The 48,530-nt window shown below is 44.4% G+C and carries 52 protein-coding genes; 37 read left to right on the top strand and 15 right to left on the bottom strand.

Features of this window, described 5'->3' with window-relative positions; translation table 11 throughout:
• On the bottom strand, positions 1 to 359 hold a 359-nt coding region (locus B3D47_RS01480; protein WP_286859569.1), incomplete at its 3' end, for an NUDIX hydrolase.
• 124 nt (positions 360 to 483) lie between these two features.
• On the opposite strand from B3D47_RS01480, the gene B3D47_RS01475 reads away from it, so the two are divergent.
• From B3D47_RS01475 to B3D47_RS01435, 9 genes are all read left to right on the top strand, one after another.
• Complete coding sequence (locus B3D47_RS01475) at positions 484 to 1,098, top strand: NUDIX hydrolase (RefSeq protein WP_004811271.1); 615 nt, start codon at positions 484 to 486, stop codon at positions 1,096 to 1,098.
• A 15-nt stretch (positions 1,099 to 1,113) separates the two neighbouring features.
• Complete coding sequence (locus B3D47_RS01470) at positions 1,114 to 1,644, top strand: gamma carbonic anhydrase family protein (protein ID WP_286859567.1); 531 nt, start codon at positions 1,114 to 1,116, stop codon at positions 1,642 to 1,644.
• A gap of 135 nt (positions 1,645 to 1,779) precedes the next feature.
• The gene (gene tsaB / locus B3D47_RS01465; protein ID WP_286859565.1) at positions 1,780 to 2,445 is read left to right on the top strand and encodes a tRNA (adenosine(37)-N6)-threonylcarbamoyltransferase complex dimerization subunit type 1 TsaB; all 666 of its coding nucleotides are present in this window, start codon (positions 1,780 to 1,782) and stop codon (positions 2,443 to 2,445) included.
• Positions 2,446 to 2,461: 16 nt separating this feature from the next.
• Positions 2,462 to 3,286 (top strand): undecaprenyl-diphosphate phosphatase, encoded by an 825-nt coding sequence (locus B3D47_RS01460; RefSeq protein WP_286859564.1) that lies wholly within the window; start codon positions 2,462 to 2,464, stop codon positions 3,284 to 3,286.
• Positions 3,280 to 4,101 carry a class I SAM-dependent methyltransferase gene (locus B3D47_RS01455; RefSeq protein WP_286859562.1) on the top strand — a complete coding sequence of 274 codons (822 nt, stop codon included), beginning with the start codon at positions 3,280 to 3,282 and terminating at the stop codon, positions 4,099 to 4,101. Before B3D47_RS01460 ends, B3D47_RS01455 begins: the two co-directional genes overlap by 7 nt.
• A 121-nt stretch (positions 4,102 to 4,222) precedes the next feature.
• The gene (locus B3D47_RS01450; RefSeq protein WP_286859561.1) at positions 4,223 to 5,623 is read left to right on the top strand and encodes a C13 family peptidase; all 1,401 of its coding nucleotides are present in this window, start codon (positions 4,223 to 4,225) and stop codon (positions 5,621 to 5,623) included.
• Between the two features lie 39 nt (positions 5,624 to 5,662).
• Positions 5,663 to 6,499 (top strand): S-formylglutathione hydrolase, encoded by an 837-nt coding sequence (gene fghA / locus B3D47_RS01445; protein ID WP_286859560.1) that lies wholly within the window; start codon positions 5,663 to 5,665, stop codon positions 6,497 to 6,499.
• A 116-nt stretch (positions 6,500 to 6,615) separates the two neighbouring features.
• The gene (locus tag B3D47_RS01440; RefSeq protein WP_286859558.1) at positions 6,616 to 7,734 is read left to right on the top strand and encodes a YjgN family protein; all 1,119 of its coding nucleotides are present in this window, start codon (positions 6,616 to 6,618) and stop codon (positions 7,732 to 7,734) included.
• A 12-nt stretch (positions 7,735 to 7,746) separates the two neighbouring features.
• Positions 7,747 to 8,787 (top strand): M48 family metallopeptidase, encoded by a 1,041-nt coding sequence (locus B3D47_RS01435; RefSeq protein WP_286859556.1) that lies wholly within the window; start codon positions 7,747 to 7,749, stop codon positions 8,785 to 8,787.
• Positions 8,788 to 8,790: 3 nt separating this feature from the next.
• Here B3D47_RS01435 and B3D47_RS01430 read toward each other — a convergent pair whose 3' ends face one another.
• Positions 8,791 to 9,081, bottom strand: coding sequence for a DUF2218 domain-containing protein (locus B3D47_RS01430; protein WP_004811251.1), 291 nt, complete (start codon positions 9,079 to 9,081; stop codon positions 8,791 to 8,793).
• A 173-nt stretch (positions 9,082 to 9,254) separates the two neighbouring features.
• Here B3D47_RS01430 and rpe point away from each other — a divergent pair, with 173 nt between their 5' ends.
• From rpe to B3D47_RS01410, 4 genes are all read left to right on the top strand, one after another.
• Complete coding sequence (gene rpe / locus B3D47_RS01425; RefSeq protein ID WP_071320891.1) at positions 9,255 to 9,941, top strand: ribulose-phosphate 3-epimerase; 687 nt, start codon at positions 9,255 to 9,257, stop codon at positions 9,939 to 9,941.
• A gap of 643 nt (positions 9,942 to 10,584) precedes the next feature.
• Entirely contained in the window at positions 10,585 to 10,902 is a 318-nt protein-coding gene (gene sugE / locus B3D47_RS01420; protein WP_004811247.1) for a quaternary ammonium compound efflux SMR transporter SugE, read from the top strand.
• Positions 10,903 to 11,012: 110 nt separating this feature from the next.
• A complete protein-coding gene (locus tag B3D47_RS01415; protein WP_286859588.1) occupies positions 11,013 to 11,495 on the top strand; it encodes a methylated-DNA--[protein]-cysteine S-methyltransferase in 483 nt (160 codons plus the stop codon).
• Positions 11,496 to 11,532: 37 nt separating this feature from the next.
• Positions 11,533 to 12,186 carry a nuclease-related domain-containing protein gene (locus B3D47_RS01410; RefSeq protein WP_286859554.1) on the top strand — a complete coding sequence of 218 codons (654 nt, stop codon included), beginning with the start codon at positions 11,533 to 11,535 and terminating at the stop codon, positions 12,184 to 12,186.
• 16 nt (positions 12,187 to 12,202) lie between these two features.
• Here the strand turns inward: B3D47_RS01410 and B3D47_RS01405 are convergent, their stop codons facing one another.
• The gene (locus B3D47_RS01405) at positions 12,203 to 13,153 is read right to left on the bottom strand and encodes a tRNA dihydrouridine synthase (protein WP_004811242.1); all 951 of its coding nucleotides are present in this window, start codon (positions 13,151 to 13,153) and stop codon (positions 12,203 to 12,205) included.
• Positions 13,154 to 13,363: 210 nt separating this feature from the next.
• Here B3D47_RS01405 and B3D47_RS01400 point away from each other — a divergent pair, with 210 nt between their 5' ends.
• Complete coding sequence (locus B3D47_RS01400; RefSeq protein WP_286859552.1) at positions 13,364 to 14,128, top strand: class I SAM-dependent methyltransferase; 765 nt, start codon at positions 13,364 to 13,366, stop codon at positions 14,126 to 14,128.
• 67 nt (positions 14,129 to 14,195) lie between these two features.
• On the opposite strand, the gene B3D47_RS01395 is transcribed toward B3D47_RS01400, so the two are convergent.
• The gene (locus tag B3D47_RS01395) at positions 14,196 to 15,005 is read right to left on the bottom strand and encodes a cytochrome C assembly family protein (protein ID WP_004893275.1); all 810 of its coding nucleotides are present in this window, start codon (positions 15,003 to 15,005) and stop codon (positions 14,196 to 14,198) included.
• A gap of 138 nt (positions 15,006 to 15,143) precedes the next feature.
• On the opposite strand from B3D47_RS01395, the gene ffh reads away from it, so the two are divergent.
• The 3 genes from ffh to B3D47_RS01380 all read left to right on the top strand — a co-directional run bounded on the left by ffh (position 15,144) and on the right by B3D47_RS01380 (position 18,008).
• Positions 15,144 to 16,550: a signal recognition particle protein gene (gene ffh, locus B3D47_RS01390; RefSeq protein WP_004811236.1), complete on the top strand. Its 1,407-nt coding sequence runs from the start codon at positions 15,144 to 15,146 to the stop codon at positions 16,548 to 16,550.
• A gap of 142 nt (positions 16,551 to 16,692) precedes the next feature.
• Positions 16,693 to 17,259 carry an RBBP9/YdeN family alpha/beta hydrolase gene (locus B3D47_RS01385; protein ID WP_286859550.1) on the top strand — a complete coding sequence of 189 codons (567 nt, stop codon included), beginning with the start codon at positions 16,693 to 16,695 and terminating at the stop codon, positions 17,257 to 17,259.
• 137 nt (positions 17,260 to 17,396) lie between these two features.
• Positions 17,397 to 18,008, top strand: a complete 612-nt coding sequence (locus tag B3D47_RS01380; protein WP_286859547.1) for an RBBP9/YdeN family alpha/beta hydrolase — start codon at positions 17,397 to 17,399, stop codon at positions 18,006 to 18,008.
• Here B3D47_RS01380 and B3D47_RS01375 read toward each other — a convergent pair.
• Together B3D47_RS01375 and B3D47_RS01370 are read right to left on the bottom strand one after the other, a co-directional pair.
• A complete protein-coding gene (locus B3D47_RS01375; RefSeq protein WP_005221049.1) occupies positions 17,956 to 18,702 on the bottom strand; it encodes a type III pantothenate kinase in 747 nt (248 codons plus the stop codon). The two genes, B3D47_RS01380 and B3D47_RS01375, sit on opposite strands and share 53 nt — an antisense overlap.
• Before the next feature lie 10 nt (positions 18,703 to 18,712).
• Positions 18,713 to 19,468, bottom strand: a complete 756-nt coding sequence (locus B3D47_RS01370; protein ID WP_286859545.1) for a biotin--[acetyl-CoA-carboxylase] ligase — start codon at positions 19,466 to 19,468, stop codon at positions 18,713 to 18,715.
• Positions 19,469 to 19,495: 27 nt separating this feature from the next.
• Here B3D47_RS01370 and B3D47_RS01365 point away from each other — a divergent pair, with 27 nt between their 5' ends.
• From B3D47_RS01365 to ftn, 7 genes are all read left to right on the top strand, one after another.
• Complete coding sequence (locus B3D47_RS01365; protein WP_286859544.1) at positions 19,496 to 20,305, top strand: sulfite exporter TauE/SafE family protein; 810 nt, start codon at positions 19,496 to 19,498, stop codon at positions 20,303 to 20,305.
• A gap of 261 nt (positions 20,306 to 20,566) precedes the next feature.
• Positions 20,567 to 21,262, top strand: a complete 696-nt coding sequence (locus B3D47_RS01360; RefSeq protein ID WP_163167020.1) for a GntR family transcriptional regulator — start codon at positions 20,567 to 20,569, stop codon at positions 21,260 to 21,262.
• A gap of 11 nt (positions 21,263 to 21,273) precedes the next feature.
• Positions 21,274 to 24,726 (top strand): chromosome segregation protein SMC, encoded by a 3,453-nt coding sequence (smc, locus tag B3D47_RS01355; protein ID WP_286859587.1) that lies wholly within the window; start codon positions 21,274 to 21,276, stop codon positions 24,724 to 24,726.
• 1 nt (position 24,727) lies between these two features.
• Entirely contained in the window at positions 24,728 to 25,714 is a 987-nt protein-coding gene (locus B3D47_RS01350; protein WP_286859543.1) for a cell division protein ZipA C-terminal FtsZ-binding domain-containing protein, read from the top strand.
• Between the two features lie 94 nt (positions 25,715 to 25,808).
• On the top strand, positions 25,809 to 27,848 hold the full coding sequence (gene ligA / locus B3D47_RS01345; RefSeq protein WP_286859542.1) for an NAD-dependent DNA ligase LigA: 2,040 nt from the start codon (positions 25,809 to 25,811) through the stop codon (positions 27,846 to 27,848).
• Between the two features lie 170 nt (positions 27,849 to 28,018).
• The gene (rlmF, locus tag B3D47_RS01340; protein WP_286859540.1) at positions 28,019 to 28,993 is read left to right on the top strand and encodes a 23S rRNA (adenine(1618)-N(6))-methyltransferase RlmF; all 975 of its coding nucleotides are present in this window, start codon (positions 28,019 to 28,021) and stop codon (positions 28,991 to 28,993) included.
• A gap of 401 nt (positions 28,994 to 29,394) precedes the next feature.
• Complete coding sequence (gene ftn / locus B3D47_RS01335; protein WP_048881145.1) at positions 29,395 to 29,859, top strand: heteropolymeric bacterioferritin subunit Ftn; 465 nt, start codon at positions 29,395 to 29,397, stop codon at positions 29,857 to 29,859.
• Between the two features lie 599 nt (positions 29,860 to 30,458).
• Here ftn and rluB read toward each other — a convergent pair.
• The 3 genes from rluB to B3D47_RS01320 are packed head-to-tail and all read right to left on the bottom strand — an operon-like array spanning position 30,459 to position 32,955.
• Complete coding sequence (rluB, locus tag B3D47_RS01330) at positions 30,459 to 31,532, bottom strand: 23S rRNA pseudouridine(2605) synthase RluB (protein WP_163167010.1); 1,074 nt, start codon at positions 31,530 to 31,532, stop codon at positions 30,459 to 30,461.
• Positions 31,533 to 31,573: 41 nt separating this feature from the next.
• Positions 31,574 to 32,164, bottom strand: a complete 591-nt coding sequence (gene scpB / locus B3D47_RS01325) for an SMC-Scp complex subunit ScpB (RefSeq protein ID WP_163168585.1) — start codon at positions 32,162 to 32,164, stop codon at positions 31,574 to 31,576.
• Positions 32,161 to 32,955 (bottom strand): segregation and condensation protein A, encoded by a 795-nt coding sequence (locus B3D47_RS01320; RefSeq protein ID WP_108675828.1) that lies wholly within the window; start codon positions 32,953 to 32,955, stop codon positions 32,161 to 32,163. Before B3D47_RS01320 ends, scpB begins: the two co-directional genes overlap by 4 nt.
• A gap of 451 nt (positions 32,956 to 33,406) precedes the next feature.
• On the opposite strand from B3D47_RS01320, the gene B3D47_RS01315 reads away from it, so the two are divergent.
• Both B3D47_RS01315 and B3D47_RS01310 read left to right on the top strand, forming a co-directional pair.
• Complete coding sequence (locus tag B3D47_RS01315; RefSeq protein WP_286859537.1) at positions 33,407 to 33,970, top strand: hypothetical protein; 564 nt, start codon at positions 33,407 to 33,409, stop codon at positions 33,968 to 33,970.
• Positions 33,971 to 33,988: 18 nt separating this feature from the next.
• Entirely contained in the window at positions 33,989 to 34,450 is a 462-nt protein-coding gene (locus tag B3D47_RS01310; protein ID WP_278362155.1) for a hypothetical protein, read from the top strand.
• A 13-nt stretch (positions 34,451 to 34,463) separates the two neighbouring features.
• Here B3D47_RS01310 and B3D47_RS14765 read toward each other — a convergent pair whose 3' ends face one another.
• The 3 genes from B3D47_RS14765 to B3D47_RS01300 form a co-directional block, all read right to left on the bottom strand.
• Positions 34,464 to 34,730: a hypothetical protein gene (locus tag B3D47_RS14765; protein ID WP_005221073.1), complete on the bottom strand. Its 267-nt coding sequence runs from the start codon at positions 34,728 to 34,730 to the stop codon at positions 34,464 to 34,466.
• A 36-nt stretch (positions 34,731 to 34,766) separates the two neighbouring features.
• The gene (locus B3D47_RS01305; RefSeq protein WP_004811196.1) at positions 34,767 to 35,384 is read right to left on the bottom strand and encodes an L-threonylcarbamoyladenylate synthase; all 618 of its coding nucleotides are present in this window, start codon (positions 35,382 to 35,384) and stop codon (positions 34,767 to 34,769) included.
• Positions 35,385 to 35,470: 86 nt separating this feature from the next.
• On the bottom strand, positions 35,471 to 36,133 hold the full coding sequence (locus tag B3D47_RS01300) for an elongation factor P hydroxylase (protein ID WP_286859534.1): 663 nt from the start codon (positions 36,131 to 36,133) through the stop codon (positions 35,471 to 35,473).
• Positions 36,134 to 36,232: 99 nt separating this feature from the next.
• Here B3D47_RS01300 and B3D47_RS01295 point away from each other — a divergent pair, with 99 nt between their 5' ends.
• From B3D47_RS01295 to lysM, 6 genes are all read left to right on the top strand, one after another.
• The gene (locus tag B3D47_RS01295; RefSeq protein ID WP_004811191.1) at positions 36,233 to 36,790 is read left to right on the top strand and encodes a YceD family protein; all 558 of its coding nucleotides are present in this window, start codon (positions 36,233 to 36,235) and stop codon (positions 36,788 to 36,790) included.
• Positions 36,791 to 36,867: 77 nt separating this feature from the next.
• A complete protein-coding gene (rpmF, locus tag B3D47_RS01290) occupies positions 36,868 to 37,050 on the top strand; it encodes a 50S ribosomal protein L32 (protein ID WP_004279227.1) in 183 nt (60 codons plus the stop codon).
• 234 nt (positions 37,051 to 37,284) lie between these two features.
• Positions 37,285 to 38,271, top strand: coding sequence for an ACP S-malonyltransferase (fabD, locus tag B3D47_RS01285; RefSeq protein ID WP_286859525.1), 987 nt, complete (start codon positions 37,285 to 37,287; stop codon positions 38,269 to 38,271).
• Positions 38,268 to 39,002 (top strand): 3-oxoacyl-ACP reductase FabG, encoded by a 735-nt coding sequence (fabG, locus tag B3D47_RS01280; protein ID WP_005221077.1) that lies wholly within the window; start codon positions 38,268 to 38,270, stop codon positions 39,000 to 39,002. Before fabD ends, fabG begins: the two co-directional genes overlap by 4 nt.
• 86 nt (positions 39,003 to 39,088) lie before the next feature.
• Positions 39,089 to 39,325: an acyl carrier protein gene (acpP, locus tag B3D47_RS01275; RefSeq protein ID WP_004646101.1), complete on the top strand. Its 237-nt coding sequence runs from the start codon at positions 39,089 to 39,091 to the stop codon at positions 39,323 to 39,325.
• Positions 39,326 to 39,509: 184 nt separating this feature from the next.
• The gene (gene lysM / locus B3D47_RS01270) at positions 39,510 to 40,016 is read left to right on the top strand and encodes a peptidoglycan-binding protein LysM (RefSeq protein ID WP_004811186.1); all 507 of its coding nucleotides are present in this window, start codon (positions 39,510 to 39,512) and stop codon (positions 40,014 to 40,016) included.
• Between the two features lie 81 nt (positions 40,017 to 40,097).
• On the opposite strand, the gene B3D47_RS01265 is transcribed toward lysM, so the two are convergent.
• Positions 40,098 to 40,565, bottom strand: coding sequence for an Lrp/AsnC ligand binding domain-containing protein (locus B3D47_RS01265; protein WP_004811183.1), 468 nt, complete (start codon positions 40,563 to 40,565; stop codon positions 40,098 to 40,100).
• A gap of 139 nt (positions 40,566 to 40,704) precedes the next feature.
• Here B3D47_RS01265 and B3D47_RS01260 point away from each other — a divergent pair, with 139 nt between their 5' ends.
• The 4 genes from B3D47_RS01260 (at position 40,705) to B3D47_RS01245 (ending at position 45,086) form a co-directional block, all read left to right on the top strand.
• Positions 40,705 to 41,964 (top strand): D-amino acid dehydrogenase, encoded by a 1,260-nt coding sequence (locus tag B3D47_RS01260; RefSeq protein ID WP_286859522.1) that lies wholly within the window; start codon positions 40,705 to 40,707, stop codon positions 41,962 to 41,964.
• Positions 41,965 to 41,987: 23 nt separating this feature from the next.
• Complete coding sequence (gene alr, locus B3D47_RS01255; RefSeq protein ID WP_005221089.1) at positions 41,988 to 43,100, top strand: alanine racemase; 1,113 nt, start codon at positions 41,988 to 41,990, stop codon at positions 43,098 to 43,100.
• A gap of 47 nt (positions 43,101 to 43,147) precedes the next feature.
• On the top strand, positions 43,148 to 43,507 hold the full coding sequence (locus tag B3D47_RS01250) for a RidA family protein (protein ID WP_286859586.1): 360 nt from the start codon (positions 43,148 to 43,150) through the stop codon (positions 43,505 to 43,507).
• A gap of 151 nt (positions 43,508 to 43,658) precedes the next feature.
• Positions 43,659 to 45,086 (top strand): amino acid permease, encoded by a 1,428-nt coding sequence (locus B3D47_RS01245; protein WP_286859520.1) that lies wholly within the window; start codon positions 43,659 to 43,661, stop codon positions 45,084 to 45,086.
• 63 nt (positions 45,087 to 45,149) lie between these two features.
• On the opposite strand, the gene B3D47_RS01240 is transcribed toward B3D47_RS01245, so the two are convergent.
• Positions 45,150 to 45,602, bottom strand: a complete 453-nt coding sequence (locus B3D47_RS01240) for a CopD family protein (protein WP_004811175.1) — start codon at positions 45,600 to 45,602, stop codon at positions 45,150 to 45,152.
• Positions 45,603 to 45,625: 23 nt separating this feature from the next.
• On the bottom strand, positions 45,626 to 46,855 hold the full coding sequence (locus tag B3D47_RS01235; protein WP_286859518.1) for a beta-ketoacyl synthase N-terminal-like domain-containing protein: 1,230 nt from the start codon (positions 46,853 to 46,855) through the stop codon (positions 45,626 to 45,628).
• 276 nt (positions 46,856 to 47,131) lie between these two features.
• On the opposite strand from B3D47_RS01235, the gene B3D47_RS01230 reads away from it, so the two are divergent.
• On the top strand, positions 47,132 to 48,530 hold a 1,399-nt coding region (locus B3D47_RS01230; RefSeq protein WP_286859516.1), incomplete at its 3' end, for an EcsC family protein.

Genomic DNA, 48,530 nt, shown 5'->3' with positions numbered 1-48,530 from the left:
ACCAGTTGAGTTTTAAACAGCACATAAATCTGACCGATACGTGGAATATTGTACATACAGTACAGTTGTTCGATTTCCACTTCAGCTTCGGCTTCTTCACGGGTTTCACGTGCTGCGCCTTGTTCCATGGTTTCAAACAGTTCCATATAGCCGGCAGGTAAGGTCCACAGGCCATAACGGGGTTCAATCGCGCGTCGGCATAGCAGTACTTTGTCTTCCCAGACCACTAGGGATCCGCAAATAATCTTTGGATTAATATAATGAATAAAACCACAGGAGCTGCAGACATGACGAAGTTTTTGATCACCTAAAGGTATTTTTTCAGTTGTCTTATGTCCACAGGCCGTACAGAAGTTCATATTCATCATCAATGACAAAAAGTAGACTCAGGATAACTGAAAAATTGAAATTTGGCATCAATTCTATCCTCAGGAATCAAAAATCAGCTATGATGAAATCATAATGAGAATGAGGAAAGCGTGGATGGATGAACGCAATTTAACACACAGATTACAGCAACGTTTGCGCTTTTCCAGGCGGATTCAGCCAGCGCATGCTGCCGTGTTAATTGCGATTACGGATGAGTCGGATCCCAAGGTCTTACTCACCCGCCGTTCGGCTTATCTGTCTAATCATGCCGGTGAGGTTTCTTTTCCGGGCGGTAAGCGTGATCCGCAGGACACCAGCAATATCGTCGTAGCGCTACGCGAAGCCTATGAGGAAACCGCACTGAACCCTTTCGATGTGCAGCTCATTGGTGATCTGCCCATGCAAAAGGCACGAAATGGCATGTTGGTAAAACCGATTGTTGGACTGATTCCACCAAAAGTTCAGCTGATTCCACAACCCACTGAAATTGACCGGATTTTCTTTGCCTCACTACGGCATTTACTTGAAGCCAAACCCACACCTTATGAAGTACGCTTTGCCCAGCAGTCCTTATATTTCCCGAGTATGCGCGTGGAAAATGAAGTGGTCTGGGGGCTGACTGCGCGTATGCTGATTTCTTTATTCCAGTATGGCCTCGACTATAAAAAAGACTGGCCATTCTTACTTAATTCACCAGCTTTTAAACGATCAAAATTCTTTCAGGACTGAAGAGGATATTCAGGCATGTTGTACAAATTTCAGGGACATTCTCCAAAAGCGCTGCAACAACCATGGGATGGTTGGGTCGCACCCACAGCGACCGTGATTGGTCAGGTTGAATTGGGCAAACAGGTCAGTATCTGGTTTGGCGCCGTGGTGCGTGGTGATAACTGCAAAATCCATCTTGGGGACTATACCAATGTGCAGGAAAATGCCGTACTGCATACTGATGCGGGGATTGAAATGCATATTGGTGATTATGTGACGATTGGTCATCAAGCCATGCTGCATGGCTGTACCATTGGTGATAATAGCCTGATCGGGATTCAGGCTGTAATTCTCAATAATGCCGTGATTGGTAAAAACTGTATCATTGGCGCGAATGCGCTGATTCCGGAAGGAAAAGTGATTCCGGACAATTCTGTGGTGATGGGATCGCCGGGCAAGGTGATAAAAACCCTAGATGAAGATACTGTACAAAAGCTGAAAATGAGCGCACTGCATTATGCCAACCATTTTCAGAAGTTCCAGCAACTGGAACAGGTTGAGCTTTAAGCAACTCATCTACCTGTATTTATTGACCTGGCGATGGCCAGGTTTTTTTGTATCTGTTTCGGGAAAATCTCGCGTAGCGGATATGAGTGGAGTATCATATCGGCGTTTTTTATATTCTCTGAATTAAGGTTGTGCATGAAAGTGCTGGCATTGGAAACTGCTAATGAGCAGTGTTCCGTTTCTGTGATTGATGACACTCAAGAATTATTTTTCCAACTTGATGCGCGCGCAAAGGCACAAACGCAAACAATTCTCCCAATGATCGAGCAGGCTCTAAAAGATTTAAGCCTAGCGGTTTCTGATTTGACTGCGATTGCATTTAGTCGTGGACCGGGTTCATTTAGCGGTGTGCGTATTAATGCCGCGGTAACACAAGCTTTGGCGTGGTCGAATGACCTGCCTGTGGTGCCCGTTTCGACCTTACAGGCCTTGGCACAAGCAGCATACCGTTTGCATGGTCTGACCGAAGTGACTGCGGTACTCGATGCGCGTATGAATGAAGTTTATATCGCCAGCTATCAGCTGGATGCTCAAAACATCATGCAACCAGTAGATGAAGAACAGTTGCTTGGTTATGAACAGGGTAGTGCCACAGTAAAATTTGCTGTAGTCGGCTCAGGCGCTCATCTGGTTCAATTAGAAGAGACTGAATACAAGAATGTTACTGCGACTGCACAGGATATTGCCACGATAGCGCGTGTGGCAGCAGCATCAGAAAACTGGGTCAGTGCTGAACTGGCACTGCCGGTCTATTTACGCGACAACGCATGGAAAAAAATTCCAGAACAAGGCAAAGCATAATTAATCAGGATTAAGCATGGATCTATTACTGCTGCTGAAAGCGGCAATCATGGGTATTGTTGAGGGTATTACAGAGTTCTTACCGATTTCCAGTACAGGGCATTTGATTCTGGCTTCAGAATTAATGAACTTCTGGACCAAGGAAAAGAGTGATGTTTTCGTGATTGCCATCCAGATGGGGGCAATCGCAGCAGTGATTTATGAATACTGGACACGTCTGTGGGGAGCCGCCACCGGGATTGTCAGTGGTGAGCCACAAGGACGCCGTCTCGGTATTGGTCTGATTCTGGCTTCGATTCCAATCGTACTTATCGGGCTGACTTTTGGTCAAACTGTGAAAGAGTTGCTATTCAACAATATTGCAATTGCGATTGGCTTGATTGTCGGTGGTCTGATCATTATCTGGATTGAAAAGAATCCACCTCAAGTCCGTGCCCAAGAAGTTGAAGACCTGACCATTAAAGATGCTATCTGGATTGGTCTGATTCAGGTTTTATCGCTGATTCCAGGTACTTCACGTTCTGGTGCTACCATTATCGGGGCGATGTTCCTGGGAGTATCACGTAAGGCAGCGACTGAGTTTTCCTTCTTTCTGGGTATCCCGGTAATTGTCGGTGCAGGCCTGTTAGACTTATACCAGAGCTATGACGTGTTTAGTGGGACTCAGGACTGGGTGGTACTTACTGTTGGTCTTTTAGTGTCCTTTATTTCAGCATTGTTATTGATCCGTGCGTTAGTCGCTTATGTCGCGAAGCGTGATTTCATGATTTTTGCCTGGTACCGTATTGTATCGGGATTGCTCATTTTATTGTTTGCATACACAGGCTGGACATTATGGTAAGCGAGATTCGCTTATACACCGAGGCTGCATATATCGAGAAAGCACAGCACTTTGAGGCTGTGCTTTGTTCTCGTGCTGTACAGGTTCAGATTGAAACCGTGGAGAAACTCAATGCGCGTTTCTTTCGTCTGAATCCTGAACTGGCACTGTGTGTAGACGCGGACGGTTTATGGCTGTGTGCCAATGGCATGAAAATGCAACCGGACTGGAAAGCGGAAGTGGGGCGTTTAAAACGTGCTTCACTGAAGTCGGAAATGATTGCACGTGCTTGCAACTTGGGTGAAAAGCCGACCCTGATTGATGCGACTGCCGGTCTTGGTCATGACAGCCTGTTGATGGCACATCTTGGAGCGTATGTCACTCTGGTCGAACGTCATCCGATTCTATTTACCTTGCTGGAAGATACTCATGCACGTGCACAGAATGATGCTTTCCTGAATCCGGTTGTATCGCGTATTCATCTGATCTTCTCTGATTCTGCTGACTATTTAATCCAGCAGGCAGCAGAAAACGCCGTGGTGGATGTCGTTTATCTAGATCCGATGTTCCCGCAGCGTGACCAGAATCAGCAGGCACCCAAGAAACAGGCACAGGTGAAAAAACAGATGCAGCTATTGCATATGCTCTTGCCTGAAGATGGTGAAATGGACCTGGGCGATAACCTGCTAGAACTGGCACAGAAAATTGCTAAACGGGTGGTGGTGAAACGTCCACGTCTTGCCGTTTTTCTGGCTGATAAAGCACCCGATCATCAATGGCAAGGGGATGCTTGTCGCTTTGATGCGTATTTTCAGCATGATCTTGTAGCTGAATAAGATAATTGCTTCAAAATTCGCCAAGGATTTGTTATATAGTTAAAAATAGCATTGATAAAAGTCCTATCAAGCATAAACTTATTCTGCGAATTAGCGAGCCACTTGATCTCCCCGAAATCCTATGATCGACTTCAAACCATCCATTAATTTTTGGCACGATTTTAAGAGCAATCAAATTGCCGGAATATGGTTGTTTCTGGGGTCGAGGCGTTCCCTGCAAATGGTACGTCCCTCCATTCTTCAACTGGTGTTCTGGGGCATTCTGGGCGGTTGTGCCAACAGCCTGTTCAGCTGGCTCAGTTCAGGCCGGATTGGGGAATTTAACTCCCAAGGCCTGATTAGCTACGCACTCTGGCCTTTTATTGCCCTGATTGTCGGGATTTTTCTGTCACAGCGGATCAATAATCCGCGTTTGATGATGGTGCCGGCTTTGCTCTGGCTGGTACTGGATACGCACATCATGCTGTTCCAGTGTCTGATACAGTATCTGGGCGATCTCGACTATCTGCCGTACATCCTGTATGACTATATCCCGACCTTATTTGTGATGCTATTTGTCTGGCAAAGTCTGGCTGTGGTCTGGGTATTCTCACGTGAGCTGAAATGGCCGTGGTGGGAACGGGCACTAATTATGCTGGCAACCCTGTTTACCTTGGTTGTTTGGCAGATCTCTGTCAAAGATCAGCCGATCTGGAAAGTAGAAGAAGTCCCGCCAAGCTTTGCTGAAGATGCCTTCTATGCACAACCTAATTTACTAAACAAAGCGCTGGATTCTATTGAATATGGCGAGTTTGCGCAGTCACACTGGTATTTTGTGGGTGTGGCAGGTGCAAGCTATCAAGATGTATTCTATTCAGAGATTGAACGGATCAAGGAACAGTTTGATACCCGCTTTGGAACCTTTGGTCGTTCGATTGCCTTGGTAAATCATCCAGCAGCCCGCACCGAGATGCCAATTGCTTCCAAAACCAGTATGGAACTGGCTTTACGCCGTATTGGCCAGCAGATGAATCGCGAAAGTGATGTGCTCTTCCTGTACATGACCTCGCATGGTTTGCCAAACGTATTTGAAATGGAAAATGCACCGTTAGATCTGGCACAGGTCGATCCAAAGTGGCTGCGTGACACGCTGGATGCATCCGGTATCCGCTGGCGAGTTATTGTGATTTCTGCCTGTTACTCCGGCAGTTTTGTTTCTGCACTGCAAAATGAAAATACGTTGATCATCACCGCTTCAGCAGCAGATCGCCAGTCCTTTGGCTGCTCGAATGAAGCTGACTATACCTACTTTGGCCGTGCCTTCTTTGATGAAGCGATGCGTGAGCAGGACAGTTTAAAGGAATCTTTTACACAAGCCAGCCAGACGGTAGCGAAGTGGGAAAGTGCACAAGGTTTTGAACCTTCTGAGCCGCAGTGGGTCATCGGTAAGAATATGGAGTTGATGTTACCTCAGCTTGAACAACGTCTTTTCCCGCCAGCGACAACAGCTTCAGCTTCCCAGTCAGTCGCTTTGGCGCCCTAAACCGATCAATGACTTTAGAAAATACAAAAAGGAATCATGATGGAACTGCTACAGAATAATAGAAGTTTTGAAGGTGAACAGCGAATCTATCGCTTTGATTCTAAAGTGCTAAAAAATTCAGCACGCTTTGGTATATTTCTGCCGCCGCAAGCCTTGGCAGGACAAAGCTGTCCAGCGTTATTCTATTTGGCAGGTCTGACCTGTACTGAAGAAACCTTTGCGATTAAAGCGCATGCGCAGCGTTTGGCAGCACAGCTGGGTCTGATTCTGGTTACACCAGATACCTCGCCACGTGGTGAGGGGGTAGCTGAAGGAGACAACTGGGACATCGGACAGGGTGCCGGTTTCTATATTAATGCAATGCAGTCTCCTTGGGCTGAACACTTCCAGATGGAAAGCTTCATCATGAATGAGCTGTATCCCTTGGTAAATGAAGAATTTGAGATCCAGTCGGGCAGAATCGGTATCTTTGGACATTCGATGGGGGGGCATGGTGCATTAACCTTGGCATTTAAATATCCAGAAAAATTTGTCTCTGTTTCTGCCTTTGCTCCGATCTGTGCACCAAGCCAATGCCCTTGGGGTGAAAAGGCCTTTAGCAATTATTTAGGTGAAGATCGTGCAGAATGGGCCAAACATGATGCGACTGAACTGGTCAAAGCCAAAGGTGCACTTTATCCGGATATCCTGATTGACCAAGGCTTTAATGATCAGTTCTATAACCAGCTGAATCCTGCCTTATTCCAGCAAGCTTGTGATGCCGTGGGACAAAAGCTCACCTTGCGTGAACATCAGGGCTATGATCACGGTTATTACTTTATCCAAAGCTTTGTTGATGACCATCTACAGTTCCATGCGGTACAGCTCGAAAACTGATTTTTAGCTATAACCCAAAGCAAATGACTCATGGCATGAATGCAAATATACATGGCATCCATGTCTGATCATGCGCTATGCTTGCAAAGATTTATATAATAAAAACAAGGCAGTTTATGCAAAATACCAGTGATATAGACGCATCTACAATTCCTCCAGTTATTCCACCATTTCCACCTGATATTCCAGCCACGCCGGAAGTAAGACCTGTACGGGTAGGCGGATTACAGCATTTTCGTTTTCATGGGACTGCCAGTGAATATTTCGGTATCTGGATTGTGAATATCCTGCTGACAATCGTCACTTTAGGATTGTATTCACCTTGGGCCAAGGTACGCCGTCTGCGTTATTTTTATGGTAATACTGAATTTGTACAACGCCGTTTCGACTTTACTGGGGTACCAGTCAAAATTTTGATGGGGCGTCTGATTGCGCTGGGACTATATTTTGCGATTTCGATTGCTTCAAACCTGTCTACTACAGCGACACTGGTCGGGTTGCTGATTCTTTATCTGGCAGTGCCCTGGCTGATTCGGGCGACACTACGATTTAATGCCCGCAACAGTAAATTTGGCAATGCCCGGTTTTATTTTGGCGGCACCAATAAGGAAGCTTACTGGACCTTTATCAAAGCCATTCTGATTTATATCCTGACCCTAGGGATCTTTTTCCCGGTATTGGTCTGGCTATATAAACGTTATTGCTTTGATCATCTCTATGCAGGCCAGTTGAAATTCAAGCTGAATGCCACATGGGGCGATTACATGAAGGCCATGTATGTCCCGCTGTTTATTTTCATGGGTTTTCTGGTTGCGGTGATGATCTTTGGCATAGGTTCCAGTTTTGCCAATCTTGGCAATCCTGGAGTTTTAAGCTCGCTAATCGGCTGGATTGTGGCGATTTATCTCTTTGGTTTTTTCATCATTTTTCCCCTGATGCAGGCCCGGATTTTTATTACCACTTGGAACAATACCTCTATCAGTCGTAGCCAGTTCAAGACCGAGTGTACTCAATGGCACTATACCTGGATTCTGGTGACTAACTGGATTGCACGTATTCTGAGTTTAGGTTTGCTTACACCATGGGCAGCGATTCGTCTATATCGTTATCAGGTGGAATCATTAACCCTGAATTTACGTAATGATCCGGACATGATGATGAACAGAGCACAGCAGGATCACAGTGCGCTGGCAGAAGAGATCAGTGACATCTTCGATATTGATGTGTCGTTATAACAGGAGAAAAGTATGTCTGCTCAGGTCACTGACGTCATTTTCTATGATGGCATTGTCTCAAAACCGCAACCGGCGCAGGTGTCCCGGATTGATGATCAGTCGGTACTGATTCGTTACGGCGAAGCTTATGCACAGCAGCGGCGTTATCTGTATGCAGACATGCAGCTGATTGGAGCACTTGGAAAAATTCAGCCAGTGGTTGAACTCAAAGATGATGCCCGCCTGGAGTTTTCTTCTGAGCTGCCAGAATGGTTTAATTTGCAGCGTAAGGGATTACAGCACTCGATCTGGAAGCTGGAACGCACTCCGGCTTTGATTCTGTTTAGTGTGGTATTTGTACTGGCACTGGGTTTTGCGACAATTAAATGGGGCATTCCAGCAGCTTCCTATCATGTGGCTCATCATCTGCCTGCCAACACTTTGACGCGTATGGGTGATGAAGCAGAAAGCTATGTCTTTAAGATGACTGAAGACACTAAACTGCCTAAGGCACGTCAGCAGGCGATAGTAGCGCAATATCAACAACTGGTTGCAGGAGATCAGCCGGCGAAAGTGGTGTTCCGTCAAGGTGGAGCAATCGGTGCCAATGCACTGGCGATTCCAAATAATACCATTATCCTGACTGATGAACTGGTCGCACTGGCTCAGGATGATCGGGAAATTATGGGGGTGTTGGCGCATGAACAGGGCCATCTGGTGCAGCGGCATAGCCTGCAACAGGCACTTTCCAGTTTAGGGTTTAGCGTAATTTTAATCATGATTACCGGTGATGGTTCAGACTTGCTGACCAATTTACCGGTGGCAATAGTCGGTGCCAGCTATTCGCGTAATTTTGAGGCTGAAGCAGATGACTATGCTTTAAATGCGATGCAGGCCCAGCATATTCCCACCATTCATTTTGCCAACTTTCTGGAACGCCTGGCTAAAGACAGTGGGGAAGATAAGGAGGCCGAAAGCTCAGTATGGGATTTCTTTAGTAGCCATCCTGCAACACAAGAGCGGATTAAGGCGGTAAAAGCATTTGAGGCAGAACATACACTACGACAGCCCTGAGGCTTAGAGTTGCTGAATTTGCCATTCTGCCTGTAAAGGCTCCTGACCCATCCGTTCGAGATGCTCAATGACCACCTGCTGTAGTCGCGGCAGGTCGACATCTTCCTGCTGTACCCGAATCTGTACCCGTAAATGCTGATCCATAGGTATCATTTCCACCGTCGCATTTGGCATGTGAATTTGAATATTCTGTTCAGTCGAGGCCACTTCAAATTTGTGTTGCCAATGTTTCATTAACCGTAAGGCAATACGTTGAGCTTGTAAGGTCGGAATATCAGTATAACTTTCTTGCATAGTTTGAATGATCTTGTTGAGAGGTATTCATCATAGGCGGGAGCATCCATAACCGGCAAGTCTTGTCCTATAACAATTTGTTAAACGGATGCGATTATTCAGGCGAACAGACGCAGGCGCAAATACAATTTGTTATAATGCGGTATTCATCTCATATTCAGCCAGGTTCTTTCATGTCCAAGCCGTATTTAATTGCACCTTCTATTTTGTCTGCTGACTTTGCCCGCTTAGGTGAAGAAGTTGAAAATGTACTGGCAGCAGGTGCTGATGTTGTTCATTTTGATGTCATGGACAACCACTATGTGCCAAACCTGACTTTTGGGGCAGGTGTGTGTAAGGCATTGAAAAAATATGGTATTAAGGCGCCGATTGATGTGCATCTGATGGTCAAACCGGTCGATCGCATGATTGGTGATTTCCTTGAAGCCGGTGCGGACATTATTACTTTTCATCCGGAAGCTTCTGATCACGTTGACCGTTCTTTGCAGCTGATTAAATCTGGCGGTGCTCAGGCAGGTCTGGTATTTAATCCGGCAACACCTTTGCATTACCTTGATTATGTACTGGATAAAGTGGATCAGATCCTGTTGATGAGTGTAAACCCGGGCTTTGGTGGTCAGAAATTCATTCCGATGACTTTGGATAAATTACGTCAGGCACGCAAGATCATTGATGCTTCTGGTCGTGATATCCGTCTAGAAGTAGATGGTGGTGTAGGACCAGCCAATATCCGCGAAATTGCAGAAGCAGGTGCGGATATGTTTGTGGCAGGTTCAGCGATCTTCGGTAAACCGGATTATAAAGCTGTGATTGATGAAATGCGTGCAGAACTGGCGAAAGTAGGACAAGTCACTGTCTGATCGGAATTTTATGTTATTCACAGCAAGTTGTGGATAACTTTATGGATAAGTATATGGATATCTATGTGGGTAACCCTATGGATATCCAGCATAAATTGTAATCAATTGTAGCTTGGTTGTTTAAGCATTATACAAAATATGTATAAAAAGAACTCAATTTGGGTTCTTTTTCTATTTTGAAAGACTTACAAATTCTGGTGTTTTATTCACCTATGCTTACAAATCAAGCTTTATAAAAAGTGATCAACTTATTTTAAATTCGTGTTTCATTGTGTAACTTCTCCGAACAATTTTAAATTTAATTCATGTGCATAACTTAATTATTTGATGTGGATAAACTTCTTGTTTTGGAGCAGTGCTGAGCACTTTGTTGTCATTTTTAAAGTGACTGAGAACTCTGTTTTATTCTCAACTATGTGTCTAAAGTAGCGATTTTTTCAAGAGGTGTCTTGGGTGCTTAAGTTAAGCTGAGTTAAGTTACATCTCATACGGTCAATTTTTGTAATCTACACTATATTTTTGCAAGTAATTTTATACAATCTCACAGTTTTAGGAGGAACGACCTCCCTTGATGTAAAATATTGCTTTTACTCAGGAAAAATCGTCAGGACGGCCTGATTTCTTAATTCATGAAGGAGGGCATATGGCCTGGTTTTTACTCATACTGGCAGGTCTTTTTGAGGTAGTGTGGGCCTACTCAATGAAGCTATCGGAAGGCTTCAGCAAACTGACCCCCAGCATTATTACTATCTTTTTCATGTTTCTAAGTTTTGCACTGCTGGCTTACGCTATGCGTACGCTACCTTTAGGCACCGCCTATACCATCTGGACCGGAATTGGTGCAGTTGGTTCTTTCCTGATTGGGATTTTTATTTTGGGAGAACCTGCGACTGCCATGCGCATGCTAGCAGCTGTCTTGATTATTTCCGGTCTGGTTTTGATGAAACTCTCATCTTCTTAAAGTTTATAGGGTGTACCCTAATGTAAATGTTTCAGTATTTATTTATATCAGCCTTATATTGATCATTGCGTTAAAATAATCTTTCTATGGCAATCCAACAGGGTGAAGACATGAACTTAAGCTATATCTATATGGATTCACCTGTGGGGCAATTGCAATTGGTTGCCAGCGCTGAGGCACTGGTTGCGGTGCTCTGGGATTGTGAAACGCCGAACCGGGTAAAGCTGGCAACTTTAGTGGAAGATCCTGAGCATCCTGTTCTGGTTGCGACTAAAGTACAGTTGGAACAATATTTTGCTGGTCAGCGTAACTGTTTTGATATACCACTCGATTTTGCTGGTACACCATTTCAGAAAAGTGTCTGGCAGGCCTTGCTGAATATTCCTTATGGAGAAACTCGAACCTATCGTGATATTGCCCTGGAAATTGGCAATCCGAAAGCGGTTCGTGCCGTGGGGGCTGCCAACGGTCGCAATCCGATTTCGATTATTGCTCCATGCCATCGTGTGATTGGTGCCAATGGCGCTTTGGTGGGTTTTGCAGGTGGACTGGACCGCAAGGAAATCCTGTTAAATATTGAACAAAATAAGTAAGATATATTCTATCCTAATAAAAATCTGACCAAACAAAATGAATCCATTTTTTGCTCCAGTGATTGAAAATTTCTGGTGGCTGTTTCTTTTATTTTCCTTAGCAGCTTTATTCAAGCTATTTAAACCATATCTCAAAGGGAAATTCGGTGAGTTTACCGTTGTTGTGCATGCTAAACGCTATCTTAAACAGCCGCATTATATCTTGATGAATGACCTGACCTTTGAGGATGGGCGAGGGGCTACTACCCAGATTGATCATTTACTGTTAAGTCCATTTGGGCTATTTGTGATTGAAACCAAGAACTATAAAGGCTGGATTTTTGGTGGTGAACGTCAAAAAATGTGGACTCAAAAACTTTATAAACAGAGTTATAAATTCCAGAATCCGCTGCATCAGAACTATAAACACGTCAAAGTGCTGGAACAGGTTCTGACAGACGTTTTAAGTCCAGAACATATCCATTCACTGGTGGTGTTTATGCCAGAAGCTGAGTTTAAGACCGCGATGCCAGCAAATGTTTTTCGTAATGCCATCTGGACGGATTACGTGAAAAGCTTTCAGGAGCCGGTAATTTCTGAAACCAAACTCAATCGGATTCAGCTGCATCTGGAGAAGGCTATGCTGGAGAAATCCAGACAGACCAATCGTCAACATATAGAGGGCTTAAAGCAGCGTAAGCAAGTTAAATAAAAAATCCCTGAAAAGTTCAGGGATTTTTAGCGGAATGCTGAGCATATCTGAGCTTTTCGGTAATTTCTTCCAGCGGTTTTACCCGTTTTACTTCATCCCACAGCGACTTCGCTTCAGGATAATGCTTGGACATCATGCCGAGCCACTGCTTATAACGACCGACCATATTCATTTCTTTTTTATAGGAACCATTCAGAAAACGAATTTGCAGACCAAGCAGTTCGTTCCAGCTAATGAGTGGATCATCACTATTTTTACGGATACATTGAGTCAGATCAGGCGTCGTTACTGCACCGCGTCCAATCATCAGATCTTCACAACCAGATTCTAGCTGACATTGCTTGGCATCGGCATTTGTCCAGATTTCACCATTGGCAATGACATTAATTTTTAAGGCTTCACGGATCGGTTGTAGCTGGTCCCAGAATGCAGGTGGGGTATAGCCATCCGCTTTAGTCCGCGCATGCACTGTTACCCAGGCAGCACCAGCATCTTCAATGGCATGGGCATTTTCCAGCATAAAGTTACGGTCCATATAGCCAAGCCGCATTTTTGCGGATACCGGAATATGTGCAGGAACCGCATCACGCACAGCTTTCACCAGCTCATACACGACTTCAGGTTCATCCAGCAGTACTGAACCACCACGATGACGGTTGACGGTTTTAGCCGGACAGCCAAAATTCATATCAATTGCGGGTGCACCCATAGCAGCAACTTTGACTGCATTGGCTGCCAGCATTTCCGGATTATTCCCCAAGAACTGTACATGTACCGGTGTACCGGCTGCAGTTTTACCTTCATTTAGGAGTTCAGGGCAATAATTATGGTAAACATGGTCCGGCAACAGCGAATCTGTGACACGAATAAACTCGGTCACACACCAGTCAAAGCTTCCGACGGATGTCAGTACATCGCGCATAATCGGGTCCGTTAAGCCTTCCATGGGTGCAAGAACAAGTTTCAACGTGTTCACCTGTGAATTTGAAAAACGGTGTTATACGGCTTTTTCGCCTGAATGTCCAGGCAGTTTAAATTTCATGCTTATAAAGGAAGGAAGCGTAAAAATGAATTTAGTACAGATCAACAGAGGAGCTGTCTTCAGCACAATAAAATAATAGAGTTTTAAATATTGATGGCTATATTGAAAAGAACAATAAATCTTCAGGATAGCAGTATGGAACAGCCTCATTTCAAGGATTATTTCTCCAAGCAGTCACAGGACTACGCCTTGTTTCGCCCACATTATCCAGACATGTTGGGCAAGATATTGTCAGAGCTGTCACCTGATATACAACTGGCTCTAGACGTTGGTTGTGGTTCAGGGCAGTTTTCAGAGGTCTTGGCAAATTACTTCGATCAAGTGATTGCAATTGATGGCAGTGCTGAACAGCTTGCCCAAGCCAAGTCTCATCCAAAAATACAGTATCTTCAAGCTGCAGCAGAAAATATTCCTCTGGCTGACCAGAGTGTTGATCTGATTTCGGTAGCGCAAGCTGCACATTGGCTGGACCTGGACAAGTTTTATGCAGAAGTACAACGTATTGCGAAACCAAATGCCATTCTGGCTTTGATTACTTATGGTGTTTTTAATGTTGATGAGGAGCATTTGAATCATTATTTCAGGCATTTTTATGAAGTGACACTTGCTTCATACTGGCCGCCAGAACGTCATCATGTAGATGAAGGTTATCAGAATCTGATATTCCCATTTGAAGAAATTTCAATTTCGCCCCCTGTGCTGCAAGTTGAATGGAACTTTTACCAGCTGATTGGTTATATGAGTACATGGTCAGCTGTTAAAGCAGCCACCAAAGCTTTAGGACATAATCCACTCAATATACTGGCAGATACCATGTTATCCGAATGGGAAGATCCGGAATTGCCCAGAGTCATCCGCTGGCCCCTGTCGGTACGGGTAGGCAGAGTAAATCCAGATTAAGTTTTGGCAAATAAAAAGCCCAGTAGTTGGGCTTATGAAAATATTAATTTTAAAAAAAATCTTAAACTTACTTATTCAACAACATTTCCAGCACAAACTTGGAACCGATAAAACCTACAGCCAGCAAACCAAAACCGATTAAAGTAAAACGAACAGCCTTTTGTCCACGCCAGCCAAATTTCCAGTGACCAATCAGTAAAGCGCCATAGACCAGCCAGGAAATAATACTAAATGCTGTTTTATGTGCGAGGTGTTGGGCGAAGAAATCATCAATGGTAAAGAAGCCGAAACCTAAGGCAATGGTCAGTAAGACAAAACCGGTCATCAGCATATCAAACAGCAATGACTCCATATCCTGATACGATGGTAGCAGATTGACCCAGACCCGACGTTTCTGTTTTTTCTTGAGTTCACGGTCCTGAAAACGCAGAATCACCGCCTGAATGGTGGCCATCAGCAGTACCGCATAGGCAGATAATGACAGGATGATATGAATATCAAGACCAAGCGAGTTCTGCACAATGATTTTGGCTTGTGGGGTAAAAGCAAAGCCTAAAATCAGGCCAGTCGCTGCAACCGGAATACCAATCAGATTCAATGGCAGAATAGGGCGATAGGTACTATAAGCCAGACTCAGTAAAAGCATTAGTCCTGAAGTAAACGAAACCAGAACAAAGACATCGTAATTTATCCCCATCGGGGTGTGCATGTCACCATAAAGAACCATGCCATGTAACACCAGACCAAGAGCAGCCGTGATACCGACAAACCACTGATTTGGAATACGTTTCGACATTAAATGAACAAACAAATACCAGAAAGATGCGGTATAGGCGACTAATGCCAAAATTGTATAAACCAGAGGGAGGCTAACCATGTCTAACCTTTTTAAGGGTGATGAATATTCATTTATATAAATTCGATGCGAACTACAGTATCCTATAGCATTCTATGCATAAATTTTCTATTTTAAGAAACAATTTTTTGCTCACGGCTATTTTAAGCGGATTTTGCAATGTTTGATACCTTAACAGAACGACTCACGCAGAGTTTAAGAAATGTTACTGGCTCAGGGCAGCTAACCGAAGACAATATTAAAGATACGTTACGTGAAGTACGTATGGCACTTCTTGAAGCCGACGTTGCGTTACCTGTAACTCGTGAATTTATCGCGAAAGTTAAGGAAGAAGCATTGGGCCAGGAAGTGATGACTCAGTTATCTCCAGGCCAGGCCTTCGTCAAGATTGTCTATGACGAACTAACCAAGATGATGGGCGCGGCGAACGAGAGCCTCGACCTGGCAGCAAAACCACCTGTGGTTGTGCTACTGGCTGGTTTGCAGGGTGCGGGTAAAACCACGACTGCTGCAAAACTTGCACGTTTCTTACAAGAACGTCAAAAGAAAAAAGTCGCGATGGTGTCTGCCGACGTATACCGTCCAGCAGCAATCAAGCAGCTACAAACGGTTGCGGGTGAAGTCGGTGCGATTTTCTTTGAATCGAATGCCAATGAACGTCCAATTGATATTGCCAACCGTGCTATCGAACAGGCAAAAATCCAGTTTGCTGATGTCCTGATTGTCGATACCGCAGGCCGTCTGCATGTCGATGATGACATGATGGATGAGATCAAAGAGTTGCACGCTGCGATTAGCCCAACTGAAACCCTGTTCGTGGTCGATGCCATGACTGGTCAGGATGCGGCAAATACTGCAAAAGCCTTCAACGATGCTCTACCTTTGACGGGTGTAATCCTGACCAAGACTGATGGTGATGCTCGTGGTGGTGCAGCACTTTCTGTTCGTGCCATTACCGGCAAGCCAATCAAGTTCCTGGGGATGGGTGAAAAGCTGGATGCGCTTGAGCCATTCCATCCGGAACGTGTGGCACAGCGTATTCTTGGCATGGGTGACGTGCTTTCTCTGGTCGAAGAAGTTGAACGCAAAATCGACAAAGAAAAAGCCGAGAAAATGGCGAAAAAACTGCAAAAAGGCGGCAGCTTCAACTTTGAAGATATGCTGATGCAGTTTGAGCAAATGAACAAGATGGGTGGCATGATGGGCTTTCTGGATAAACTTCCAGGAATGAGCAGTGCTGGCCTTCAGGATGCAATTGCTCAAGCCAACCCTGAAAAACAAATCAAGAAAATGGAAGCGATCATCCAGTCTATGACTGTTAAAGAGCGTCGTAACCCTGACTTGATGAACCCAAGCCGTAAGAAGCGTATTGCAGCAGGCTGTGGTATGGATGTTGCTGAAGTGAATAAACTGATCAAGCAGCATGCCCAGATGGCTAAAATGATGAAAAAATTTGCTAATCCATCAGGTATGGCAAAAATGATGAAGTCACTCGGCGGCTTGCAGAAACAGTTTGGCGGCGGTGGTGGTATGGGCCCACTGTTCGGCGGCAACGACAAGAAATAAGTTCTTTGTTTAAAAAAAGGCGCTTCATGCGCCTTTTTTGCTTTTTAAGATATACAGTTTAATCAAAGCATACATTTACTTACCCAATCCTGTCGTTAGCTGAGGCAGACTCTTTAAAAAATGCAAACACAGGAGTAATGAAATGACGCAAGTGATTGTGGTACACGGCTATACGGCTGGTCCAGATGAAAACTGGTATCCCTGGATTCAGCAAAAAGCCAAGGAGGAACATGTAAGCCTAAAAGTTTTACGACTTGATCCTTCTACCACACCTCGACTGGAAACCTGGCAAAAGCAGATGCAGGAGCAGATTGAGGGCATTGATGAGAACAGTATCTTTATCGCTCACAGCTTAGGCACTATTGCGGCTTTGCATTATTTATCTCATAAATTAAAACAGCAGAAAATCAAGCAACTCGTACTCATTGCAGGTTTTAATGATCGACTCGGACGTCTGGAAGAGGTTAATCCATTTATTGATGCTGCCCAAATTGACCTTGATTTATTGAAGCAGCAGATTCAGGAACGAGTGGTCATCTACTCTGAAGGTGATGATCGGGTAGCACCAAAATTTAGTCTGGAGCAGGCAGAAAGTCTGGATGCACAAGTGATTAAGGCGCAGCATTTTGGTCATTTTATTGACTCGCAAGGCTGCACTGAACTGCCTGAAGTCTGGCAAAGTATTGAACCAAATCTTATACGCCAATAAGCGTTTCGAGGCTGAAAGATTAAACTTTACAAAATGGGTGCTAGTGGTCTGGAAATTTGCTTGAAAGCTTTGTAAAACATGTTAAAACAATGAGCCGGTAGCATCATTATTTTAACAATTAGTATAAGTATACAGCTATGACAAATAAATCAGGAAACGTTTATATCATTCATGACTATCAGTCGACCTCTAATGACCATTGGTATCCGTGGTTAAGTCGACAGGTCAAGAAACTTGGTATTGATGCTAAGCGCATCATGTTAGCCAATCCATTAGAACCGAAAATGCAAGATTGGCAACAAAGTCTGGCAGTGCAGATCCCGAAAATGGATGCCAATACCATTCTGGTAGCACACGGGTTGAGCTGCCTGAGTGTGTTGAAATTCGTAGAACAGCACTATCTGACTCACCATAAAGCTATTCGGGGAGTAGTGATGGTGGCGGGTTTTGATCAGCCGCTGGTGATGTGGTCAGAACTGAATGATCTGGTACGCAGCGTAAAACTGGATTTCAAAACACTTTCCAAAAGTTATAAATACGGGGTTATGTACATTTCTAACAATGATCCACATGTACCCACTGCCATGTCTTTAAGTCTGGCCCATCGACTTCTCAATACTCAGATTTTTGAAGTCTTGCAGGCCGGACATTTTGAAAAAACTGATGGCTATGCAGATTTCCCACAGCTACTGGAAGTCATCCAGCGGCTGTATGGTCTAAATGAGCTGCAAAATGCTGCAGGCCTTTAAGTAACAGGTCGGGTTCAATCACGGGCTGGAAGGATTGTAAATGCTGTGCAAACAGTGGCGCATCACCACCTGTAAGAATCAGCTGGGCAGGAAAGTCACTCAACACCTTTTCAATGGTGCTGAGTAGCCCGAGCAGAATACCGTGATGTACGGCATCAATGGTATTGCGTCCCGGGCTCAGCTCTTCAAACGCAGCATCTGGAATTTTAATGCCTTTGGTATTCTGAATCAGGGCATCTCGCTGTAGATGTAAGTTTGGCAGGATAAAACCCCCCAGATGTTTTTGCCCTTGAGCCAAGTCAATGGTGAGAGCGGTACCACAGCTAATGACGCAATAGTTTTGTGTATTCGATGTTGCAACTGCCAACACCTGTAACCAACGGTCAATTCCGAGTTGAGCCGGATCATCATAACCACAGATCAGGCCTGCATATTCAGCATGAACTTTGGCAAAGATCACTGGAATATTCAGGCGTTTTAGAATTTTCAGGATACGGTCATTATTTTGCTTATCTAGCACAGAAGAGATTCCCACCTGATGCAGGCCAGATCCCATAAAGTGTTGAATCAGACCCAGCAGTAAATCCGCCGGAGACTGTAGATGCATTTCAGCCGCATGTTCAATGATACGGTCTTGTTCCGTGATCCAGTATTTAAGACGTGTATTGCCAATATCCAGCCATAATTTTTTCATTGATCTTGCCTTAGCTACCAGTCTTTAAACGTAATTGCCCTTGATAAAAGGTCTGAATACCAGATTCAGTCTCAATCTGCACCGCGCCATCTTCCTGAATGCCTACAAAGATGCCTGCATATTGTCCTTGTAGGTCAGTCAATTCCACCTGTTGTTGAATGAAAGCTGCATGATGGTTAAAGCGTGCTGCCAGATTATGGCTGCCATGATTAAACCATTGACCTGCCTGTTGAATGGCCTGATAGAGTTCAGCAATCAGCTGGTTGCGTGTCACTGTAGCCAGGCCCAGTTCAGAAAGGGAAGTGATCGGCTGATCCAATTGTTCTGCTTCAATCGGGGCCAGGTTAATTCCCACACCGACCACTGCCTGATGGGTAGAGATCGGCTCTACCAGAATGCCGCCCCATTTGGCATTCTGACTATATAAATCATTTGGCCATTTCACTTGCAGATCAAGCTTTTGCAAACCAGGCATTTGCAGAATATTGAGTGCAACTTCAAGCGCGAGACGACCATCAATCAGTATCTCTGTATTCAGCAATGTGCTTAAATAGATATTGCCTTCCGGAGAAATCCATTGGCGTTGACGCTGGCCTCGGCCCTGAGTTTGGGCACGACTGCTGACCAATACCTGTCGAATGCCTTTTTGAGCGAGATCCCGGACATCATCATTGGTCGAAGTGGTGACGGGTTTCAGCAATAGGACTTCAGGCAGTTGTCCTGCATCTTTAAGCAGTTGCTGCAGTTCGCGAGTTTCTACATCCATCTGAATTTAAACGTGGTAAATATCGTTATGGAGTTAATCATATATTTGTTGATTGGTGCAATTGCTGGTTTCACCGCAGGCCTGTTTGGAGTGGGTGGTGGCCTGATTATTGTGCCAATTCTGTACATTGTATTTACCCAGCTCCAGTACGATCCAAGTGTCATCATGCACATGGCGGTGGGAACCTCTTTGGCGACGATTATTGTGACCTCAATCAGTTCGGTCATGGCACATCATCTCAAAGGTGCAGTACTTTGGCCTGTTTTCCGTAATCTGGCACCTGGTTTGGTCATTGGATCGTTTCTCGGTGCAGGCATTGCAGACTATTTACCGGGTCAAGGCCTGCAGCTTTTGATCGGTTTCTTTGCAGTATGGGTAGCTTTGCGAATGTTTAGCCGTGCCAATATCAAGATTGATCCGGCAAGCACACTACCTTCTACACCAAAACAAATGGCGGTTGGGGCGGGGATCGGTATTGCCTCTGCAATCTTTGGAATTGGCGGCGGCAGTCTGACGGTACCATTTTTAAGCCGTTGTGGCGTAGTGATGCAAAAAGCCGTAGCGACTTCAGCTGCATGTGGACTCCCCATAGCGATTGCTGGCGCACTCGGATTTATGTGGTTTGGTAAGCAGTCGGATGTTACGGTACCGAATACCATTGGCTATATTCATATTTATGCATTTATCGGTATCAGTATCATGAGTTTCTTTACTGCCAAAGTGGGGGCAAAAGTGGCACATCTATTGTCACCAGTCATGTTGAAGAAATGTTTTGCGGCTTTATTAAGCGTTGTCGGTAGCTATTTTATTTATCAGGGTGTCAGTGCCTTTCTGTAAGGTAATTTATTTAATGCAGATTTCAGAAAAGAGAGTTTAAGTACTCTCTTTTTTTATTTGATCAATATATTTATGCTGATAAAGAGAATAAAAAAACAGAATAAACAACCGCTAAGCTGGTTTATATAGAGGCTGGTTGGCTGCATAGACAGAATATTGTCTGACAATGTCAAAGCATTCCTTCAATAAAATAGGTTAAATAAATGAAAAGTCATTCAGCATGACAAGAACTGCATCAATAAAAATAAAGACAGGATGGCCATGCACGAGGAAAAAGCAAACAGCTTGTCTGAGCAGATCGCCAGGCATATCAGTGAACAGATTATTCGTGGTGAGCTTGTGGAAGGTGAGCGGATCCAGGAACTGAGAATTGCATCAGAACTTGATGTCAGTCGTGGTTCTGTACGTGAAGCATTATTATTGCTGGAACGCACCCAGCTCATCGAAATCTATCCGCGTCGCGGTGCCATTGTCTCAGAAATGTCTGCACTGCAAGTTCGTGCCCTGTTTGAAATGTGCTGTCTTCTGCTAGGTCAGATCGTGCAGCGTATGGCTGAAACCTGGCGCCCGCATGAGGCAGAGCGTGTTCAGCTATTATTAGAACAACTAGAAGCGGAAACCCGCCAAGGTCACACCGAAAAGTTTTATGATTTGATCTTTCAGGGGCTGGCGCAGCAGCAGGACATGGTTGGTAATCCCTATCTGATGCGTTACTACCATGAGCTACTGCCTTCACTGCGACGCAGTTACTTTTTAACCCTGAATATTTCCAAGCGCGAGCTACAGGAATCTTTTGATCTGTTTAAGCTGGTAACTGATGCAATTCTGAGCCGAAAATCACATCAGGCCACTTTATTTATGGAAGATTTTTGTCGACACTTGCGCAACCTTGTGTTGGAATCACTAACACGGATGAAACAAATTGAACTTGCGTGGGCGAGACGCTCGCGCCGTTAAATCAGGACATTATGCGTTTAAGCAGTTTAAAACTTTCAGGCTTCAAATCTTTTGCCGATAGTACAACTTTACACTTTAAAGATAACCGGACTGCCGTTGTGGGGCCCAATGGTTGTGGCAAGTCCAACGTCATTGATGCAATTCGCTGGGTGATGGGGGAATCGAGTGCGCGCCAGTTACGTGGCGGCAGCATGCAGGACGTCATTTTTACCGGAACTGCGAAGCGTAAACCGGTGGGTGTGGCGAGTGTAGAACTACGCTTTGAAAATACCTATGGAAAACTTGGCGGTGCGTATAATGCCTATAATGAGCTGGCCGTACGCCGTCAGGTCAACCGGGATGGCAAGTCTGAATATTTCCTGAATGGTACCAAATGCCGCCGTCGTGACATCACTGATATTTTCCTGGGTACCGGTCTGGGACCACGTTCCTACGCCATTATTGAACAGGGCATGATTAACCGTCTGGTCGATGCCAAGCCTGAAGAAATGCGGGTTTATATCGAGGAGGCAGCGGGCGTATCGCGCTATCAGGCCCGCCGTCGCGAAACCATGCAGCATCTGGAACATACCACCCAGAATCTGTCTCGCTTAGAAGATATTGCTTCCGAACTCAAGTCCCAACTCAAAACCTTAAAACGCCAGTCCGAAACTGCAATTCAATATAAAGAACTCGAAGGGCAGATCCGTACCCTGAAAGTTGAAATCCTGTCCTTCCAGTGCGAGCAAAGCCAGCGCTTGCAGGAAGAATATACCGTTGAGATGAACACACTAGGCGACAGCTTCAAGTTAGTACGTTCTGAACTGACCACGGTTGAGCACGATCTGGGGACAACCAGTGAGCTGTTCCAGCGTTTGATCCGGCAGTCCACCCCATTACAAAATGAATGGCAACAGGCTGAGAAAAAGCTGGCTGAACTGGAAATAAACCTGAAGCAGAAACAGTCTCTGCTGGAGCAAAACTCAACCAGTCTGGTACAACTAGAACAACAGAAAGCTCAAACCAAAGAACGTTTACAGTTGATTGAATTGCAACTGGATACCCTACAAGAGCAACTAGAAGATCAAACCACACAGTTGCAGCAACAAGAAGGCTTAAATCAGAATCAGCAACAAGGTTTGCAGGAACTGAAATCTCAACAGGCTTCAGTCGCGACCCAATTTGCCCAGATTAAAACTCAAGTCGAACAGCAACAGCAGCGCAAGATGCAGATGCTGGCACAAAGCGAGCAACTAGCTAAAAATATCGTTCGTATCGAGCAGCAAAAAGAAACCTTGCAGCAACAGTCAGCTCAGATTCAGAATCAAGCACAGCAAGATGAGCTGGAACAGTATCAGCAGGAGAAAGCTGATACTGAACAACAGCTGGTTTGCCTAGAAAGCCATCATGCTGAACTGAGCCAGCAGCTGGAACAGGTTAAACAGGCACATAGCGAACAACAGCAACGACAGATGCATTTGAAATCTGAATTGCAAGTATTGAATGCAGAAAAGAAAAACCTTTCCCAACTTCTGACGAAAGCTAATCCGGCAGCTAAAGCGGATGCCGTGCAACTGATGCATGTGCTAAAACTGAATGAGCAGGGCAAAGCCCATGCCAGCCTGATCGAGAAATTTCTGGCAAAATGGCTGTCTGCTCAGGTACTTTCAGATTCAGATCATTTTCTGGAAAATACAGCACGTCAACTGAAAGCACAGCAATCGCCTGCTAAAATCCAGCTAGTAAATGTTCAATCGCTGGCGGACTGGATTGAAGAGCCACACTATTCTTTATGGCAGCAGGTCGCCGTAGTGGAAACCCTGCAGCAAGCGCTCCAACTACAAGACCAATTGCAGTTGGGTCAATCCATCCTTAGTTTAGATGCTTACCATGTCGGTCCAGATTGGGTCATTGGACTAGAGTTTGATGAAGCCAGCCAGGCAGGTCAAGGCGCACTGAGCCACCGGATTCGTCTGGATGAAATTGAACTACAACTAGCTAAGCTGGAAGAGCAATCCCGCCAGGCTGAACAGCATCTGGCTGAAGCAAAAGAACAGCTCACAGCGCTGCAAATTCAGCTACAGCAAATCACCAGTCAACAGCAACAGGCACAGAAGCAGCTGCGACAGTTGGACTTAAATATTACCAAAGTGCAAAGCGCCGCTCAGGCTTTTGCTGTGCAGAAACAGCAGTTGCAGAACCAGTTACACCAGCTGGATGAACAGCTTGAAGAAGATGCAATGCAAAAAGATGATCTGGAAATTGATCTGCATGCATTAAACCTAAAACTGGAACAGGCTTTACCGAATTATAAGACCTTGCAATTCCAGCTGGATGAACTGACTACGCAACTGGAAGATTGCCAGCAGCAAACCCACAATGCTCAGCAGGAACTGGAAATTACCCGTCGTCAATCGGTTCAGTCCAAACAGCAAGTCGAATTGCTACAAAAAGACCGAGTATTCCTGAAAGAGCAGTATCAACAAATTCTCCAACAGATTGAACAGGCCAAGAAATTTATTGATCCGGTACAGTTAGAACTGCCGCATCTGGAAAGCCAGTTTAACAAGCAGGTGGAATTGACAGCGAAACTGCAAAAAACCTGGTCGGAATGGCAGGTCGAGCTGAATCAGGTACAAAATAAACAACAGCAGCTCACTGAACAGCGCCATCAGTTCCAGCAGCAGGATGAAATACTGCGGAATGCACTGGAACAGAAACGCTTGGCTTGGCAAGCAGCTAAATCTGATCTGCAACACTATTCTGAGCAGCTAAAAGAATTGAATAGTGAAGTCATTACTGGTCTTAATATCGAAGTCAAAGTACATCAAGCCAAGCTGGAAAAAGCCCAATCGCAGTTCGACAAACTCGGAGCGGTGAATCTTGCAGCCTCTGAAGAATATGAAGAGGTTTCAAAACGCTATAATGAGCTGAGCCATCAGATTCAAGATCTGGAAAATACCGTCGAGCAGCTGCAGGCGGCCATGAAAAGTATCGATCAGGAAACGCGCAAGCTGTTTATGCATACTTTTGATCAGGTCAATGCTGAACTGCAAAACCTGTTCCCGAAAGTATTTAATGGCGGTGAAGCGAGCTTAAGTCTTGAAGACGGATGGCAATCAGGTGTAAAACTGATGGCACGACCACCGGGTAAGCGTAACAGTTCATTGGCTTTATTGTCTGGTGGCGAAAAAGCATTAACAGCATTGGCTCTGGTGTTTGCGATTTTCCGTCTCAATCCGGCGCCATTCTGTGTGCTCGATGAAGTCGATGCACCATTGGACGATGCGAACGTGGGGCGTTTTTGTAATTTAGTCAAAGAGCTTTCAGAACAAGTGCAATTTATTTACATCACACATAATAAGCTTGCAATGATGATGGCAACAGACCTCTTGGGTGTGACCATGCCTGAACCGGGCACATCAAAACTGGTTACAGTGAATTTGGAACAGGCAAAAGAATACGGCTTAGCTGCGGAGGCATAAAATGGAAATCACTACTATTCTCGGGATTGTTGTAGCAGTCGTGATTATGCTCTTGGGCATTCGAATGATCATGAAAAAACCTGCTGATGCAGCACCATCATTGGATTCGGAATTACATATTGATCCGGACAGTCAGACACCGGTTATTCCGCGTCATGTACGTGCCCAGCTGTCAGCACAGGAGGCAGAGGCGCAACGTGTTGAACCGAGCCTGAATGCGGAAACTGTTGAAAGCACAGCACCTGCAACAGAACCAAAAGAAACAGCAAAAGTAGAGCCGACATTGACGGAAACAGCCAAGCCTGTAGCAGAATCTGCAAGCCCGCTGGATACGCCAATCGTTCAAGAGGCTGAAGTAGAAGTTACAAAAGCTGAAGTAAAAGAATCATCTGCTGAGGAAGCTAAGGCTGAAAATGCTGCTAAAGAGGAAGTCAAACCTACTGAATTTAGCCTGAACAGTAATATTGAAAAAGCTGAAATTTCAGACTTTGAAGATGAAAGCAGTATTCTCGACGCGCATCTGCATGAACAGAAAGTCGTGGATGATGAGTGCGCATTGGCAAATGCAGAAATGATTATTTCGCTGAGTGTCATTCCACAAGGCCGTGTATTGTCTGGTGAAAAAACGCTAAAAGTTCTGCTGAAATATGGCCTACGCTATGGTGAGCTGGCTTGTTTCCATCGCTACAGCGAAGATGGTTCTAAACTGCTATTCTCGGTATTGCAGATCACGGATACGGGTATGGAAGGTTTTGATCTGGAAACTTTGTCAACTGAAGAAGTAAAAGGTCTGGCATTCTTCCTGGCACTGCCACACAGCGATGTACAAAATGCTTTTGATACCATGGACAGTATTTCACGTCTGATTGCCCGTGAAGTAGACGGTATTGTCTATGATCAAAACCAGCAGGAGTTTACACCACAGCTGCGTGAATTCTGGCGTCATCAGGCCATCGATTACCGTGCGGGACAGCCAGCAGAAGTCTAAGTTTCTGTATTGAAACCGGACATTTCGATTTTTATAATAGCCAAAACTGAAGAATATACAGGGCGGGTTTTCCGCCCTTTTTTATGGTGAAACTATGACCCAGGAAACCACTGTCGTTGCGCAAATGCGCCAGCTGATTCAACTGATTGCCAAACATAATCATGCCTATTATGTGATGGATCAGCCGATGATTGAGGACAGTGAATATGATCAGCTTTTTCATCAGCTCAAAGCCCTTGAAGAACAATATCCAGCATTGGTGCAGCCGGATACACCGACTAACCGTGTCGGTGGTCAGCCTTTAGCAAAATTCATGACTGTAACGCATGCCGTACCGATGCTGTCTTTAGGCAACGTATTTAATAAAGAAGATTTATTTGCCTTTGCCCGCCGTATTGAAGAACGTTTGCCGAACCAGAAAATTGAATATGATGTTGAGCTGAAATTTGACGGTCTGGCGATTTCCTTGTGGTATGAACATGGGGTATTGGTACGTGGTGTGACCCGTGGTGATGGTGAAACTGGGGAAGACATTACCCAGAATGTAAAGACTATCCGCAACCTGCCAAAATTATTATGTGAAGGTCACTGCAAGGTGCCTGACCTGCTGGAAGTGCGTGGTGAAGTCTTGATGCCGAAATCCGGTTTTGAGAAGCTGAATGCAGCGAATTTAGCCAAAGGCGAAAAGACTTTTGCTAATCCACGTAATGCTGCCGCAGGTAGTTTACGTCAGCTGGACCCAAATATTGCTTCTTCACGGCCACTCGCATTCTATGCCTATGGTATTGCGCAATGTGTGCCGCATCATGGACAGACCACGATGTCAGCTAGTCTGGAATGGTTACAGCACTTTGGCTTCGCCGTAGGTGAACGCCATTTCATCTGCGATAGCATCGAAGACGTACAGCAAGTCTATGAGCAGATCATTGAGGAACGTCCAAATCTCAGTGTTGAAATTGATGGCATGGTGATCAAGGTCAATGACCTGAAACAGCAACAGCAATTGGGCTTTTTAAGTCGTGAACCACGCTGGGCAACGGCTTATAAATTTCCTGCAGTTGCAGCACTCACCACAGTTGAAAATATTGACTGGCAGGTGGGTCGTACCGGGACGTTGACTCCTGTCGCACGCTTGAATCCCGTCGCAGTTGGTGGCGTAACAGTTTCCAATGTGACCTTGCATAACATTGGGGAAATTCACCGTCTGGATGTGCGGATCGGGGATACGGTCAGCGTATACCGCAGTGGTGATGTCATTCCTAAAGTTGAAAAGGTCTGGCCAGAATTCCGTCCGGTTGAGGCAGTTGAAGTACATCTACCAGAAAACTGTCCGGTGTGTGATTCCCCTGTAGTGATGCCAGAAGGTGAAGCACTGGCACGCTGTTCAGGTGAGTTGTATTGTGCTGCACAGCGTATTGAAACCATCCGTCACTTTGTGTCACGTAAGGCGATGGATATCGAAGGCTTGGGCGATCGTTGGGTAGAATCTTTATTGCACTTGAATCTGTTGAAAGATGTGGCCGATATCTATCACCTGCATGAACATCGTGATCAGCTGCTACAGATTGAAAAAATGGGCGAGAAATCTGTTCAGAACTTGATTGATTCTATCGAGAACAGTAAGAAAACGACATTGGCTGCTTTCATTTATGCATTAGGTATTCGTGGTGTCGGTGAGACCACGGCACGTATGCTGGCCAAAACTTTCCAGACGCTGGATGCTTTACGTCGTGCTGATCTTGAAGCATTGAAGAAAACTCCAGATGTCGGTGATATTACGGCTGAATGGATTCTGGATTTCTTCCAGGCACCGCATAATCTGGAAGTTTTGGATCGATTATTGGCAGCAGGTATTCACTGGGATGCACCAATTGCACCAACACGTCAGCCTTTGAATGGTGAAAGCTGGGTGGTAACTGGAACTTTAAGCTCTATGGGGCGTGATGAAGCAACTCAATTGCTGCAAGCCTTAGGCGCACGTGTGAGTGGCAGTGTGTCAAGTAAAACCAAATGTGTGGTTGCCGGTGAGAAAGCTGGTTCGAAGCTGGATAAGGCAGAAAAGCTTGGCGTGCCAGTATTAAATGAAGAACAGTTTATTACCTTAATGAAAGAGCATGGTCAACTTTCTGCTTAATCGATCTTAAGCAGGAATTAAAAAAGACATCCGAGGATGTCTTTTTTAATGGCTTGATTGGGTTGGGCTCGTCATGATGAACTGAATTCACGTACAATATCGATCTATTGACAGGTATTGAGCCTGTCTCATCAGATGATTCTGTTCTCCCGTTGATGATTGGCATACACATGGCGCAAGCAAAGAAAACTTTTCCGCAACAAAAATCGGAATTACATGTACGAAATCTGCATCGCAGTCGTTACGATTTCCCTCAGTTAATGAAGACTTGTCCGGAACTTACGCCTTTTGTGCGCCTAAATCCATATAACGATCTTTCTATAGACTTTTCTGATCCCCAAGCTGTGAAAATGCTCAATAAAGCATTGCTAAAACATTTTTATGGCATTCAATATTGGGATATTCCTCAAGATTTTCTTTGTCCGCCTATTCCGGGTAGAGCCGACTATATCCACTATTTGGCTGACTTGTTGAGTGCCAATCATCAAGGTCAGATTCCAACAGGACCTGCAGTTCAAGTCTTAGATATTGGGGTTGGTGCGAACTGTATTTATCCAATCATTGGTCATCGTAGCTATGGTTGGAAATTTGTCGGCTCAGACATTCATTCTGCATCCGTTAAAAGTGCTCAATTTATTGTCGAGGCGAATCCAAATCTACGTAAAGGGATTCAGATTCGATTGCAGAAGAACTCAAGCAATATTTTCAACGGTGTGATTAAACCCACAGATCGTTTTGATTTGACGATGTGTAACCCGCCATTTCATGCCTCGCAAGATGAAGCAAATGCCACAGCAACGCAAAAATTAAGAAAATTGGGCAAACCGGTTGATCGGACAAAGGTAGTGTTAAACTTTGGGGGTCAAAAAAATGAACTCTGGTGTGACGGTGGTGAAGAACGCTTTGTCTGCCAAATGGTACAAGAGAGCATACAGTTTGCTGAGCAATGCCTTTGGTTTAGCACACTCGTTTCTAAGAAAACCACATTGCCTGTGCTTTTAAATGCGTTGCGTAAGAGCGGAGCAGTAGATGTGAAAACCATTAAAATGACGCAGGGGCAAAAAGAAAGTCGTTTTGTCGCTTGGACTTTTTTAGATTCAAAGCAACAACAAGCATGGAGAAATGCACGTTGGACTTTAGCTTAAGCTTATTTTCGCTGAGGATGAGTGAGCTTGTCGGTGCATGACGAAGATTTGGCTTGTTTATAGCAATGAATAAGCTCAATTTTGCTTATATGATAACTTGATGCCGATACACTCAGCGTTTCTGATTTGATACGCATGCAGTTCAATGAATATACGCCACAATGATTTTGAATCTAGTTACAAAAAACCAATACATTATAAAAGTACTTTGATCTTGTTCATCTAAGCTGAGTACTGAGTGCAAGGTATTGTTTTATAAATGGGAATTTATTCAACTAAAGCTGTAAATGAAAGTACTTCTCATTTTAATTATTTAAAAATCATATATTTACGGAAATTTTATTTTGCAAATCCAGAAGATTTTCTCCATAATAAGTCCATAAAGGTAGGGAGTTATAAAAATGCGTGGTAATCCAGAAGTCGTAGATTATTTGAATATGTTGATCGGTGGCGAACTGGCTGCTCGCGACCAATACCTGATCCACTCTCGTATGTACGAAGATTGGGGCCTGACCAAAATCTTTGAACGTATTGATCATGAAATGCAGGAAGAAGCACAGCATGCGGATGCGATTATTCGCCGTGTTCTGTTCCTGGAAGGTACACCGAACATGACCCGTGATGAGGTAGAAATCGGTGAAGATGTGGTGAGCTGTCTGAAAGCCGACCTGAAACTGGAATATGAAGTTCGTCAAAAACTGGCAACAGGCGTGAAACTGTGTGAAGAGAAGGGTGACTACGTGACGCGTGATATGTTACGTCAGCAAATGTCAGATACAGAAGAAGATCATACTTACTGGCTTGAAAAGCAATTACGTTTAATTGAGCTGATTGGTCTGCAAAATTATATTCAGTCCCAGATGTAAGATTTGCAAAATCCCGCCATTTGAGCGGGATTTTTTTAACATCGAATTTTCAAGGATTTTAATACCATTTGGATGGTTTGTTGATCCTCAGCTGAAAACTGACTCATGTTAATATCAAATTCTTCCTGACCAGTTTTAAGTTTAAGTAGATGAATGTCAGGGTTATGCGGTGGAATTAAAATGTAATGAATTTCAGTGTAGGCATTCAGTGGAAAGATTTGACCGATTTTCATATGACCCAAAGACCAATAAATTTGATCTGCGTCTATCTCCAATTTCTTGAACTTGCTGAGTCCATAAAGTGCCAAATAGGCCATCATTATGGTTAAGGTGACAATACTGATGTAGTGATCAGTATATTGGGCAGGTTGATAAAAAACAGCCGAGAACCACTGACTTAGTATTGCAAGCTTAAAGTTCCAGTCCTGATCAGTGATTCGTAGATAATAGCTGAATTGAAAAAGTAGATAACTTATCAAGATATAAGTTAAGAATAGAAATGGATGCAATGAACTTTGACAGTAGAAGGATCTTTTCATGTTGTTATTTTTAGAGCTAAAAAAACCAGGCAGTTGCCTGGTTTTTATCTTAACAAAGGCTTAGAACTTGTTAAAGCCTTTGTTCACGCCATAAGGACGACGTGGTGTGTTTTCATCACGTTCTTCACGTCGGCCAAAGCCTGGTTCAGGACGGTTGTCACGGCGTACAAACTGAGTACCATTCTGGTTTTCACGACGACCAAACTGTGAGCCGGTTTGGTTATTGTCACGACGGCCAAAACCACCTTCACGACGTTCACGGCCAGTATTCGCTGCCGGTTCATCACTGTCACGGCGCTGCTGACGCAGGAAACCACCACGGCGTGCTGCCATAGGTTTTTCCTGCATACGCTCAGAACGGCGTTTTGCCATGCCGTACAAACCAGTACCTTGACGTGGTTTAAGCTCAACAGCTTTTGCCAGGTTATCGATGTCCTGTTTGTCCAGTTCAATCCAGCGACCAGTACGCAGTTCGCGTGGCAGAATTACTGTACCATAACGGGTACGTAACAGACGGCTGACTTTCAGACCTTGGGATTCAAAGATACGACGTACTTCACGGTTACGTCCTTCTTTCACCACCACCTGATACCAGCGGTTGATACCGTCGCCGCCCAGTTCAGAGAATGATTCGAATTTTGCCGGACCATCATCCAGTACAACGCCTTTGAGCATGTTATTTTTCAGCTCAGGCGTTACCTCACCCATGACACGAACTGCATATTCACGTTCGATTTCATTGGAAGGGTGCATCAGACGATTTGCCAGTTCACCGTCATTTGTGAAAAGTAACAGGCCAGTTGAGTTAATATCCAGACGGCCAACCATCACCCAACGATCACCTTGGATCGCAGGCAGGTTATCAAATACGGTAGGACGTTGTTCAGGATCGTTACGTGAACAGATTTCGCCTTCAGGCTTATAGTAAATCAGTACACGACGACGGATTTCGTCCTCAATCTGGAATTGTACCTTACGACCATCGATGCGAAGCTCATCACCTGGTTCGATACGCTCACCCACTTGGGCAACTTGCCCATTCACACTTACACGACCAGCGGCAATGACTTCTTCCATATAACGGCGAGAACCCAAACCAACACGTGCAAGCACCTTTTGCAATTTTTCACTCATGACAGCATAACCTTAGAAATAATTATCAACAGTTCACCTATTTATGACTTCGGTGCATTTGCATCGAGGGTCATAAAAGCTTCCTTGGCATCCTGCAGGGGAGGCAATTGGCCTAAACTGGTTAAGCCAAACGCATTTAAAAATTGTGGCGTTGTCACTAACAACGCAGGTCTTCCAGGGAGTTCACGAAAACCAGATTCTTTAATCCAGTTCCAGTCAAACAGCGAACGCAAAATCTGACTGTTATTTGTGACACCACGAATTTGTTCTATATCTGCCCGGGTCACCGGCTGGTGATAGGCAATTACGGCCAAAGTTTCAAGTAATGAATGAGACAAACGCGCTGGTCGCTCGGGCCATGTCTGAGCAATAATATTACGATACTTCGCACGTACTTGAAAACGGAAACCTTGAGCAGTTTCAATCAGTTCAATTGAGCGGCCATGCATCAGCATAGACAGTTGCTGTAGGTACTGACGTAATTCCTGCTTGGTATATCGATCCTGAAAAGCTTCTTTTAGACGTGCCAGAGACACCGCTGAATCACTCGCAAAGATAATCGCTTCCAGCTGCATTAGAATATCATGCAGATTATCTTCCGCTGTAAGCACTGAGCTGTGGTCAATGGTCATAAAGGTGCTCCCTGAATTGCGAGCGGGGCTTCAACGCCTGTAGCAATAATCTGAATTTTTTGTTGACGTGTCAGTTCTAGAACCGCCATGAAGGTGACGACCATACCCATCCGGCCCTGGCTTGGTTTGAGTAAATCTGCAAAAGAAAGCACTTCACCAGTTTCCAGGCAGCTTTCAATATAGGCAATGCGTTCTTCAAGTAGCACCGGTTCCTGTTGCACCTGATGAATCACCGGCTCAGGACGGTTAAAGATACACAGCAGGGCATCACGCAGCAGATCGACGTTGTGACCTTCATTCGGTTGAATGAACTCGCCCAGACTGACATTGGTCTCAAACGTATCACGTTCAAGCACACTCATTTTGTTCAGACGTTCTGCGGCCTGTTTAATGCGTAAATAATTTTCCAGACGATCAATCAATTCCTGTTTCGGATCTTGTTCCGTCGCAGAAATACTTTTGGGTTTTGGAAGAAGTAAGCGGGATTTGAGATCCGCCAATAATGCCGCCATTACCATATAGTCTGCAGTCAGCTCAATATTGAGTGACTTCATCGCATCCATATAGGACAAGTATTGGGCAGCAATCGGCGCAATGTCGACTTGCAGCAAGTCAAAGCCATTTTTTTGGATCAGGTAAATTAAAAAGTCGAGCGGGCCTTCGAAATGCTCTAACAGGATTTCAAACGCTGAAGGAGGAATGTAAAGATCCTCAGGAATCGTCTCCTGCCATTCATCCAGTACACGGATGTGTGGAGTAGGTTCCATCATATTATGGATGCTTTGATTCATATACAGTTGTTGGCCACGCGAATTTTCAAAGGCATGAAGGCTGATTCTTCGATCTCACATCGAAAGAAAAAGCATGTAAAAAGTTGATCTTAGTGTACTCGAAAAATACCTCTAAATAAATTGGATATGGAGTTAGATACAAAAAAACAGTAGCTTTTACGGCTATTCTTCGGTTTTTGATCATATCAAATACAGGGATGCCTTTCTGAATTAAGGGTTCATAGAAATGAAGTTAAGCTCCAGTTGAGTTTGCAACCCTTAAGATCGATCATGAGCAATGACAAATATTGAGAATTAGATCAGGAAAAAAATCATTCTTTAGCAGCAATTAAAAAGTAAAATTTTTAAAAATAAACCTTAAAAACAGATATCTATCGTTCAAAAAGTATTCTAATATCTCAGAAAAATATGCTGATGAATAAAACAACTAAAAACAGGACGGGTGATCAATATGCCTATTATGCTGGTACTTATTGCCGTGATTGGCTTGGGGGTATTCTGGGGTTATCCAAAAGACGAAATGATGCAACTTGAAGACCAAGCACGTCAGCAGCTTCAATCAGGTAAATTTGCCGAGTTAGAAGCGAAGTATCAACCCATACTTCAAAGAGAAAAGGTAGAGCTTACGATTCTGGATCAGTATCCAAATATTCGCTTTTATACACGCTGGCTTGAAAATGAAAATAAAAAACTTTCTGTAAAGAGTGAACAGAATGTCAAAAACATAGCCTGTGATTCTGTTGAGGCTTTTCAAAACTTTGATTACAAGTCTCGAACTGCAGTCTTAAATGTGATTGAAGAAGATCAAATTGTTTTTCATATGAATGTCAAAAATAAATTTGGTACGGACATGATGCAACATCAGCAAAAGCTGTTGGATTGTCCAAGTTTTTTACAAATGAGAGCATTAAAAGCTGGGGAAGAATATATCCCACCACCTCAAAAAAATACCCCAGTAGATATGGTTGCACTTGCTGCATCGGTTTCGGAAGAGGCTGCGCAACCTTTAAGTTAAAATCCTACGGATAAAAATATGAATATAAAATTTGTTGTTGTTGGCCTTTTAGTGATTGCCGGACTATTTTTTGGAACTGAAAAGTATTGGGAGCATAAGTTTCAACAGCAGGCACGAGATAATCTAAAACAGGTACACATGGATGCACAGACTCAACAGCGACTGGAAAATAGTGGTCTGCCCATCTCTGGAGATATACTGAATCAGTATCCGAATATTATTACCTACATGAAACTTACCACTTTAGCGGATAATCAATTACCGGCAGAAATCCAAAGCCATGTACGACAACTTGGTTGTATGCAGGTTGACCAGTTACAAGGTCAAGAGCCAGATTTGGTAAAAGCCTATATAGCGGTTCTTGAAGAAGATCAGGTTTCATCCAGCTATACCATTCAAAATAAATTTGGCAAGGCTGTGTTTGAGCATAAACAGATACTAGCAGATTGCCCAAATTTTATGACTTTGAGTCAGTTATAAATATGTTGTAGTCCTACTGCTTTAACGCATATTCAATTATTCGCTGGCAGGTGTCTGCTAGACAGAGATTATTTGTTGAATAAATGTTCAGCAGTTTTCTTGTCATCGCAACTTCAAGAAAATACTGGTACTCAATATTGTCGATATTCAGACTTAAGACAGGCTTAGAATTCTTTTCGATAGAAATTGCCTTAGATTCTAATGTCCAAGGCCGTTTGACGTAGATCAGATGATTGGCAGGAAGTTCATTCAAGTTTAGAAGGAGATAAAATAGATTCACTTTATTTCCTCCTAAAACTGAATTAAAACGTTTTAATTATTCAAAAGCAGTTACATCACCGACACCACGGCGAATTACTTCAGGTTGATCACCCGATAAATCCACGATAGAAGTTGTGCTTAATGTACCTAGGCCACTATCAATAAATACATCGATGCGTTTGCCGAGCTGCATTTCAATCTCGTATGGATCATCCATTGGATCAGTCTGATCTGGCAGGATCAAGGTTGAGGTTAACAGGGGTTCACCCAGTTCTTGAAGCAGCATCTGACATACGGGATTGCTGGGGATACGTAAACCGATGGTTTTTTTCTTCGGATGCATTAAACGTTTAGGTACTTCACTGGTAGCTGGCAGAATAAAAGTAGTGACAGCAGGCGTATTATTTTTCAGCAAACGATATACGGCATTGTCCACTTTGGCATAGGTCGCAATGTCCGATAAGTCACAGCAGAGAATGGCATATTGGTGCTTAGGGCCTAGACCACGAATCTGGGCAATGCGCTCCATGGCATTTTTATTTCCGATCTGGCAGCCAATTGCATAAGCGGCATCAGTTGGATAAACAATTACATCGCCGGCACGGATACGTTCCACGGCCTGACTGATCAAACGTGGTTGGGGGTTGTCTGGGTGTACGCGTAAATGCAACATAAACTCTGTCTCCGATCCTGTGCTGACTTTATTATGAGATTGCCTGCGACGGACATGCAATCTCAATAACGATAAATTTGTATAATTTAATCAAGCATTTCACGAATAAATTCGTCGGATTGTAAACTTTTGCCATTCCGTGTGCAGGCACAGATACAATCAATAAAACGTTTTGCGTCACGAGGTAGTTTGGCTTCACCACTAAAATAACGCTGTACCTGTGCATAGACATTATCTTTAAAGCTGCTGCCATTGCCGCCTTCACCGGTCAGGTTGTCTAAAGACACGCGAAATTTACGCCCAAAGGCTTTGGCAAACATCCATTCAATCGCCTGTGGCTTGATTTCTACCTGCTCAAATAAAGCTTGCTGTTCCTGGGTACGGCCATCTGGCGCATACCAGTAGCCCAGATCTGGCAATAGACGACGCTTATCACCAGCAATGGTCCAGTGGCTGATCTCATGCAGGGCACTATTGAAGAAACCATGCGCAAATTGAATGCGGGCAGGGGTATCTTCAGTAGCCGGGAAATATTCTGGTTCAAAATCACCACGGACTAATGTGACATTTAGGTGGGAAAACCAGTGATTAAAGTGTAAGATGAGCCAATCAACCTGTTCCGCTTCTGAGGATAAATTCGCCCACGGTAAGCGTTGCACTTGCTGTAGTGAGCTGTCAGAATCGGAGGTTGAAAGTGTGCTAACGAGTGATGAAACATTCACTTCTGTTTGCGGCTGCAACAGATGCATGACTGAAATTACCCAATTGGTCTGTCTAAAAATAAGTACAAAATTGTATCTTAATCTTTGACAGAGTTCTGATGAATTTGTAGAATTGCCGCCTTAATTATGTCAGCAAATACCTTTCCGGCACAGATTGAGCCGTTTAAATGGGCTGAACAGGGCTTTAAATGGTCAGGTCAACTGCCTTTATCCCGCTTTGTTCGTATTGCTCGTGAAGCTGTTGGATCAATTGATGATCAATTGATTAACATAGACTGTAAGCTATCAATGGATGCTTATCATCGCATTGTGTGGCTAGATGGCCATGTTGAAACGAAGGTTCCAATGGAATGCCAGCGTTGTCTGGAAACCGTTGAGATTGAACTCGTTTCAGATTTTCATCTTGCCCTTGTGGATGACGAATCACTGATAGAGCGCTTGGATGAGGATGCTGATTTCATCGTCTTAGGTGAAAGTGAAGCAACGACGAAAGGTTCATATGATGCACCTGCCACCGCTGATTTACTGGCACTCATAGAAGATGAATTGTTATTGTTGATGCCGTTGTCTCCTAAGCATGATGTTTGTGAGCATAAGCACCAACCCGCTCAAGAAGAAGTTGTTGAAGAAAAACGGGACAATCCGTTTGAAGTTTTGGCAGCTTTGAAGGGTAAACTTAACTAATTTTTGTGTTATACTCATACGTATAAGACAATCGAATTTGTTCTGATCCATTTTTTCGATATTTGTAAGGAGCCATCATGGCCGTTCAGCAAAACCGTAAAAGTCGCTCTCGCCGTGACATGCGCCGTTCACATGACGCTTTAACTGAGAATGCATTAACTGTAGACCAAGCTACTGGTGAAACTCATCGTCGTCACCACGTATCTAAAGATGGTATCTACCGTGGTCGTCAATTATTCGCTAAAGCATCTGCTGAATAATTAATGATGTATTAAGCGTCAAGCTTGATAGAAAAAATGGGAGCGTTAAGCTCCCTTTTTTTTGTCTGTCACTTTTAGGCACTTTAATAAAGTCGGGCTTTTTGTTGTATTTGGCAATTACCCCAGCCAAAATTACGTGCTAAATTGCGCTCCACAATGAGTTAGGTGGTATTTAGCTGTTAATTTTCATCAATTCTGTGAAGATTAGCGCCTCTTAATTGAAAGGATTTTATTATGTCTGCTAAACAACTCGAGCAAGCAGCTCAGGCAACCAAAACTGCATTTGTATTCCCGGGTCAGGGATCGCAGAAGGCGGGCATGCTCGCTGAACTGGCTGAGCAGTTTAGTAGTGTAGGTGACACATTTGCCGAGGCATCTGAAGCAGTAGGCTTTGATCTGTGGCAGATTGCACAAAGTGGTGAAGGTCTGAATCAGACTGAATTTACTCAACCGGTCCTTCTGACTGCATCGATTGCATTATGGCGTGTATGGCTGGAACTGGGTGGTGTTGCACCAAAGTATCTGGCTGGCCACTCTTTAGGTGAATATAGTGCGCTGGTTGCGGCGGGTGCGTTAAGCTTGGGTGATGCAGTGAAACTGGTCAACCTGCGCGGTAAGCTGATGCAAGATGCAGTCCCACAAGGTGTCGGTGCAATGGCGGCAATTCTAGGTCTGGAAGATGCTCAGGTTGTGGAGCTTTGTGCACAGGCAACAGCAGCCGGTGAAGGTTCGGTTGAAGCAGCCAACTACAATGCCAAAGGTCAAGTCGTTGTTGCAGGGAACAAAGATCGTGTTGATGCGGTGATTGAGCTGGCAAAAGAAAATGGCGCTAAAGCGATCGCATTGCCCGTATCTGTTCCATCCCACTGTTCACTGATGAAACCTGCCGCTGAACAGTTTGCTACGGCTTTGGAACAAACTGCCATTGAGCTACCACGTATTCCTGTAATACAAAATGTGGGCGCGGAAATTGCAACAGATGTGAATGCATTACGTCAGGCACTGACTGCGCAATTGTATGAATCTGTACAGTGGACCAAAACCCTGCAATTCCTTCAAGACGAAGGTATTGCATATATCGTGGAATGCGGTCCGGGGAATGTACTTGCCAATATAGCAAAACGTTTACCAAATATCGAAAAAGCACTTCCACTGGACAATCAATCCCGTCTGGAAGATGCATTAAACACCGTATTGGTGGCAGAAGGGAAAATTGCATGACACAGGAACGTAAAGTTGCCTTGGTGACAGGTGCAAGCCGCGGCATTGGTGCTGCAATTGCGCAACAACTCATTCAGGATGGCTACTTTGTGGTAGGAACTGCCACTTCTGAAGCTGGCGCTGAGAAATTATCTGCACAGTTTGCTGAAAATGGCGCAGGTAAAGTCCTTGATGTGCGTGATGGCGCAGCCATTGATGCACTGGTGACTGAAATTGAACAGAACTATGGTCCAGTTCTTGCGTTAGTGAACAATGCTGGTATTACCAAAGATAACCTATTGCTGCGTATGTCAGAAGATGACTGGGATGATATCCTGAACATTCATCTGAAAGCCGTTTATCGACTTTCCAAGCGTGTCCTGAAAGGCATGACCAAGGCACGTTTCGGTCGTATCATTAACATCAGTTCTGTAGTGGCGCATTTTGCTAACCCGGGTCAGGCGAACTATTCTGCTGCCAAAGCAGGGATTGAAGCGTTTAGCCGCAGTCTTGCCAAAGAAATGGGTAGCCGTCAAATTACGGTAAACTCTGTGGCACCAGGCTTTATTGCCACTGAGATGACTGAACAGTTAAGTGAAGAAATTCGCAAGAAAATGAGTGATCAAGTGGCATTGAACCGTCTCGGTGATCCACAAGATATCGCAAATGCCGTAAGTTTCTTGGCTTCTGACAAGGCAAGTTACATTACAGGTACTGTAATTCACGTAAATGGTGGTTTATACATGAGCTAAGGGGCTTAAGTATAAACTTTCCAAATTTTTTAGATTCAATTAAACTAACGGCATTAAAAACGCCACAAGCAATGAGGAGAATTCCTGTGAGCGATATCGAACAACGCGTTAAGCAAGCGGTTGCAGAACAACTTGGTATCAAAATCGAAGAGATTAAAAACGAAGCATCTTTCATGGATGACTTGGGTGCTGACTCTCTAGACCTAGTTGAACTGGTAATGTCTTTCGAAAATGACTTCGACATCACAATTCCTGATGAAGATTCTAACGAAATCACAACTGTTCAATCTGCGATCGACTACGTTTCTAAAAAACTTGGTTAATCGTTGATTCTTAGCTCTGCTAAGCCTAAAGACCACCGCAAGGTGGTTTTTTTGTGCCTGTGTTTTTCTTAATGGTAACTTACATTCATTAACAGGAAGCTTACCAATGATTAACTTCTGCTTAGGTGAATTCCGCTATAAACAATAGGGAGATAAAAATCAGACGACAATAAGGGAGTCTTCCATGGGTATTTTTGATTTTGTAAAAGGTATTGGTAAGAAAAATACCGCAGCGGCAGAACCGCAACAGACACCTGCTGCACAACAAGCACCTGCGGCTGCGCCTAAAGCAGCTCCGGCAGAGCCATCGGCACAAGAAATTGCCAACAAGTTATTGGGTCATGTTAAAAGTTTAGGGTTGCCAATTAAAGGTTTGTCGATTAGCTATAACTCTACTTCTGATCTGGCAACTGTGCGTGGGCAGGTTCAAAATCAGGCCGATCGTGAAAAAATTATTCTCGCGGTAGGAAATATTGATCATGTGGCCAAAGTGGATGACCAGCTTACGGTGAGCAGCCCTGAACCGGAAAGTAAATTCTACACGGTAAAATCAGGCGACAGTTTGTCAAAAATTTCTAAAGAATTTTATGGCGATGCCAATCAATACAACAAGATTTTTGAAGCCAACCGTCCATTATTAAAAGATGCTGATGATATTTTCCCAGGTCAGGTACTGCGTATTCCTGATTAATATTTTTGAACTTTCAGATTTTTCAGATTAATGGCAAGGCTCCCTTTGGGAGCTTTGTTGTTATTGTCGATAACTAGAGTATCAAATACCGACATCCAGATATAGCGTCTCTTTTACTTCCTCCATCACCACATAACTGTGTGAAGAGGCGGAAGAAGGTAGTTTCTTTAATAGATCGCCCAGCAGGCGGCGATAAGCACTCATCTCTTTCAAGCGCGCTTTGACCAGATAATCAAAATCTCCAGAAATCAAATGGCATTCCAGTACTTCAGGAATTTCACTCAGGTCTCGTGCGACCTGCTCAAATACATCACCGGATTTGGCTGAAAGTTTGATTTCAAGAAAGACCAGTAAATTGCGTTCCAGCTTTTCTGGATTGAGTCGGGCGTAATAGCCCATGATAATGCCATCGCGTTCCAGTCGCTTCACACGCTCAGAGCACGGGGTGGTGGATAGGTTCACCCGAGCTGCCAGTTCACTAATCGCAATACGTCCATCACGTTGCAGAATATCCAGAATCATACGATCAATACGGTCTAATTTGCGCATTCATTATTCCCTTAATTTTTTAAAATCACGCGAGAAATCTAGTGGATTCACTGAATATATTACTTTAAAACAGTGAAATTCACTATTGATCCAAAAATATACTAGTTAAATCAACTAGAAGGATTTTGAGGGTAAGGCAATGCGTGTTTTGGTCTTAGGTAGTGGTGTAATCGGTGTGGCAAGTGCCTATTACCTGGCACAGCAGGGTGCAGAAGTAACTGTACTTGACCGTCAGACTGGCCCTGCTGAAGAAACCAGTTTTGGTAATGCAGGTCAAATCTCTCCAGGTTACTCGACACCGTGGGCAGCACCTGGCATTCCATTCAAAGCGGTGAAATGGATGTTTCAGCATCACGCACCCTTGGCGATTAATTTAGATGGCAGCATGTGGCAGTTGAACTGGATGGCGCAAATGCTGAAAAACTGTAATCCAGCCAGCTATGCCATTAACAAAGAACGTATGACCCGTGTAGCTGAATATAGCCGTGACTGTTTACGTGAATTGCGTAAAGAAACCGGGATCAGCTATGAGCATCGTTCCAAAGGTACTTTACAGGTATTTCGTAATGAAGCCCAGTTGGACATGGTGCAACGTGATATCGCTATATTACAAGAGTGTGGTGTGCCGCATGAATTATTACTGGGAGCTGATTTGGCAAAAGTTGAACCTGCCTTGGCACATGCTCAAGATAAACTGGTCGGTGGCTTACATTTACCCAATGATGAAACCGGTGATTGCTATCTATTTACCAACGCCTTAGCCAATGTTGCCAAAGAATTGGGCGTACAGTTCAAGTTTAACCAGAATGTGGAACATCTGCTAACTGAGGGCAATGAAATTAAAGGTGTTGTCGTCAATGGTCACGTATTCACTGCGGACAAATACGTGCTGGCATTTGGTAGTTATTCACGTGATTTCTTGAAACCGTTGCATCTGGATTTACCAGTTTATCCGGTAAAAGGCTATTCACTCACGATTCCAATTGTCGATGCCAATTTTGCGCCGCAATCTACGGTGCTGGATGAAACTTACAAGATTGCTATCACTCGCTTTGACCAGCGCATCCGCGTGGGTGGTATGGCTGAGTTAAGTGGCTTTAACCACAACTTAAAAGATAATCGCCGTGCCACTTTGGAAATGGTTACCCAGGAATTATTTCCGGGTGGTAATTTGACTGAAGCCAGCTTCTGGACGGGGTTACGTCCAATGACACCAGACAGTACGCCAATTATTGGAAAAACCCGTTTTAAAAACCTGTTCCTGAATACCGGACATGGCACTTTGGGTTGGACCATGGCCTGTGGTTCGGGCAAGTTAATCAGCGATATTGTACTGGATCATAAAACCGAGATTAGTACGGAAGGGCTGTCGCTCGGACGCTATTCACACGCGGCTTAAATTACTGTTTCAAGGAAGAATCTATGCCACGTCCAATTCAAGCTGTAGTGCATTTAGATGCATTGCAGCATAATCTGAATATTGCTAAAGCTTCTGCTCCAAATGCTGAAGTGTATGCTGTGGTCAAAGCCAATGCCTATGGTCATGGCATTGAACGGGTTTATGCGGCATTTCAGTCTGCAGACGGTTTTGCTTTTCTGGATATTGAAGAAGGTAAGCGGCTACGTGCACTGGGATGCAAAAAATCACTGCTGTTGCTCGAGGGTATTTTTACGCTAGCGGATTTATTTGCATGTGCAAAGCATGACATGAGCTTTGCCATTCATTCTCGTCATCAAGTGCAATGGCTGAAACAGTTTGCCGAAATAGCCCCGGATGCACAGTTTGATGTGTTCTTGAAAATGAACAGCGGCATGAACCGTTTAGGTTTTCAGCTGCATGAATATGCAGATGTTTGGCAACAGTTAAGCCAGTTCGAAAATGTACGCTCAATGACGCATATGACCCATTTCTCCGATGCGGATGGCGAGCGTTTTGGATTGGATGGCATTGAACATCAAAACCTGATTTTTAGCCAGACCATTCAGGGGCTTGAGGCTAAAACCTCACTCAGTAATAGTGCGGCCATTCTACGCCATCATCAAAGCTTGCATTCCGATATTGTACGTAGCGGCATCATGCTCTATGGCAGTTCACCAGATTATCCAAGCCATAGTATTCAAGACTGGAATCTCCAACCAAGTATGAGCTTACGCAGTGAAATCATTGCTATTCAAGATATTCAGGCTGGGCAAAGTGTCGGTTATGGCTCTAACTTTGTTGCGGAGCAGGCGATGCGAATTGGTGTTGTGGCTTGTGGTTACGCGGATGGTTATCAGCGTATCAGCCAGACCGGTACGCCCGTGCTGGTAGATGGCGTCAGAACCCAGACGATTGGCCGGGTCAGTATGGATATGCTGACAGTTGATCTGACTGAACTTCCTCAAACGAACATTGGTAGTGAGGTGCTGCTCTGGGGGCGGTCGACCCACGGCACAGTGCTGCCAATTGATGAAGTTGCAGCAGGATCAGGAACAGTGGGCTATGAGTTGATGTGTGGCATTACTACCCGTGTACCAGTACAGGTTGAAACCTGAAATTCAATATTGACCTATTAACGGAAAAATGGAGAGGAAAATTTATGATGGAACATAGCGATATTCAACGTATCCGCAGCAATCAGGTGATGAGTGCTGCCACTATTCACAACAAGACCGTGTATTTATCAGGGCAGGTGCCAACACGTACCGATCTGGATATACACGGACAGACCTTGGAGGTCTTTGCCAAGATTGATGAACTGCTTGCGCTGGCAAATACTGATAAAAGCCGGTTGCTTTCGGCGCAATTATTTATCAAGCATTTAGCTGACTTTAGCAACGTAAACCAACTCTGGGTGGAATGGCTGCAAGGTCATGACACTCCGGCACGTGCCACTATTCAGGCGGATCTGGTCAATCCAGACTGGCTGATTGAAATTGCAGTGATTGCAGCACAGCCCTAAGTTGTTCGGATGTTTGAGATCTCCCAACTTAATTTTGTAAGGACATCAGACCCGATCATTTAACTTTTTAAATGAAACTGCATCTGAATCAGGATTTCAGGAGGAAATCTGATCAGGTGAGCAAGGGTCTGATGCGAAAAAGGAACTGAAGATGAATACTACACCCTCTAGAGATGACGCAGCGCCGTCGCAACATGAGCTACAACGCAAGTTATCTAATCGGCATTTACAGCTGATTGCCATTGGTGGCTGTATCGGTACCGGCCTGTTTATGGGGTCGGGTAAGACGATTGCCCTGGCTGGTCCTTCGATCCTGCTGATCTATATGATCATTGGCGGGATGTTTTTCTTTTTAATGCGTGCTCTTGGTGAAATGCTGCTGTCGAATTTGCAGTACAAGTCTTTTATCGATATGGCGCATGATCTGATTGGTCCGGGTGCAGGCTATTACATTGGCTGGTCGTACTGGTTGGGCTGGGTTCTGGTTGGTATTGCTGATCTGGCTGCGATTATTAACTACCTGAATTTCTGGTTACCCGAGGGTACAGTCTTTACCCCGATGGGACAGGCGCTGATCAGCGCTGCCTGTGTGCTCTTGATTTTGGGTATTAACCTGGTGACAGTAAAACTCTTTGGTGAGATTGAATTCTGGTTTGCCCTGATCAAGATTCTGGCAATTATTGGCCTGATTTTTGTTGGTGGTTATATGGTCTTTAGTGGTTTTCAGGCGCCAAGCGGTGCGACGGCTAGCTTTAGTCATGTCTGGTCAGATGGGCTGTTCCCGAAAGGGGTGACGGGCTTTCTGGCAGGTTTCCAGATTGCGATGTTTGCTTTTGTGGGAGTGGAGCTACTAGGCACTATGGCGGCTGAAACCAAAGACCCGGAAAAGAATTTACCTAAAGCCGTCAATGCGATTCCCACCCGTATCATTTTGTTCTACGTATTGTCATTGCTGGTGATTATGGCAGTCACGCCATGGAGCCAGATTCCTGCAGATCAGAGCCCATTCGTTAGCCTGTTCTTATATGCGGGGATTCCAACGTCCGCCATTATCATGAACTTTGTGGTCTTGTCTTCCGTGATGTCTTCGATGAACAGTGGCGTATTCTCCACCAGCCGGATGCTGTTTGGTCTGGCGCGGGGTGGTCAGGCACCGCAAGCCTTGGCACAACTGTCGAGCCGAGCAGTTCCGGCGAAAGGTCTGATGTTCTCCTGTACCTTTATTCTGCTGGGTGCAGCATTCCAGTATTTTGTACCGAATACGATGGAAGCCTTTACCTTGGCGAGCTCACTCTGTGTGATCCTGTTTATCAGTATCTGGAGCATCATCATGGTGTGCTATATCCGTTACCGTAAGCAGCAACCGGAAAAACATACTGCTTCGACTTTTAAAATGCCGGGCGGTGTATGGATGTCTTATATCGTGCTGGCATTCCTGTTCTTTGCGTTGGTGATTTTGAGTCTGGAACCAGATACCTTGAAAGCCTTGATGATCAGTCCGTTATGGCTGTTAATTCTAGCGGTGACCTATCGTGTGCTGTATCTGCCAAGAGTTCGTAAGCTTCAGGTAGAGATGTAAATTTTAGAATCTAAGACATAAAAAATCCCCGACTGAGCAGGGATTTTTTATTGAGTAGCTAAACTAGAAGGTAGGTTTAACCACCACCAGAATCACCACTGCAAATAAGAGCAGGGTTGGCATCTCATTAAAATAACGCCAAAACTTGTGTGACTTGTAATGGGCATTATCAATCAGCTTCTTGCGGTAATAACCACAGACCAGATGGTAAATCACCAATAAGCCGACCAAGCCGACTTTAAGGTAGAACCATAAGGCTTCATGATAATGACGCGTTGCATCACCCCAATCCACCAGAAAGTGTGCCGTAATCAGGGTGGCCAGCATGGCTGGCCACATGATGCCACGGTACAGCTTACGCTCCATGACTTCAAAGCGTTGATGACTCACGGTATCTTCGCTCATGGCGTGATAAACATATAAACGTGGCAAGTAAAACAAAGCCGCGAACCAGCAAACCACTGCAATAATATGTAATGCTTTTACCCAAAGGAAAGCATCAGAAGGAGCATCCATCAAGTCACCCTAAATTGGGCAGCTTAGCCTTCCCATTTTTTGAAGATGAGACAGGCATTTACGCCGCCGAAACCGAAACTGTTACTCATCACAGTATTCAATTTTGCGTCACGTTTTTCAAGCACGATATCAAATGGTTTCGCACCTTCATCCAGCTCAGTCACGTTGATGTTTGGCGCAATAAAGTCATTTTGCATCATTAGAACTGAATAAATTGCTTCTTGAACGCCAGCAGCACCCAGGCTGTGACCTGTCATAGACTTGGTCGAGCTAAGTGAAGGAACCTGGCCTTCACCAAATGCACGTTCCATTGCCTTAAGTTCTGTGATGTCGCCTGCTGGAGTAGAGGTACCATGCGTATTTACATAGTCAATCTTGTCTACGCCATGCTGTTTTGCTTCTTCTAAAGCCATCAATACACAACGCGTTGCACCTTCACCACTTGGCGCAACCATATCGGCACCATCAGAGTTCGCTGCATAAGCCACAACTTCCGCAAGAATATTGGCACCACGTGCTTGAGCGTGTTCAAGGGATTCAAGCACCACGAAACCGCCACCGCCAGCAATCACGAAACCGTCACGGTCTGCTGAATATGGACGAGATGCAGTTTCAGGTGTGTCATTGTATTTCGAACACAGTGCACCCATCGCATCAAACAGCAAGCTTTGAGACCAGTGATCTTCTTCACCGCCACCGGCAAGCATCAAGTCCTGTTTACCCAATTGAATCAGGTTATAGGCATAACCAATCGCATCAGCAGAAGTTGCGCATGCGCTGGTAATTGAGTGAGCAATACCTTGAAGTTTAAGCGCTACACCAACGTTGGCTGTAATGGTATTTGACATATTGCGGGGTACGAAGAACGGGCCAATTTTACGTGCACCTTTTTCTTCGAGTAATTTCGCCATTTCTATTACAGATGCTGTTGAGTTACCGCCTGAGCCGCCTGCAATACCATAGCGTGGGTTGCCCGCCAGATATTCCGGTTTCAGACCAGCATGCTCAACCGCTGCAATTGCCGAATTGTAGGCATACATGGCACAAACACCCATAAAGCGTTTGAGACGACGGTCGATATTGTCAAAATCCTGCTCAGCAGCCGCGCTGACATGACTTTTAAAGTTCAGTTCAGCATAGACTGGATTTAAACGTGTGCCTGAAATCCCGTTTTGTAAAGAGTGAGTTACATCTTCCAATGTATTTCCGATGCATGAGTTAATACCCATACCAGTGATGACAACACGTTTCATCTACAGATCCTTATAGTTCATCTTTATGGTCAGGGGAGATATTTAGCGTTTTCATCAAGCGTTAAATATGATGCTGACCCATTGTTCACAATGAGGAACATCATAACAGAAAGATTTTTGAAATCTTATGGCAAATGTTATGCCCAGTACGCTGTACATTTGAATAGAGATTCCTACACAGAGGGATTACTAAATGAAACAGAATAAGGTTGAGATAAACGCTGCTAGCACCTAGTATTTATACAAAATACAAGCACGTGCACGCTGAGGTAAGGAATGACAAATACCAATAATAAACAATCAAATGGCTTCATCTCCAGTGCGTTTGGAGTGGCGAAAAAGTTCAGTACAACAGGTTTGGATCTATTCAACCATGTTGCACCTGATTCGGTTTCGAAGGTCACACAAGCGCTGAATGTAGATAAGGTAGTCAATGGCGCAGCTCAAGCCAAGAGTCCATTTGAATCAAAAAAATACGACAATCCACAGGAGATGTTACGTGAACATCTACCGAGTGTATCGCGCCAGTTGTTTGGCCGTCATTTCGATACAGTGAATAATGTTACGCATTTCATTTCGCCCAAGTTTAGCGAAAAAGTGTCAGATTATTTCTTTGATCATCTGAATCAGTTTACCAATGATATCAGTTCAGTAGATGCCGTTCTCGATGAAGCGGGGGTGCGTGATCTGGAGGAACTCACCCAAGATGTTGATCGTTCTAAGCGTATTTCTCAAGCGTTTGGTGAACAGAATAAATGGATTGCTGCAGTTCAAGGTGCATTCTCAGGGGCAACTGGGGTAATTGGTACAGCAGTGGATATTCCTGCATCTTTGGTGCTGGCACTGCGTACTATTTATCAGGTCGGCCGTTCTTATGGCTTTGATTTAAGTAAAGAAGAAGATCAGGATATCGTGCAGCATATTTTCCGTCAGATTGATTTGGGTCTGATTGCAGAAAAGCAAACTGTATTGTTGGGCTTAAGAGCGCTAGGTGCTACTTTAAAAACCCATGACATTTCCCAGCTGCAAGCCATGTTGGGTTCAAGTAATGATACTGAGCTGCTACGCAAATTCCTGCATCAGGAAGATGGTCAGTCGAAATGGGAATGGATGAATCATATACCGAAAGTTTCCCTGATTGAACAACTATCTAAATTGGTACCGTTAGCGGGTGCTGGGGTAGGCGCAGTATATAGTCGCCGTTTTGTCGAGGATGTTAATCAGAAAGCACAGGATGTGTTCTCGAATGCACGTCAATATCTGCTACAGCATCGTGACAGCTCTGTTTCTGTTTTAGAGGCCTATGAAAAATCTAAAGCATTGCTGCAACAGGCTGCACCAAAACTACTGGAAAATATCAAGAAAAATGGTCATGCCGGTGATGAGTTAATTTTAGATAAAGAGATTCCGATTGAAGGGAATGATCATATTACTCAGGTAAAAGTGCTGAAAAAGACAGATTCTCAAGTCACAGATGAAGCAAAAGATGAAGAGGTCAGTGAAGGCTTGGATTCATTAGCTGATAAGTTGGTAGAACCGGTTGCGGATAAGTATGTACAGCAACCAGCACTGAGTGAGCCGGTACCTGAAGATATCGAAGATACGCTTGCACAGGCAGAAGCTGATGGCGATGTCACAGACGAGGCCGAAGTCGCTGCCGCTGATACTGAAAATG

It is taken from the genome of Acinetobacter sp. UBA3461 (genome assembly GCF_002381195.1).
Classification (GTDB): Bacteria; Pseudomonadota; Gammaproteobacteria; order Pseudomonadales; family Moraxellaceae; genus Acinetobacter; species Acinetobacter schindleri.
This window is presented reverse-complemented; position numbering and strand designations above follow the sequence as displayed.

Excerpts from the sequence above, each read along its gene's own strand:
- B3D47_RS01475 (WP_004811271.1), top strand. The coding sequence starts at position 484 with ATGGATGAACGCAATTTAACACACAGATTACAGCAACGTTTGCGCTTT.
- B3D47_RS01470 (WP_286859567.1), top strand. The coding sequence starts at position 1,114 with ATGTTGTACAAATTTCAGGGACATTCTCCAAAAGCGCTGCAACAACCA.
- tsaB (WP_286859565.1), top strand. The coding sequence starts at position 1,780 with ATGAAAGTGCTGGCATTGGAAACTGCTAATGAGCAGTGTTCCGTTTCT.
- B3D47_RS01460 (WP_286859564.1), top strand. The coding sequence starts at position 2,462 with ATGGATCTATTACTGCTGCTGAAAGCGGCAATCATGGGTATTGTTGAG.
- B3D47_RS01455 (WP_286859562.1), top strand. The coding sequence starts at position 3,280 with ATGGTAAGCGAGATTCGCTTATACACCGAGGCTGCATATATCGAGAAA.
- B3D47_RS01450 (WP_286859561.1), top strand. The coding sequence starts at position 4,223 with ATGATCGACTTCAAACCATCCATTAATTTTTGGCACGATTTTAAGAGC.
- fghA (WP_286859560.1), top strand. The coding sequence starts at position 5,663 with ATGGAACTGCTACAGAATAATAGAAGTTTTGAAGGTGAACAGCGAATC.
- B3D47_RS01440 (WP_286859558.1), top strand. The coding sequence starts at position 6,616 with ATGCAAAATACCAGTGATATAGACGCATCTACAATTCCTCCAGTTATT.
- B3D47_RS01435 (WP_286859556.1), top strand. The coding sequence starts at position 7,747 with ATGTCTGCTCAGGTCACTGACGTCATTTTCTATGATGGCATTGTCTCA.
- B3D47_RS01430 (WP_004811251.1), bottom strand. The coding sequence starts at position 9,081 with ATGCAAGAAAGTTATACTGATATTCCGACCTTACAAGCTCAACGTATT.
- rpe (WP_071320891.1), top strand. The coding sequence starts at position 9,255 with ATGTCCAAGCCGTATTTAATTGCACCTTCTATTTTGTCTGCTGACTTT.
- sugE (WP_004811247.1), top strand. The coding sequence starts at position 10,585 with ATGGCCTGGTTTTTACTCATACTGGCAGGTCTTTTTGAGGTAGTGTGG.
- B3D47_RS01415 (WP_286859588.1), top strand. The coding sequence starts at position 11,013 with ATGAACTTAAGCTATATCTATATGGATTCACCTGTGGGGCAATTGCAA.
- B3D47_RS01410 (WP_286859554.1), top strand. The coding sequence starts at position 11,533 with ATGAATCCATTTTTTGCTCCAGTGATTGAAAATTTCTGGTGGCTGTTT.
- B3D47_RS01400 (WP_286859552.1), top strand. The coding sequence starts at position 13,364 with ATGGAACAGCCTCATTTCAAGGATTATTTCTCCAAGCAGTCACAGGAC.
- B3D47_RS01395 (WP_004893275.1), bottom strand. The coding sequence starts at position 15,005 with ATGGTTAGCCTCCCTCTGGTTTATACAATTTTGGCATTAGTCGCCTAT.
- ffh (WP_004811236.1), top strand. The coding sequence starts at position 15,144 with ATGTTTGATACCTTAACAGAACGACTCACGCAGAGTTTAAGAAATGTT.
- B3D47_RS01385 (WP_286859550.1), top strand. The coding sequence starts at position 16,693 with ATGACGCAAGTGATTGTGGTACACGGCTATACGGCTGGTCCAGATGAA.
- B3D47_RS01380 (WP_286859547.1), top strand. The coding sequence starts at position 17,397 with ATGACAAATAAATCAGGAAACGTTTATATCATTCATGACTATCAGTCG.
- B3D47_RS01375 (WP_005221049.1), bottom strand. The coding sequence starts at position 18,702 with ATGAAAAAATTATGGCTGGATATTGGCAATACACGTCTTAAATACTGG.
- B3D47_RS01370 (WP_286859545.1), bottom strand. The coding sequence starts at position 19,468 with ATGGATGTAGAAACTCGCGAACTGCAGCAACTGCTTAAAGATGCAGGA.
- B3D47_RS01365 (WP_286859544.1), top strand. The coding sequence starts at position 19,496 with ATGGAGTTAATCATATATTTGTTGATTGGTGCAATTGCTGGTTTCACC.
- B3D47_RS01360 (WP_163167020.1), top strand. The coding sequence starts at position 20,567 with ATGCACGAGGAAAAAGCAAACAGCTTGTCTGAGCAGATCGCCAGGCAT.
- smc (WP_286859587.1), top strand. The coding sequence starts at position 21,274 with ATGCGTTTAAGCAGTTTAAAACTTTCAGGCTTCAAATCTTTTGCCGAT.
- B3D47_RS01350 (WP_286859543.1), top strand. The coding sequence starts at position 24,728 with ATGGAAATCACTACTATTCTCGGGATTGTTGTAGCAGTCGTGATTATG.
- ligA (WP_286859542.1), top strand. The coding sequence starts at position 25,809 with ATGACCCAGGAAACCACTGTCGTTGCGCAAATGCGCCAGCTGATTCAA.
- rlmF (WP_286859540.1), top strand. The coding sequence starts at position 28,019 with ATGGCGCAAGCAAAGAAAACTTTTCCGCAACAAAAATCGGAATTACAT.
- ftn (WP_048881145.1), top strand. The coding sequence starts at position 29,395 with ATGCGTGGTAATCCAGAAGTCGTAGATTATTTGAATATGTTGATCGGT.
- rluB (WP_163167010.1), bottom strand. The coding sequence starts at position 31,532 with ATGAGTGAAAAATTGCAAAAGGTGCTTGCACGTGTTGGTTTGGGTTCT.
- scpB (WP_163168585.1), bottom strand. The coding sequence starts at position 32,164 with ATGACCATTGACCACAGCTCAGTGCTTACAGCGGAAGATAATCTGCAT.
- B3D47_RS01320 (WP_108675828.1), bottom strand. The coding sequence starts at position 32,955 with ATGAATCAAAGCATCCATAATATGATGGAACCTACTCCACACATCCGT.
- B3D47_RS01315 (WP_286859537.1), top strand. The coding sequence starts at position 33,407 with ATGCCTATTATGCTGGTACTTATTGCCGTGATTGGCTTGGGGGTATTC.
- B3D47_RS01310 (WP_278362155.1), top strand. The coding sequence starts at position 33,989 with ATGAATATAAAATTTGTTGTTGTTGGCCTTTTAGTGATTGCCGGACTA.
- B3D47_RS01305 (WP_004811196.1), bottom strand. The coding sequence starts at position 35,384 with ATGTTGCATTTACGCGTACACCCAGACAACCCCCAACCACGTTTGATC.
- B3D47_RS01300 (WP_286859534.1), bottom strand. The coding sequence starts at position 36,133 with ATGCATCTGTTGCAGCCGCAAACAGAAGTGAATGTTTCATCACTCGTT.
- B3D47_RS01295 (WP_004811191.1), top strand. The coding sequence starts at position 36,233 with ATGTCAGCAAATACCTTTCCGGCACAGATTGAGCCGTTTAAATGGGCT.
- rpmF (WP_004279227.1), top strand. The coding sequence starts at position 36,868 with ATGGCCGTTCAGCAAAACCGTAAAAGTCGCTCTCGCCGTGACATGCGC.
- fabD (WP_286859525.1), top strand. The coding sequence starts at position 37,285 with ATGTCTGCTAAACAACTCGAGCAAGCAGCTCAGGCAACCAAAACTGCA.
- fabG (WP_005221077.1), top strand. The coding sequence starts at position 38,268 with ATGACACAGGAACGTAAAGTTGCCTTGGTGACAGGTGCAAGCCGCGGC.
- lysM (WP_004811186.1), top strand. The coding sequence starts at position 39,510 with ATGGGTATTTTTGATTTTGTAAAAGGTATTGGTAAGAAAAATACCGCA.
- B3D47_RS01265 (WP_004811183.1), bottom strand. The coding sequence starts at position 40,565 with ATGCGCAAATTAGACCGTATTGATCGTATGATTCTGGATATTCTGCAA.
- B3D47_RS01260 (WP_286859522.1), top strand. The coding sequence starts at position 40,705 with ATGCGTGTTTTGGTCTTAGGTAGTGGTGTAATCGGTGTGGCAAGTGCC.
- alr (WP_005221089.1), top strand. The coding sequence starts at position 41,988 with ATGCCACGTCCAATTCAAGCTGTAGTGCATTTAGATGCATTGCAGCAT.
- B3D47_RS01250 (WP_286859586.1), top strand. The coding sequence starts at position 43,148 with ATGGAACATAGCGATATTCAACGTATCCGCAGCAATCAGGTGATGAGT.
- B3D47_RS01245 (WP_286859520.1), top strand. The coding sequence starts at position 43,659 with ATGAATACTACACCCTCTAGAGATGACGCAGCGCCGTCGCAACATGAG.
- B3D47_RS01240 (WP_004811175.1), bottom strand. The coding sequence starts at position 45,602 with ATGGATGCTCCTTCTGATGCTTTCCTTTGGGTAAAAGCATTACATATT.
- B3D47_RS01235 (WP_286859518.1), bottom strand. The coding sequence starts at position 46,855 with ATGAAACGTGTTGTCATCACTGGTATGGGTATTAACTCATGCATCGGA.